A 55,999-nucleotide genomic window follows, 5' to 3' on the forward strand; every position below is an offset into this window, starting at 1 on the left:
TCGAATTCTATCTTGCAGATGCTGCAGGTCTTCATGCCTTCGCCGTTCTCACCAGGTCCGCCAGGCAGTCCAGGAATATCGGGTCCGAGTTCAGCGACTCGATGCGCTCGAAGCGCTCGATGCCGTACCCCTTCGCCTCCTCGCCGTACTGGATGTCGATCTCGTAGAGGGTCTCGATGTGGTCCGAAACGAAGGAGAGCGGCACCATCAACAGGTTCCTTTTCCCTTCCTTCGCCAGTTTCTCGATGGTTGCCTCCGTGGAGGGCTCGAGCCACTTCACCCGGCTCGCCTTCGACTGGAAGCAGAGGAGATGGTTCGCCTCGCCTACCTGCTCCATGACGAGACGCCTGGTCTCTTGTATGTGGTCGAGGTACGGGTCCCCTTCGTCGATGAAGGATTGGGGCAGCGAATGGGCGGAGAAGACGATCTGCACGTCCTTTCGGTCCGGGAAAGCCTGCAGCCCCCGCATGACCTTCCCCGCGAGCGCCTTGATGTAGAGGGGGTGGTCGTAGAAGCGGTCGATGAAGGTCAGCTCGAAATCGGCTCGCGCCTCCTTCAGGACGCGCTGCAGTTCGTTCACGCTGGAGCCGGTGGTCGCCTTCGAGTAGTGCGGGTAGAGCGACAGCACCACGACGCGCCTGATCCCCTCCCGCTTGATGGCAGCGAGGGCGTCGATGGTCGAGGGGCGGGAGTAGCGCATCGCCACGAAGCAGCGGTAATTCTCACCTAAAAGCGCCTGCAGTCCCTCCCTCTGGGCCTCGGTCAGCTCCCGGATCGGGGACTTGCCGCCGATCTGCCGGTAGTACTCCGCGACGTGCGGGGCGCGCTTGTTCACGATGCGCCGGGCGATGAAGGGCTGCAGGAAGGAGGGCCCGATCTTGATGATGTCGCGGTCCGTGAACAGGTTCATGAGGAAAGGGTGCACGGCGTCGAGCGAGTCGGGCCCACCCATTTGCAGTAAAAGGACTGCGGTTTTTTCTGACATGACGACCTCTTCTGGGGAGTTGGCAGCCCGAGAAATGTAGCAGAAAACGCCGGGAAGGAGAACTGGTTTAATTCATTGGGATGGGGGTGGGGCTGTGATGGGGGACAGGCGGGAGCAGTTAGCCTCCCCCCGGAGGGGGGAAAGGCTGGCGGTTGTCGCAACGCTCCCCCTCCCTGGCCTTCCCCCTCCGGGAGAGGGGAACTGGTTTGTAGGTCTAGCGGATACCGGCCTTGGTGAGGTGGGGGGCGTAGCGTTTGTCGGTCCCCTTGATGTGGTTCACGAGCCAGTTCTGCAGGAATTCGATGACGTCGTGGGTAAGAACGGTCTCGCCCGACTTGAATTTCTCCTGAAGTTCAAGCACCTGGCGAACCAGGTCCCTATGTTGCTGAACGTGCGCTGTTTCTTCGGGATAGCCCGACTTGCGGAAGGCCTCTTCCTCGGCAGCGAAGTGGCTGCCGGTGTACTCGATGAGGCGCTGCAGCACCGAGCCGATGGCGTCCTTGCTCCGCTTGTGCTGCATCGCCTGCGACAGCTCGTTGATCATGGCGAAGAGCTTCTTGTGCTGGTCGTCGAAGGTGTTGATGGTGGTGGCGTAGCTCGGGTCCCAGACCATCGCGTCGGAGAGCTGGAAGTGGGAGACCAGCTCGTGCAGTTCATCAACCTGCTGCACCAGTTTGCCGGTTGCCGCCCTCGTGTTCCGGGCGCTCTCCACGTTGCTGTTCACCACGCTGGTAATCATCTGGATGTTGCTGGTGATCTCGTGGGTCGTTGCGGTCTGCTCCTCGGCGGCGGTGGCGATCTGTGAGAGCTGCATGGTCAGGTCGTTGATCATGGTGAGGATGCCGGCGAGCGCCTCGCCGGAGCGGCAGGTTTCCGCCGTCCCCTGGTTCACCTGCTCGACCCCTTCGCTCATGGCGCCGACCGCCTCGCGGGTCTCGCTCTGGATAGACTTGATCATGGCGTCGATCTCTTTCGTGGCCCTCGTGGTCCGTTCCGCGAGCGCCCTGACCTCGTCGGCCACCACGGCGAAGCCGCGGCCGGTCTCGCCGGCGCGCGCGGCCTCGATGGCGGCGTTCAGGGCGAGGAGGTTTGTCTGGTCGGCGATGTCCTCGATGGTGCCGGCGATGGCGCCGATCTGGTCGGAGCGCTCGCCGAGGCCCGCAACCGAGGTCGAGGTGGTGGTGACGCGCTGGGCGATGTTCTCCATGAGCTGCGCGCTGCTTCTGACGATGGCGGCACCGGCGTTGGTCTCGTCGGTGGCCCGGTGGGCGTTCTCGGCGGCCATGAGGCAGTTGCGGGCGATGTCTCCCGAGGTGGCCGACATCTCCTCGCTCGCCGTGGCGATCGTCGACGCCTGCATGGCGACATCTTCCGCGGCGGCCGCCATGGCGTCGTTGGTGGCGCTCACCAGGGCAACGGAGTCGCGTACCAGGTCGGTCACCGTGAAGAACTGGTGCATGGTCTTGTTCCAGTCCCCCATCATGTTGTTGAATGAGGTGCCGATGCGACCGATTTCGCCGCTGGCGATGTGTTCCACCCGGCAGGAGAGGTCGCCTCCCGCGGCAGCCTCGATCGCTTCCGCCACGTCTCGCAGGGCGCGGGTCTCACTGCGGGCAACCTGCCAGCACAGGAGCGCTGAGATTAGGAATATGATGACACCGGCAAGCGCCATTCCGGCGATGTTGCCGCAGCTGCCGACGACGATGGTGGAGGCAACCGTCGCACAGATAGCAATCAGGTTGATCGTGATGAGGCGGGCGCTGAAAGACATGGACGATCTCCTTTGCAAACACGACATTTGGGAGTTTCAAGGAGTTTATCGTCTGCCCGGGCGGAAACTTTAACTATTCATGAGCATTGTATACGGGAATGCGAGGAGTGCCCGGCAGGATGTGGTGGAGGGCGTGACGATGCCCCTTTGCTTCCGCTATCGCCAGGAGGTGCGGCCGCTGTCGGTGCCGGGGGAGCGATCAATCGTACCGGCGACGAACCTATGGGCGGCGCCGTCTTGCTTTTGATGCGCCTTTTCTGACCGCTCTGCCTGCATCACGAAGCCGCAGGACAGGATGATCACCGCCATGATGAGTTTCGCGGGAAAAGCTTTCATAACCGGCCTCCTTTGGACTGGGGATATCGGGGTACTCCGCTGGACCGCCTTTGCTTGGAAAAATATTGGCCCAGTCTAATGTAACGATAAATTAAGTCAAGTCTAATCTTGGCCCGGTGCGGCTCATGATCGAACCGTTGCAGGAGATGAAGCCTCGTCCTGGCCCGTTCCGTAAGGAAATTTATTTGCCTCCGGTGGACAGCCGGAAATCATCATTTATAATGAGCACTTGTTTTTTTCACATGAGAGAACGGACGGAGTCATAGGTGATCGTTACGGCCATAAGGCGCATGGTACTTGTCGGAGCGATGGCGGCGTTGCTGTTCCCCGCCTCTGCCAAATGCCATGTTGAGGAAGAGACTACTCCGCACGCTGAGCATCAGGGCGCCGCTAAGCAAGAAGAGGGGAACGTAGGGCTTGAGGAGCATCTGGGCAGAAAGATCCCGCTTGATCTGGTCTTCACGGACGAGAGCGGGCGGCAGCGGCGCCTCGCCGAGTTCATCACCGGTCCGACCGTCATCCTCCCTGTCTATTATTCCTGCACCAACGTCTGCAACTACCTTCAGGAGGGGCTGGCGCGGGTTCTTCCCGACATCAAGCTCACCCCTGGAAAGGACTACCGGGTCCTTTCGCTGAGCTTCGACGAGCGCGAGACGCCGCAGCGGGCGGCGCGCTCCAAGCACATGTACGAGACGGTGATGAAGGGTAAGTTCCCGGAGGGGAACTGGATCTTCCTGACCGGGGACCCGGCGAACATCCGCAAGCTTACCGACGCGGCAGGCTTTCATTTCCAGCGCAAGGGAAACGATTTCGTCCATCCGGTCGTCAGCTTCGTGGTGGCGAAGGATGGCATGATCGTCCGCTACCTCTACGGCACGCAGTTCCTCCCCAAGGATCTGACCCTCGCGCTCATGGAGGCGAAACAGGGGAGGATCGGGACCACCATCAGCAAGATGGTGAGCTACTGCTTCAGCTTCGATCCGGAGAGCAAGAGTTACGCGTTCAACCTGCTGCGGGTGAGCGCGACAGTCATCATCGTTTGCGTGGTCGGCTTCCTGATCTTCCTGATCCTGGGCGGCAAGAAGACGGATAAAAATAAAGGCAAGGAAACCTAAAGTGCGGATCTGCAGGGTTTCGGGGGAATAAATGAGTCAAGAAACGGCAACTGCGGAAGGCGGGTTCTGGAGCGATTCCGGCAAGACCGGGATCAGGTCCTGGATCTTCTCCACCGATCACAAGCGCATCGGGCTTATGTACCTTTACTGCGTGCTGAGCTTCTTCATGGTCGGCGTCCTGTTGGGGGTACTGATCAGGCTCGAGTTGATCGCACCGGGGCCGACCATCGTCACCGCCCAGACCTACAACGCCCTTTTCACGGTGCACGGCGTGGTGATGATCTTCCTCTTCATCATCCCGGGGATACCGGCGTCGTTCGGGAACCTGGTGCTGCCGATCCAGTTGGGCGCGCGCGACGTGGCCTTCCCGAGGGTGAACCTCTTTTCGTGGTGGCTCTACGTCATCGGCGCGGTGATCGTCCTGGTCTCGCTTTTCACCGGCGGCGGCGCCCCCGACACGGGATGGACCTTTTACGTCCCCTTCTCGGCCCGGACTACGACGAACGTCTCGCTCGCCGTTTTCGGCGTCTTCATCTTAGGCTTCTCCTCGATCCTCACCGGCATCAACTTCGTGACCACCATCCACAGGATGAGGGCCCCGGGGATGAACTGGACCCGCATCCCCCTCTTCACCTGGAGTCTCTACGCGACCGCCTGGGTCCAGATCCTCGCCACACCGATCATCGCCATCACGCTCCTTCTGGTGGTGACCGAAAGGATCCTGGGACTCGGCCTCTTTGACCCGAGCCGCGGCGGCGACCCCATCATGTTCCAGCACATGTTCTGGATCTACTCGCACCCGGCGGTCTACATCATGATCCTCCCCGGCATGGGGGTGATCTCGGACATCATCCCGGTCTTCTCGCGAAAGCCGATCTTCGGGTACAAGATGATCGCCTTTTCGAGCCTCGCCATCGCGGCGGCCGGTTCCGCGGTCTGGGGGCACCACATGTATACCTCGGGGATGAGCGACCTAGGCGTAATGGTCTTCTCCTTCCTCACCTTCCTGGTGGCGATACCTTCCGCCATCAAGGTGTTCAACTGGGTCTCGACCATGTACAAGGGGTCGATATCGCTGGAGGCGCCCATGCTCTTCGCGCTCTCCTTCATCCTGCTCTTCTCCATCGGCGGGCTCTCCGGGCTGATCCTCGGCGCCGCTTCCACCGATATCCACGTGCATGACACCCACTTCGTGGTCGGGCACTTCCACTACGTCATGTTCGGCGGCACCGGCTTCGCCTTCTTCGCCGCCGCGCACTACTGGCTTCCCAAGTACTTCGGCAGGCGGTACGAGGAGAAGCCGGCCATCATCGGCTGGGTGCTCATGTTCATCGGCTTCAACGTCCTGTACTTCACCATGCAGGTGCTCGGGATGGAAGGGATGCCGAGGCGCTACTACGACTACCTCCCCGAGTTCGCCCGCCTGAATTTCGTGGCTACGGTAGGGAGCTGGATCATGGTCGCGGGGATTCTCATCGTGCTCTGGAACCTGTGGCGCGGGCTGCTGAAGGGTGAGCCGTTCACAGGGAACCCGTGGGGGGGCGCCTCGCTGGAGTGGAGCATCCCGACGCCGCCGCCCACGGAGAATTTTGAGGAAGATCCCGTGGTGACGCACGGGCCGTACGACTTCAAAGGGGCGGGGGTCCCATGAGCCATCTGGAAAAGGACACTTTCGGAGCCAAACTCGGCATGTGGCTGTTCCTGTTCACGGAGATACTTCTCTTTGGCGGGGTATTCATCCTTTATTCGGTCTACCTGACCCGGTATCCCAAGGAATTCGGCCTGGGGGGCAAGCAGCTCGACCTGGTCTACGGCGCCACCAACACGGTGGTTCTTTTGACCAGCTCGCTTTTTGCGGCGATGTCGGTCACCGCGATCAAGCGCGGCGCCAAAAAGGCGACTCTCACTCTGCTGAGTGGGACCATCGGCTGCGCCCTTATCTTCCTCTTCATCAAGTACCTCGAGTGGAGCGCCAAGTTCCATCACGGCATCTACCCGAACTCTCCGAAGCTGATTGCGGGGCCTCCGGGGGAGTCGATCTTCTTCGGACTGTACTACCTCGCCACCGGCCTGCACGGCATCCACGTGATCATCGGCTCGGTCCTTATGGCGTGGACCGCGGTGATGGTGCAGCGGGAGGTGTTGCATGCAGGGGACAACGTGACGCTCGAGAACGTGACCCTCTACTGGCACCTGGTCGACCTGGTCTGGATCTTCATCTTCCCGCTCTATTACCTGATCCTTTAACGGCGGGTCGGGGCGTGGATCGAGATATACCGGAGACATGAACATGACAAACGAAAGCGCGGAACACATCCTGAGTTACGGGAAACTGGTTACCGTCTGGGTCACCCTCCTGGTGCTGACGGCGGCAACCATCATGGTCACGCGCGTGGAGCTTGGCGTCTGGAAGGTCTGGGCGGCGCTTGCCATCGCGAGCATCAAATCGGGCCTCGTGATCGCCTTCTTCATGCACATGAAATACGAGCCGCGGCTGTTCCGCATCATCCTGTTCGTGGCTCTTTTCACCCTGGCCGGTTTCATCGGGGGAACCTTCTTCGACGTACTCTACCGATAAAGGGGCGAACGTGGAAAATCAACTACTCACAACGACGCAAGCTGTCGATCCCGTGTTCATGTTCCTCTTCGGTGCCTGCCTGGTGCTGCTCGTCGGGATCACCGCAACCATGATCTTCTTCGTGGTCCGTTACCGCCGTTCGAAGAACCCGGAGCCGACCTCGCAGGTATCGGGAAGCCCGCTTCTCGAGGTGATCTGGACCCTGTTGCCGACGATCCTCGTAATGGGGATGTTCTATTACGGCTGGACCAGCTACCTGTCGCTCAGGACCGTACCGAAGAACGCCATGCAGGTTAAGGCCGAGGCGCGCATGTGGTCCTGGGACTTCATCTACCAAAACGGCAAGCACAGCCCGAAGCTGGTCGTCCCGGTGGGAAGGCCGGTGCAGGTGAACCTGGAATCCGAGGACGTCATCCACGGCTTCTACGTCCCGGCCTTCCGCATCAAGCGCGACGTCGTGCCGGGGATGAAAAACCACGTATGGTTCGTCGCCAGTTCGCCCGGCTCCTACGACCTCTTCTGTTCGCAGTACTGCGGCACCGGCCACTCCGCCATGATAACGACCGTGGAAGCGGTCCCGGCGGACAAGTTCGAGGCGTGGCTGAACGAGAAGGCGGCAGAAGGCGGGGCGGCCAAGGGTAAGGCCCTGCTGGAGAGCCACGGCTGCCTTGGCTGTCACTCCCTGGATGGCTCGACGAAGGTGGGGCCGACCTTCAAGGGGCTCTACGGGAGTCAGGTGAAGGTGACGCGCGGCGGGAAGGCTGAGACGGTGAAGGCGGACGAGGCGTACCTGCGTGAATCGATTCTGAACCCGGGTGCGGCCATCGTTGAAGGCTTCCCCCCGATCATGCCGAAGAGCGACATTCCGGAAGGCGACCTGAAGGTGATGGTTGAGTTCCTGGAAGGAGAGAAGTGACCTTTTCCGCACGAAAAACGATAGCCGGGATGTGCCGGTTGTTCAGGCTCCCCTTGGCGCTCATGAACGGAACGGCGGCGCTCGGCGGGTACCTGCTCTGCCGCGAGGCGCGTCCCGGCGTGTCCGGGCTCATGCTCTTTACCGGCGTGACCCTCATGGCGTGCGCCGCCTCGGCCTTCAACCAGGTCCTCGAGCGCGACGTGGACGCCCTCATGCGCCGCACCATGGCGCGCCCACTTCCCGCTGGAGAGCTCGCACCGCTGTGGGGGGCGACGATCGCGGTACTGGTCCTTTTGTCGGGTGCCGTCGTCCTTGCCGCTCTCGGCGCCGCGCCCCTTCTCCTCGCCCTGGCGACCCTTGCCTGGTACCTCGCCGTCTACACGCCGCTCAAGCGGCGCACCCCCTTTGCACTCCTCGCCGGGGCATTCTGCGGCGCCCTCCCGCCGCTCATCGGATGGAGCGCCGCCGGGGGCGCGCTGGGCGATTTTCGGATCGTCCTTTTGTGCGGCATCCTGTACCTCTGGCAGGTTCCCCACTTCTGGATGCTGCAGAAAAGGCACGCCGACGACTACCGGTTGGCCGGGTTCCCGTTGTTCGCACCGCAGAGTTTTCGCGGTCCCGGACCGTTTCTCGTGCTCTGGCTTGCCGCCGTCGTCGCGGCGACCCTGATGCTTCCCGCCTTCGGCCTCATCGCCGGCAGCAACGCATCCCTTTGGTGCCTCGCCTTCTGCGTCCCGCTGCTGCTCACGCCGTTTCGGCGTCTCGAGGCGGCAGCTTACGTCGGCGTCAACGTTTTCCCGGCGCTGGTCACCCTGGCGCTGTACAGCACGCCGTAGCTTTCCCTACGGGAGCTTTCCGAGAAGGAGTTTTCATGGCAGACAAGGATAAGTGCGAGCAGCCTGCGCGTCACAAGGCACACATGTGCAAGCTGAAGAAGGATGGCCGGATGGACGAGTATGAGCGGCACGGGGAGAAGCCGATCGTCTACTGCAACAAGTGCCGCGTGCAGGCGAACGACCCGCTCGTGGTCTGCAATCCGAGAAGCATCAAGCCCGTGCGCTAACCGCGACCACAACCCCGCAACGCAAAGGCGCCAAGTCGCAAAGACGCAAAGGTTCAACTATCCTTTGCCTCTCAACGTCTTGGCGCCTTTAAAACATCTTGGTTCTAAGCCTTTCCCCTTTGACTTTTAAGGTTTTATCCCCTTCATCCCTGTTAAACGCTTTTCGGATTTTCTTAGCGTCTTGGCGCCTCCGCGTCTTTGCGTTGAGCCTTTGTCGTTGTTTATGCCTTGCGTCCGATCACCCCTAGTTCCCGCCCGATTTGGGTGAAAGTTGCGAGGCCGGTTTCCAGGTCCCCCTGGGTGTGGGCCGCGCTGATCATCACGCGGATGCGCGCCTTGCCCTGCGGCACGGTAGGAAAGCCGATCGGCATCGCGAAGATGCCGGGCTCGGCGGCGAAAAGCCTGCGTGAGAACTCCTGTGCCACGGTCGCCTCGCCGAGCATGACCGGGGTTATCGGCGTGACGCTCGCCCCGATGTCGAAGCCCGCGTTTTGCATCCCCTCCTTGAAGTAGCGCGTGTTGTCCCAGAGTTTTTCCACGAGCGCGCTGCTCTCCTCCAGAAGATCAACGGCGGCAAGGCAGGCGGCGGTGTCCGCCGCGGTCACCGCACTCGAGAAGAGGAAGGGGCGCGCCTTCTGCCTGATCCAGTCGATGACGACCTTCTTCCCCGCGATCACGCCCCCCATGACACCGAACGCCTTGGAGAGCGTGCCGATCTCCAGGTCGAACTTGCCGTTCAGCCCGAAGTGATCGACGATGCCGCGCCCGCCCCGCCCGAGCACCCCCTCGCCGTGCGCATCGTCCACCATGGTGATGATGCCGTGGCGCTCGCAGAGCTCGAAGAGCCGGTCCAGGGGGGCTATGTCACCGTCCATGGAGAAGACGCCGTCGGTGATGAGGAGCGCGCGCCGGTACTGCCCGATGTTTTCCCGGATCACCCGTTCGCAGTCCTCGAGATCGCAGTGCTCGTAGACCAGGATCTTCGCCGAGGAGAGGCGGCAGCCGTCGATGATGCTCGCGTGGTTCAGCCGGTCCGTGAAGATGACGTCCCCTTTCCCCACCATGGGAGGGATGGCGGCCTGGTTGGCGCAGAAGCCGGACTGGACGTAGAGGGCGTCTTCAACCCCCTTGAAAGCTGCCAGACGCGACTCGAGCCTGCGGTGCAGCTCGAGCGTCCCGGCGATGCTCCGCACCGCGGCCGGCCCGACCCCCCACTGCTCCACCGCTTCCTGCGCCGCCTTCTTGAGGCGCGGGTGGTTCGCGAGCCCAAGGTAGTTGTTGGTGCAGAAATTCAGCACCTTCTTGCCGTCCACCACCATCCAGGGGCCGCAGGCCGAGCCGATGGTGCGTATGTTGGTCCTGAACCCCTGCGCTTCCAGGGCCCCCATCTCTTCGTTGATCCAGGCGAATTTATCTGTCATTACCGGTTACTCCTCCACCCAGTTCAGGATGACCTTGCCTGCGTTGCCGCTTCCCATCGCCTCGAAGGCCGTCTCGAATTCCGTGTAGTGCATCCGGTGCGTGATCACCGGCGTGATGTCCAGCCCCGTCTTGATCATGGACTGCATCAGGTACCAGGTCTCGTACATCTCGCGGCCGTAGATCCCCTTGATGGTGAGCATGTTGAAGATCACCTGGTTCCAGTCGATGGCGAGGTCGCCCGAAGGAATGCCGAGCATGGCGATCTTGCCGCCGTGGCACATGTTGTCGAGCATCTCCTTGAAGGCGGACCCGTTGCCGGACATCTCGAGACCCACGTCGAACCCCTCCTTCATCCCGAGCTCCTTGCGCGCGTCGGCGAGGGTCCTCTCTTTTACGTTCAGCGCGACGCTCGCCCCCATCTTCTTCGCCAGGTCGAGCCGGTAGGGGTTCATGTCCGTGGTGACGATGTGACGCGCACCGGCGTGGCGGGCGATGGCGGTGGCCATGATGCCGATGGGGCCGGCACCGGTGATGAGGACGTCCTCCCCCAGGACCGGGAAGGCGAGTGTGGTGTGGGTCGCGTTGCCGAAGGGGTCGAAGATGCTGAGCACCTCCATCGGGATGCTCTGGTCGGCGTGCCAGACGTTGGTCACCGGGATGCAGATGTATTCGGCGAAGGCGCCGGTGCGGTTCACCCCGATCCCCTTGGTGTCCTTGCACAGGTGGCGTCGACCGGCGAGGCAGTTGCGGCACCTGCCGCAGACCAGGTGTCCCTCGCCGGAAACGATGTCGCCGACCTTCAAGTCGGCGACGTTGCTGCCGATCGCCGCGACCCTCCCGACGAACTCGTGCCCGATCACCATCGGCACCGGGATGGTCTTTTGCGCCCAGGCGTTCCAGTCCCAGATGTGCAGGTCGGTGCCGCAGATCGCCGTCTTGTGCACCTTGATCAGCACGTCGTTTATCCCCATCTCGGGGACCGGGACTTCGTCCAGCCACAAGCCCGGCTTAGGGTATTTCTTCACGAGCGCGCGCATGGTCTTTTGCATGGTGGGACTCCTTTAATGTGGTGGCCGTTTTCGGCTCGTTAATGTTACCAACATCAAAGGCCATGTAAATAGCGTGCGCTGCAAAAGAAGGACTAGGGATACTTCAATTAATACCTGCGTCCGTAATACCCGCCGCCGCGGTCATAACGGCCGTCGTAGTCGTAGTAGCCTCCGCCATGGTGCCGTCCGTGATAATAGCCGTCGTCCACCGGGACGAGGAGGCAGCCGGTCAGGAGCGCCGGGAGGACGACCAGTGCCAACAATATCCTAGTAAGCTTTTTCATCTGAGTTCTCCTCTTGACTGGACCCATTGCCAGTACTGTCAGGTTAGGAGAAAATTGAGGACGAAATATGGAGCAAATGAGAAAAAAGAGGCGCATGTTCTGGTTGTTGAAACTGATCTGCTATGATAAGAGGGTCACCAAGCACAAAGGAGAATGCCATGAGTGAAAACGAGACCTGCCCGAAACCGAAGGAGCATAAGGCGCACATGTGCCAGTTGAAACACGAGGGAAGGATCGAGGAGATGGACAGACACTCGGCGAATCCCAAGTTCGTCTGCAACAGGTGCGGCGCCAAGGCTGACGGGGAAGACTACCTCTGCAACCCGCGGCCGCTGTAATCCTGACGTCCCAGCCGCGGCGTCGCCTGCTGCGCGACGGCCGCGGCTTTTCCTCGCCGCTCCCCCCCCCGTTTTCCGTGAGAGCTCCCACACCATTAATGCTTCAAGCCGGCGCCGTAAGCTGCCGATAAATGAGCATACTCTTCCCGGAACACCTACTTTCGGATACCGGGGTGAGGTACGACAAACACCCAGAGGTCGCGATGCGTAGCAAACCTGCACATCTTCCCGGCATCCGGTGGTGGCTTCGCTGGTGCCTTTTGGCGCTGCTGCTCACCGCGTCGCCGCTGTACGCCCAGTCCACGTTGCCCCACCTGCTGGTCATCAACTCCTACAATTACGGGTACGACTGGTCCGACGACGAGATGCGCGGACTGCGTGCGACGCTGCTCAAGAAGCTGCCCCGCATGGAGATGCTGGTCGAGCACCTCGATACCAAGAAGTTCCCTGACAAGCGGCACTTCCCGGAGCTCGCCAACCTTTTTTCCATAAAGCATCGCGGCATCCGGTTCGACGTGGTGGTAGCTCTCGACAACGCCGCCCTCGAATTCGCCCTGCGCTACCGAGAGCGCCTCTTCCCCGACGTCCCCCTGGTGTTTTGCGGCATCAACGACTACGAGCCGGAGATGGTCGCCGGGAGCTCGAAAGTCACCGGAGTGGCGGAGTACCACGACATGATCGGGACGGTTGCCATGGCGCTGCGCCTGCATCCCGGGACAAAAGAGGTGGTCGTAGTAAGCGACTACTCTGATACCGGCCGCGCCATGCGCCACGAACTGGTCACCTCGTCCGCCAAGTTTCCCAACGTCGCCTTCCGGTTCCTGGGCGACCTGCCCCTGGAGCAGGCGGCCCAGCAGTTGAAGGGGCTTTCCCCTGACGCGCTCGTTTTGATGCTCTCCTACACGATGGACCAGAGTACCGGCCGCTCTTTCACCCAGGCCGAGGCCGCGCGCATCGTAACCTCGGTTAGTCCGGTCCCGGTCTACGCCGTGCATGCTGCGCAACTGGGGTACGGCGTGGTCGGCGGCATGATGATGGAGGGAAGGAGCCAGGGGGAGAAGGCGGCCGAGCTTGCGGTGAGGATCCTTTCCGGCGAAAGCCCTTCGGCGATCCCGGTCATCACCGGCACCCTTTCCCGTCCCATGTTTGACGACACCTTGCTGCGCCGCTGGGACATCGACCGGCGCAAGCTCCCGCCAGGGTCGCTTGTCATCAACGAGCCGGTCTCCTTCTACGCGGTGAACAAGACCGCCTTCTGGACCGCCGCGCTCTTCGCTCTTTTCGTGGTTTCCGCGCTCGCGGCGCTCTATTTCAACAACGAACGGAGAAGGCGGCTCGAGCGCGAGCTGCAGTTCACCGAGGAGCGTTTCCGACTCCTTTTCAACAGCGCCGGCGACGCCATCTACATCCACGATTTCGATTTTCGCATCCTGGAGGTGAACCAGTCGGCCTGCGACCGGATGGGTTACAGCCACGACGAGTTCATGCAGCTCACCCTGCACGAGATCAACGCGCCGCATCAGAGCGAGAAGCTCCCGGAGCGCCTGGTCGTGCTCGAGCGTGAAGGACGGTCCCTGTACGAGTCCGAGCACCGGACCAAGGACGGCGCGGCCGTTCCCATAGAGGTCAGCAGCCGGCTCATCGATTACCTGGGGCGCCCCGCCATCCTCAGCGTCGTGCGCGACATCTCGAAGCGAAAACTCGTGGAGCGGCGCGAGAACACCCGGCTCAAGATCCTGGAGCAGATGGCGACCGGGGCGAGCCTGGAAGAACTTCTGGTCTGCATCGTCGGCTTCGTGGAGCAGGAGAGCCCGGGTGCCCTCTGCTCAGTGCTTCTCGCCAACGAAGAGGGGACGCAGCTCATGCACGGCGCGGCACCGAGTCTCCCCCCGGAGTACAACCGGGCGGTGAACGGGCTCAGGATCAGGGAGGGGATGGGCTCGTGCGGGACCGCGGCATTTCTGAAACGGCGGGTCATCGTCGAGGACCTGGAGCACCACCCGTTTTGGAAGGGATTCCAGCCGGCGTTTGACGCGGGGCTCAAGGCCTGCTGGTCGGAGCCGGTGCTTTCGGTGGACGGGGAACTCCTTGGCACCTTCGCGGTCTACTACCGGAGCTGCCGCAACCCAGGCGATGCCGAGCTTGCGCTCATCGAGTCGGCGGCGCACATGGCGAGCATCGCCATCGGCCGGGTGCGCAGCGATGAGAGCCGCTTCCGGCTCGAAGAACAGATGAGGCAGATGCAGAAAATCGAGGCGATCGGGCAGTTGGCGGGGGGACTCGCCCATGACTTCAACAACCTGCTCACCCCGATCTTCGTCTACGCTGACATCGCCAAGAAGAGCATGGCGGCCGATGACCCGAACCGCAAGAAGTTGGAAGGGATCCTCTCCTCCGCGCACAAGGCGGCCGACCTGACGAAGAAGCTTCTGTCCTTCGGGCGCAAGCAGCGGCTCAACATGGAGGTGATCGAACTGAACGAGGTGATCCGGGCGCTCCTCGATCTGATGCAGCGCACCATAAGGGCGAACATCGAGATCAGGACCAACCTGACCGATTTCGGCGCCTGGATCTTTGCGGACCGGGGGCAGGTGGAGCAGGTCCTGATCAACTTCGCGGTGAACGCCCAGGACGCCATAAAAGGGAACGGGACTATCGTGATCGAGACCGGGAACGTGCTCCTGGACGACGAGTTCGTGAGGGTGAACCCGGGCACCAAGCCGGGCCCCCATGTTCTCCTTTCCTTCACCGACAACGGCTGCGGGATGAAGGAGGAAGTGCTGCAGCACATCTTCGAGCCTTTCTACACCACGAAGCCGGTGGGCGAGGGGACGGGGCTCGGGCTCGCCACGGTCTACGGCATCATCAAGCAGCACAACGGCTGCATCAAGGTGAAGAGCAGGGTGGGGCACGGCTCCTCGTTCCTGGTCTACTTCCCTGCTTGCGCCGCCGAGGCGAGCGCGGGAGCGCCGGCCGTGGAGGTCGCCCGGAAGGTCGAAAGTAAGGACAACCGCGCCACCATCCTCGTCGTCGACGACAACGAGGCGATCCGCGAGATGGCCGTGGAGCTCCTGCAAGCGTCGGGTTATCGGGTTTTGGTTGCTGAGACGCCAGCCCGGGCGCAACAGATCGCCGGGCAGTCGGGAACTGCCATCGACCTGCTCGTCACCGACGTGGTCATGCCGGAAATGAGCGGTCCCGAGCTTTACGAGCGCCTCGCCGCGGGCATCCCGGACCTGCCGGTACTGTACATCTCCGGCTACACCTTCGACGTCGAGGTGCACAACCCGCAGCAGCACGACCGCGTCAGTTTCATCCCGAAGCCTTTCACATCGGAGCAGTTCCTTGCCGGCATCGAAAATGCCGTCACGGACGCCACCCGCCGCTAATACCGTCGCATCGAGTACACCTCAAGTGCGATTGCGTATCGAAGCCGTAACAGAAAAGGCGTCACCGCGGAGCGGCGACGCCTTATTCAATTTAAAAGGTGACGTTGACATGCACCTTATAAGTTGTATATCATCCGGATGACCGGAAAACAGCTTAAAAAGCTGCTGCTTGAATCGGGATGGGAACTGGACCGCATTTCCGGCAGCCACCACATCATGACAAAGGAAGACCGACGCTCGATCCCCGTTCCGGTACACGGCAACGTGGATTTGCCCAAGGGACTGGTGCACGCGATTCTAAGGCAGGCGGGGATAAAGGGGTAGACGATGCTTTCGTACGCGGCACGCATAAAGAAGGAGACCGACGGCTATCTGGTGACGTTCCCAGACTTCGAGAACGTGATGACCTACGGCCTGACGACAGAAGAAGCATTGCTGAATGCTGAAGAGGCGCTCAACGGTTGTCTTGAATCCGACTTCGAACGCAATTTCAAGCTTCCAGAGCCGTCACGTATTGTCGGCAAGAACGTGTACCAGGTCCCTGTGGCGCCGCACATCGCCGTTGCCATCATGCTGAGGACGCTGCGTGCCGACCGCTCCCAGATGGAGATCGCCCGGCAGTTGAACATCGCCTACCAGGTGTACCAGCGTCTGGAAAATCCCCGCAAGGCGAACCCAACCGTAAAGACGCTGGAGAAAATCGCGAAGGTCTTCGGCAGGCGCGTGGAGCTTGGTTTCGTCTGATTGTGTCTTAAACGGTTTACTCTCCTCTTTTTTCAGACGCTGGTCTGTCTGACTCCACCAACGCTCGGCATCCCGCCCCGATCTTGTCCGACCTGTTCGCCACTCTTTGTGCCCCTTCACCTGTCTGTGTCATGCCTGAGTGGAAAGTTCTGGTACTATTCTAACGGTAACTTTCCTCTTGAAGTAAATACGGCATGACTACCAAGTGCGAGGGCTGAGATGGATCTGAAGAAAACACATTCAGTTGTACTGAACGAAGGGGACCCCGAGCAAAAGCGGGCGGAGATCCTTGAGTATTTTCACGCGACCTTTTCCATTGACGAACTCCTCTATGACACGCTGAAGGATGACGATGCCTTCTATCTGAGGGCGGATCGGCTGCGTCATCCGCTCATCTTCTACTTCGGCCATACCGCGACCTTCTTCATCAACAAGCTCGTCATCGCTCGCGTCATCGAGAAGCGCATCAACCCGCGCTTCGAGTCGCTCTTTGCGGTCGGGGTCGACGAGATGTCCTGGGACGACCTGAACGAGGCCCACTACGACTGGCCGACCCGCGCCGAGGTGAAGACGTACCGCGACCAGGTGCGTGAGCTCGTGGCGGGGCTCATCGCCACCCTGCCGCTCACCCTCCCAGTCACCTGGGAAAGCCCCTTCTGGGCGATCATGATGGGGATCGAGCATGAACGCATCCACCTGGAGACCTCTTCGGTGCTGATCCGTCAGCTCCCAATCGACCGGGTGCGCCGGCTCGACTTCTGGGATGTCTGCCGCGACGCCGGTGAGGCGCCGGTGAACGAGCTTCTCCCCGTGCCGGGTGGAAAGGTGGTGCTGGGGAAAGAGGAGGGGCACCCGCTCTACGGCTGGGACAACGAGTACGGCCGTCACGAGGCGGAGGTCGGCGGCTTCGCCGCCTCGAAGTACCTGGTCTCCAACCGGGAGTTCCTCGCCTTTGTCGAGGCGGGAGGTTACGGCGAGGAGCGCTGGTGGACCGAGGAGGGATGGCGCTGGCGCACCTTCCGTAACGCCGAGCATCCCCTTTTCTGGGTGAAGCGTGGTGAGGGATGGGGGCTGCGCACCATGGCCGAGGAGATAGACCTCCCCTGGAACTGGCCCGTCGAGGTGAACTACCTGGAGGCGAAGGCCTTTTGCAACTGGCTCGCGGCAAGGACCGGCAAGGCGATTCGCCTGCCGAGCGAGGACGAGTGGTACCGCATGTACGACGCGGCGGGGATCGAGGACCCGCAGGGGTGGGGCGAGGCGCCGGGCAACATCAACCTCGCGTACTCGGCCTCTTCCTGCCCGGTGGACCGCTTCCGTTTCGATGCGTTCTACGATATCATCGGCAACGTCTGGCAGTGGACCGAGACCCCCATCTACGCCTTCCACGGCTTCAGGATCCATCCCTGGTACGACGATTTCTCCACGCCTACCTTCGATACGCGTCACAACCTGATAAAGGGAGGCTCCTGGATCTCCACCGGCAACGAGGCGACCCGCGAGTCGCGCTACGCCTTCCGGCGCCACTTCTTCCAGCACGCCGGCTTTCGCTACGTGGAGAGCACGCACGCAATCGAGCTGCACGATGACCCCTACGAGACCGACGCGCTGGCAGCGCAGTATTGCGACGCCCACTACGGGGCGGAGCACTTCGGCGTGCCCAACTTCCCCAAAGCGTGCGCCGAGATCTGCCTCGAGGTCGCCTCGGGACGCGCGACGGGGCACGCCCTTGATCTAGGCTGCGCCGTTGGGCGCGCGAGTTTCGAGCTCGCGCGAGGCTTCGGCGAGGTTACCGGCATCGACTTCTCCAGCCGTTTCTTCAGACTTGCGGCCCGGATGCAGGAGGAGGGGTACCTCCGTTACGCGCTTCCCGAGGAGGGGGACATCGTCTCCTACCACGAGCTTGGCCTCGCGGAACTGGGTCTTGCCGGGGTGCGTGACCGGGTGAGCTTCTTCCAGGGGGACGCCTGCAACCTCCCCGACAAGTTCACCGGCTACGACCTCGTCTTGGCGGCGAACGTCTTGGACCGCCTCTACTCGCCGCGCCGCTTCCTCACCGGGATCCGCGGACGGCTGAACCCGGGCGGCCTCCTGGTCCTCGCCTCCCCCTACACATGGCTCGAGGAGTACACGAAGAAGGAGGAGTGGCTCGGGGGGTACCGCGAGGCGGGCGAGCCGGTCTGGACCCTGGACGGGCTTAAGGCCGAGCTCGAGCCGCATTTCCGGATGCTGGGCGAGCCGCGCGATGTCCCCTTCGTGATAAGGGAGACGCGCAGGAAGTTCCAGCACAGCATCGCACAACTAACCGTATGGGAGCTTAAATGACGAGAAACTTCGACTTCGACGAGATCATCGACCGGCGCGGCACCGCGAGCGAAAAGTGGGACAAGTACGAGGGGCGGGACATCATCCCGCTCTGGGTGGCGGACATGGATTTTCGCTCCCCCCCGCCGGTCATCGAGGCGCTGCACGAGCGGGTGAACCACGGCGTCTTCGGCTATACCGCTCCCCCGGCGGGGCTCGCGGCCGCGGTGATCGCATCGCTCGAGGCGGAGTACAAGTGGCAGGTTAAAAAGGAGTGGATCACCTGGCTGCCGGGTCTCGTCACCGGCCTCAACGTCTCCTGCCGCGCCGTGGGTGAGCCGGGCGACGACGTCATCACCTTCACCCCGGTCTATCCCCCCTTCATGTCGGCCCCGCCCCTCTCGGGAAGAAACGTGATCAAGGTGCCGCTTGCCTGCGAGGACGGGCGCTGGGGCCTAGACCTTGCCGCCCTCGAGGCGGCGGTGACCCCGAAGACGCGCCAGCTCCTTCTGTGCAGCCCGCACAACCCGGTGGGGCGGGTCTGGAGCCGCGCGGAATTGACCGCGCTTGACGCCTTCGCCGCGCGCCACGAACTGGTGATCAGCAGCGACGATATCCACGCCGGGCTGGTCCTTGAGCCCGGTGTCGCCCACATCCCGATCGCCACCCTTTCCCCGGAGACGAGCCGGCGCACCATCACGCTCATGGCGCCGAGTAAGACCTACAACGTCCCGGGCCTTGGCTGTTCCTTCGCCGTCATCGAGGACGACACCCTCCGTCGCGCCTTCAGGAAGGCGATGGGGCGCATCGTTCCGCACGTGAACCTCCTGGGTTACACCGCGGCCGAGGCGGCCTACCGGCACGGCGAGCCGTGGCGCCGGGAACTGGTCGAGTACCTGCGCGAAAACCGCGACCTCGTGGAACGGGAGATGACCGCACTGGGACTCCCCGTGGCGCGGGTGGAGGCGACCTACCTCTCCTGGATCGACGTGCGGTCCACCGGGATCGAGGATCCGGTGGCGTTCTTCGAGAACGCAGGTATCGGGCTCTCCGGGGGGAGCGACTTCGGGCTTCACGGATACGTGAGACTCAACTTCGGCTGCCGCCGCGAACTCCTGCGGGAGGCGCTCAAGCGCATGAGGGTAGCCCTGGAGGGGATGCCCCGGAGGTGACGTATGCTGAAACGGTTGCTGCCGCTGTTGTTTTTGCTGCTGTTTGCTGGGGTGTCGCAGGCGGCGCCGAAGCCTGACGACCACGAGGCGTTGGCCGGGCTTAAGAGCGCGCGGGTCATCTTCGATGTCCGGGTCCCGGACATGGAGAGGCTCGTTTTCAACCTGGAGCTCCTCGCCGAGACGCTGGAAGGGATGAAGGCCCAAGGGGTGCGCCCGGAGATGGTGGTTTCCTTCCGCGGGCCGGGTGTGAAACTGCTGACCGCTTCCGTGATCGACAAGGAGGCGCTGGAACTGATCAGGTGGCTGAAAAAGCAAGGGGTGCGTTTCGAGGTCTGCGCGGTGGCGGTGCGGGTCTTCAAGGCGGATCCCGCGCAACTGGTCCCGGAGGTGAAGCTGGTGGGAAACGGGCTCACCTCGCTGATCGGCTACCAGAACAAGGGTTACGCGGTGATCACTCTAAATTGATGCGGGAGATTCGGATCCCCCCTCCCAGCCTCCCCCCTCCGGGGGGAGGTGCCATGGACCTAGCGCTCTGTCCATCGGAGGATGTGAGGAGGCGAAGACTGGGCGGTCTTTCCTTGGGAGGATAGGAGCAGACGATGGCCGCAGTGTCCCCTCCCCCGGAGGGGGAGGGTTAGGGAGGGGGAAGGCCTTACCCGAAGATCCTGTTCTCCTGTTCCTGCACCCGGATGAAGGTCGTCCGCTTGGTGAGCTCCTTTAGCGCCGAGGCGCCGACGTAGGTGCAGGCCGAACGCACCCCCCCGAGGATGTCGCGCACCGTCTCATCGATCGGTCCCCGGTAGGGGACTTCCACCGTCTTCCCTTCCGATGCCCGGTAATGGGCAACGCCTCCCGAATGTTTGTCCATCGCGGTCGCGGAGCTCATGCCGTAGAAGAGCTTGAACTGCCGCCCACCGCGCTCCACCACCTGACCGCCGCTCTCGTCGTGGCCGGCTAACATCCCACCGAGCATTACGAAATCGGCCCCTCCTCCGAACGCCTTGGCGACGTCACCGGGGCAGGTGCAGCCGCCGTCCGAGATTATCCTCCCCCCGAGACCGTGCGCCGCGTCGGCGCACTCGATCACCGCGGAGAGCTGCGGGTAGCCGACGCCCGCCTTGACCCGCGTGGTGCAGACCGAGCCGGGACCGATGCCGACCTTCACGATGTCCGCCCCCGACAGGAGGAGTTCCTCGACCATCTCGCCGGTGACCACGTTGCCCGCGACGATGGTCTTCTCCGGAAAAGCGTCTCGCGCCCTCTGCACGAATTCGACGAAGCTCTCCGCGTAGCCGTTGGCGACGTCGATGCAGATGAACTGCAGCTTCGGGTGGTTGGCGATGATGGTGGAGAACTTGTCGAAATCGGCATCAGAGGTGCCGGTGCTCACCATGATGCGGTTGTAGATGTCGTCGCCATGGTTGTGGTTTTCCAGCCAGGCGTCCCACTGCGCGATGGTGTAGTGCTTGTGCAGCGCGGTCAGCATCCCGTGTTCCGCCAGCCGGTCCGCCACCTCGAAGGTGCCGGTGGTGTCCATGTTGGCGGCGATGACCGGGACGCCGGTCCAGTCGTATTTGCTATGCAGGAACCTGAAGTGCCGCTGCAGATCGACCTGCGACCTGCTTTTCAGGTTCGAGCGCTTCGGTCTGATCAGCACGTCGCTGAATCCAAGTTTTACGTCACTCTCGAGAAACATCTGGATGCCTCCGGTACTGTGTGAAATGCGGATCGGCCCTGTGTCGGACCAGTAAAGAGAGTACAGGAAAAAGGATCGAGCACAAGGAACGTGTGATTTCGCCGGGTTGGTTGAGTTTGGCTGGGTGCTGTGATAGAGTGCCGCCGGGGGTACTACGCATGCTCGATCACCATCAGCGCCGTCAGCGCTGGATCATCTTTGGCATTCTGGCACTGATCTACATCCTCGTTTACTTCTACCGCGTATCGCTCGCGGTGGTTGCCAAGGACGTCGCGCGTGACCTTAAGCTGACGCCTGCCGAGCTCGGTTCCCTCTCCAGTATCCTCTTCTATGTCTATGCCGCGGCCCAGATCCCGTTGGGGCCGATGATCGACCGGCTGGGGAGCCGCGTGGTGATCAGCGGCTGCGGCGTGCTGACCGCCGTGGGGGGTGTCCTCTTCTCGCAGGCGTCCGGCATGGGACAGGCGCTCGTCGCGCGGGTTCTCATCGGCCTCGGGACCGCGTCGGTGCTCATGGCGACCTTCAGCCTCTTCAGCCACTGGTTCACCAAGCAGGAGTTCGGCAAGGCGTCCGGCCTCATGGTGGCGGTGGGGAACATGGGTAACCTGGCGGGAACGGCGCCGCTTGCCCTCGCCGTCTCCTGGATCGGCTGGCGCAACTCGTTTCTGACCGTCGGCGTGATGCAGGCGCTTGCGACGCTGCTCGTTTTCCTGGTGGTAAAGGACCGGCCCGCTACAGCCTGTGAGAACACGACGAGCGAGCCGGCGCCCCCGGCGATGGGGATGCTTGAGGCATGGAAGCGGATCACGAGCAACCGCGACTTCTGGCTCCTGGCCGGGCTCGCCTTCGCCTGGTACGGCTGCTATCTCGCGGTGCAGGGGCTTTGGGGCGGCCCCTACCTGATGGAGGTGTTGAAGCTTACCCGGGAAGAGACGGGGCGGATGCTCATGTGCACCTCGATCGGCTTCATCTGCGGCAGCCTCGTCATCGACAGCATCGCCCGAAAGCTCGTGCGTTCCTACAAGAAAACCTTTCTCGGCGGGCAGATCATCCTGCTCATCCTGATGACGGCCTTCCAGGGGCCGCTCGACCACCTCTCCATGCCGCTTCTGGCCGTCTTTTTCCTCTGCCTCGGGCTCGCCGTTTCAAGCGGCGTGATGATCTACCCGATCAACCGCTCCATGTTCCCGGTCTCCATCGTCGGCACCGCCCTCACCTCGATCAACCTGTTCGTGCTGCTCGGAGCGGCGTCCGTGCAGCAGATCATGGGGGGGATCATCGATGCGGTCGGGAAGACGACGCCGGAAGCGACGGCGCAGGCTTTCCATTCGGCATTCCTTTTCCCGGTCGGCGTTCAGGCGCTGGCCGCGGCCATGTTCTTCTTCGCAAGGGATTACTGGGAAAAATAGATAAAAGGCAGGGGAGCTAAACGGCGAGGGCTTCCATTGCGGCGCGGAAGGCGTTCAGGTGCTTGGCGCGGGTGAGCTGCTTCAGCTCACGTTCGAGTTCCGGGTCTTCCACCTGGGAGACGACCCCCTTGATCTTGCCGAGCACCTGCATGTCGCCGCAGAAGAGCGCGCAGAAGCGGGGCAGGAGGTCGTTCAGGTAGCGGTGCAGCATGGCGCGCCGTTCCGCAGGATCAGGCTCGGCGGCGGCACGACCGCGCAGCCTCTCGAAGAGCATAGGATCGCCGACGCCGCCGCGCCCGAGCATGAGCCCGGCGGCACCGGTCTCCTCGAGGAGCTTCAGGCCGAAGGCGGTGCTCCGGATGTCGCCGTTGGCGATGACCGGGATGGAGGTCTGCCTGATCACCTCGGCGGTGACGGCATGGTCGGCCAGCCCCTCGTACGCCTGGCGCACCGTGCGGGGATGCAGCACGAGGAAGTCGACGCGCGCCTTTTCGAAGAGCGGAAGGAGCGAGAAGATCTGCCGGGGATCTTCGTAACCCGCGCGGATCTTGACCGAGAACGAGCCGTGGATGGTCTCCCGCAGCGCCGGGATGATCTCCTCGAGAAGTTCCGGGCGCTTCAGCATCCCCCCTCCGGTCAGCCCGCTGGTCATGCGACCGTAGGGGCATCCCATGTTCAGGTTGATGTGCACCGCCCCCGCGTTCTGCGCCGTCCTGGCTGCGGCGACCAGCGCGTCGCGCCCGTGCCCGATCAGCTGCACCACGAGCGGCACGCCGTTCTCGGCAGGTGCTATCTCGCGCAGGTCGCCCGGCATGAGGAGCTTTTTCTCGGATTGGGAATTCACCCGCATGAATTCGGTCCACACCACGTCCGGACGCACCCAGGTGGTGAACGCCTCGCGCAGGGCGCGGTTGGTGAGCCCCTGCATCGGCGCGAGCATGAGCGGTCTTTCCCCGGGGTTCCAGGGGAGCACGTGCTTCGTTTGCGGTTCGGAGGTGGAAATGGTTGCTTCTGAGGTCGGCATGTTCATCGGGGATGTGTCTTACGAGGGACCGGAAGGGGGACTTCCCCGATCGCTTCGTGCGACGGTTGATCCCCCTCCCGGTCTTCCTTCTTCGGGTATCTAAGCTATTTCGAGCAGTTCGATTTCGTAGGTGATGTCCTCGCCCGCCAGCGGGTGGTTCGCGTCGACCACGATGGCGCTCTCGTTCACCTCGACCACGACCACCTCTACCGGTTCGTCGTCCTCACCGGTGAGTTCCAGTTCCATGCCTACTTCCGGGACGATGTCACCGGTCAGCTGCTCGCGGCTGATGGCAAAGACCTCGTCCTCGTCGTACTCGCCGAAAGCGTCCGCGGCGGGGATCACGATGGTTTTCTTCTCGCCGGGAGCCATGCCGACCAGGGCCTCCTCGATCTGCGGGAAGAAGTCCTCGTTGCCGATGGTGATGGGGAGCGGACCGGTCTCGTGGCAACCGCAGCCGTCGTCGTCGCAGCCGCAGTCATCATCGCAGCCGCAGTCGTCGTCTTCGCAGCAGCCGGCTTCCTTGATGGTGGTGTCGAAGACCGAACCGTCTTCCAGGCTTGCGGTGTAATTGATGAGAACTTTGTCGCCTTTTTTTGCAAATGCCATTTAATTTGTTCCTTCTGTGGGGTTGATATCTAGCCCGTGGCTGTTCAGGGGGATGTTACGTGGGACGCCCCCCGCTCGTCCAGTAAAATCTCTCACGGGTTCCTTTTTTCTCGACGGATCTGCACTTTGCGTCACTCGCATGAAGGTGCACGCGAGGCTTTACAGCGTGAGTGGCAATGTGAAATCATTGAATAAAGGGGGGAAGGAGGACCGGCCATGATGGAACCGAGGAAGAAAGTGACCATCGAAGAGCGTAACTCCAGGTTCAGAGCACTGGGCGTCGACGATAACTTGCTCGGGCACTGGCATACCCTGTTCGAAAGAGAGAACCCCTCCGGCCATGAAAGCTTCCAAGAGTGGCTGGGGCTGCCCGAGGAGCGGACCGCCCAGGTGTGCTCGAAATCCGCTGAATCGAAGAAATGAACCGAGAAGAAACCTGCCTGCTGGGCATCTCCCGGGAGAGCGAAGCCTGCTCCCGGGAGAAATCGCCCGTCACCCTTTGTCTTTCTTAAGTCTCCAGGTTGTCAGCTGTATCACTTGCTGAGCTTCTTCACTGCAAAGCTGTAGCACTGCAGGTAGGTGAGAATGGTGAGCAGGAAGCTGTAGATGATGATGCTCAGTATGAAGGGGTCCGCGGGTGCAGCCAGTGAGAAGATGAAGTAGAAGCCCAGGGTGGAAATCTTGGTGATGTCGGCCCAGCGTTTCTTTTTGGAGAATTCTTTAGATTCCCGTTCGCTCAGTTCCCTGTCGATCAACGAGAAATCGCGCTCGGCCTCCTTGGCCGCGAAGCGGTAGATAGGGTAGAAAAGCAGGAGCTGGATCACGAACGCGGCGACCACGCCGTTCATGAACCGATACCCTCTATTCAATGCCAGCAGATGGTGCTGGAACTTCACCGCGGTGTACACCAACAGCGCGATAAGTCCGAACTGCGCCACGGTGAATATCTTGACGGTCTTGTTGATCTTCTTCTGGTCCAGGATAGCCGGCATGTCGTCTCCTTTGGTCGGTGTTGCCTGATGCAGCCTCAGCTTGCAATAACATAACAAATAAAATATTGTTTTACAAGTTTCCAGTCTGAACGATCGGCGACCGTCTTTTTGGATTGAACCGCCACGTGGAATCTAGTAAGTTGTAGCGACTTCGCGCCGCGGGGGCGCCGGCGGACCGACGTATCCTGTTTTATTGGCGACTTTATGGGGGGCGTGTCCCCCGTCAAGATGGCGCAATAGGAGGCCCTTTAATGGATGTGACACTGAACGGAATCGAACTGCGGGTGCTGGGCTCCCTTATCGAGAAGGAGCTTACCACCCCGGAATACTACCCCCTTTCCCTGAACGCACTTGTGAACGCCTGCAACCAGAAGTCGAACCGCGACCCGGTGCTGAACCTCGACGAGGCCGAGGTGACCGGCGCCCTCGACTCGCTCCGTTTCAAGCAGTTCGCCCTCATCTCGGGCACCGGTGGGCGCGTCGCCAAGTACCGTCACACCCTGGTGGAGAAGTTTCGCTTCTCCCCGGCGGAACTCTCCGTGCTGTGCGAGCTGATGCTGCGCGGCCCGCAGACCGTCGGGGAACTGAGGACCCGTGGCGAGCGGATGCATCCTTTTGCAGACCTGGCCGAGGTGGAAAGTGTGCTGCAGGACCTCATGGAGCGGACCCCTCCTCTGGTGGTTCGCCTGCCGCGCCAGCCCGGCCGCAAGGAGTCGCGCTACTGTCAGCTCTTCGCAGGCGAGCCGGATCTTAGCGAAGCGGCGGCTCCGGAAGCGCCGCGCAACGGCGGGGGCGACGACAGGATCGCCAAACTGGAACAGGAGGTGGCCGATCTGCGCGAGGAAGTGGCGGCCCTGCGCCTCACCGTCGATGAATTCAGGAAATCTTTCGAATAGGAGTGCCGTCATGACTGTTTCCAGGGAAGAGCTTGCCACCAAGGTGGATATCGCCGACTGGCTGTCGCTCAGGGCGCATCTCGAGCGGGGTGGCGTCATCATCGTGGACCCGCTGCTGGAGCTTGCCGAGGTGGGAAGCACGCTGGCCGCCGACGATGTGAAGACCGTCGAGCGCTGGCTCTCCTCCGCGCTTCTCGCCAAGCCGTCGCTCGAGCAGATCCGCACGTGGGACGCGGAGGACGGGAAGACCTTCAAATGCCTGATTATTTCTCCCTACGTTTTGATCCAGGAACCGGCCCCGGCAGCGGGGTAGAAGGAGGCGGCATGGAAAACGAGCAAGGAGCGGGTGTCAGCTGTTCGCATTGCAGCGCGGTCTGGCAAAAGAAAGGCACCACCAACTGCTGGAGCGGCGACCCGGCGGTAGCCCCGCCGCGCCCGGGGAACTGTCCCGCCGGGACGCACGGCGAGGTGATCGCTGAGGCACTCGAGCTGATGAAAGGTGAGGGGGAAGACGCGAAGATGGCCTTCGTGGCGGCGCGTGTCGAGGGGCTTTGCTACCAGCCAATCCCTGGAAGCGACGCGGTGAACGCACGCTGGACCCGCGTCGAGGACACCATCGCCTTTGCAAAGTTGATGGGGTACCAAAAGATCGGCATCGCCACCTGCATCGGGCTTCTGGAGGAGTGCGAACGCCTGGTCGCCATCCTGAAGGCGCAGGGGGTCACGCCGTACAGCGTCTGCTGCAAGGCGGGGAGCATCGACAAGAACGACCTGGGACTCGCCGAGAGCGACAAGGTGCGTCCTGGGACCTTCGAGCCGGCGTGCAACCCGATCGCCCAGGCCGAGATCTGCAACGGGCTTGAGACCGACATGAACATGATCGTAGGGCTCTGCGTAGGGCACGACATGCTCTTCAACAAGTACTCGAAGGCTCCGGTTACCACCCTGGTTGTAAAAGACCGCGTCACGGGCCACAACCCCGCCGCCGTCCTGTATGGCCAGAATTTTTATTATAAGAGACTGCAGAAGGGCCCCATGGTGGTGGAGTAGGCTCCGAAAGGTCCAGACCCCAAAGCCCGTTCATCCCCGTGATGGCCGGGCTTTTTATTTTTTGACGCACCCTGCGGCGCTCGCTTCATCGCGTGCCGGTTTTTTGACTGGGACGAGCTGCAGGCCCTGTCAGGCGAGATTCGGCGTGTGGCCTCGGTTCCGGGAAGCCGGTTGTGTTAGAAAAACATCATCGTTCGTAGCTGTGCTCTCCCCTGCCATTGATCTTCTAAGCGATGAGAGCATGGGCTACAAATGGCTGAAACTACATACGAATTGCTGTTTGCGCAGTGCTGCCCGAGACGCGGGGCCTCCCTCGTCCAGGAAAAATATCCCGCGAAACGGCACGCATGGTGAAAGGAGCCTCCCCCATATCGGCCGCACCAAAAAACCGGCAAGAAAGCCGGGAACCAAACCAGAAGGGGGAAATACCAATGTCAACCAGCGATATCTCTTTAACCGCAGGAATGAGGACCAACCTCCTCAACCTGCAGCAGACCAGCAAGCTCCTGAACAGAACGCAGGAGAGGCTCTCCTCGGGCAAACAGGTGAACAGCGCTCTGGACAACCCGACGAACTACTTCGCCGCGCAGAACGCGACCCAGCGCGCCAGCGACCTCGCCGACCGCAAGGACGGCATGGCCGAGGCGGTGCAGACCGTCTCGGCGGCTAACGCCGGCATCACCGCCATCACCGGCCTGATCAACGCGGCCAAAGGTATCGCACAGTCCGCTCTTTCGACCAGCGACACCTCGACCAGGTCCACGCTGTCGGCCCAGTACGACACCATTCGGAGCCAGATCGACAACGTCTCTTCCGACTCCGGGTACCGCGGCCTGAACCTGCTGAGCGCCACCAACACCCTGACGGTCAACTTCAACGAGGACGCGAGCTCGAGCCTCGACGTCAAAGGCTTCCTCGCAAACTCAACTGGTCTGAGCCTCACCACCGCAAGCGGCTCGTGGGCTGCCAACTCCAACATCACCACCGACACGGCGAAGATGGACACGGCAATTTCGACCCTGAGGACCAACACCCAGACCCTGGCCGCGAACCTGAACATCATCACCACGCGCCAGACCTTTACCGACAGCATGATCGCAACGCTGCAGACCGGCGCCGACAACCTGACACTGGCCGATATGAACCAGGAAGGCGCCAACATGCTGATGCTGCAAACCCGGCAGAGCTTGGGTACCACTTCGCTGTCCATGTCTTCACAGGCGGCGCAGTCGGTCCTCAAACTCTTCTAAACCTCAACCCGCTCCGGAGGGGGGCTTCCCCTCCGGAGCGACCTTTCATCCCCCGCCTGCCTCACCCCTTAATCCCTTCGCAAGCAGCTTTTCTTTTGCCGATTACATGTGGTCTTTTGCCAGGTTCGCCGAATTTTTCTCGCGTATTGAAGCGTTTCGGAGCAGGCACGAGGAGAGGAACTAGCGGTAGATCGACGCAGACCAGGTTTTCTGACGGTATTTTGACGGATGGCGCACCTTTGTTGAGGTGCCGGTGTCAGGATTGGGAGCGGAAAGTCGCCTCCCTGCGGTGCGTCGCACCGTTCGGGGTAAGGACACTCGAGAATAGGACGAAGTCGTTGACGGTGAACGGCGGAAAGCTGAGCGGGCGATGCTTTGCCTCAAAAAGCTTCACCGCGGCCGAAGCATTTTCCTTTATGCGGGCGATCGTTATGTGTGGTGAAAAGCGGCGCTCCTCCGGTACGATGCCGACCCCGGTTACGGCCTTTTCGATGCGCTGCTGCAGTTCGAGGAGGGGGTGCGATTCTTCAAGGCCGATCCACAGCACCCTCGGCTGCCCGTGGGGAGGGAAGTGCCCGACCCCCTGCACGGTGAGCGGAAAAGGTGCGAAGGCGATCGCGGCCAAGGCTTCATTGAGTCTGGCCGTCTCTTGTGGCTGCACGTCGCCCAGAAAGCGCAGGGTGAGATGTATCTGGTCCGTCGGCACCCAGCGCACACCGGGTAGATCACAGCAAAAGGATGAGAGAGTCTCCTTAATCTCATCGGGAAGTTCGATCGCTATGAAAAGCCTGGCCACGATTCCTCCAGTCAGCGTGAAGCTCTGTTTGCCGTCGACGCAAAAAAATGGTTGACTAACCAGGGCGGGAATGCTAGACAGTATAGCTTTGGTGATCTGAAAGTAAAGGCGCCCATCCAATGCTTGACGCTAGATACTTACGTGAAAATCTGGATACTGTCGAAGCACGGCTCAAGACAAGAGGCGAGGGGATCAGCCTTGTCCGCTTCAAGGAGCTGGACGAGCGTCGTCGCGAACTTCTGTTGCAGAGCGAAACGCTCAAGGCGCTGCGCAACAAGGTCACCGAAGAGATCGCCCGACTCCAGGACAAGAGCCAGGCTGGTGATAAAAAGGCGCAGATGCGCGAGGTCTCCCAGCAGGTCAAGGGGATCGACGAAGAACTGAAGGGCGTGGAAGAGGAACTGCAATCCTTCCTCCTTACCGTCCCGAACATACCGAATGAGACGACCCCGGTGGGTAAGTCCGAAGAAGAGAACGTGGTGGTCCGCCTTGAAGGTGAGATCCCGAGCTATTCTTTCGAGCCGAAACCGCACTGGGAAGTGGGTGAGGACCTCGGCATACTGGATTTCGAGCGCGGTGCCAAGCTTACAGGCGCGCGTTTCACCCTTTATAAAGGGGCCGGTGCGAGACTCGAAAGAGCGCTCATCAACTTCATGCTGGACCTGCATACCGGCGAGCACAATTATATTGAAATGCTCCCGCCCTTTATGGTAAACAGGGACAGCATGACCGGTACGGGCCAACTGCCCAAGTTTGAGGAAGATCTCTTCCATCTGGAAGGGGTCGATTTTTTTCTCATCCCCACGGCTGAGGTCCCGGTAACCAACATCCATCGCGGCGAGATTCTCAAAGGATCCGACCTGCCGATTTCATACTGCGCCTACACCCCCTGCTTCCGTAAAGAGGCCGGTTCGTACGGCAAAGACACCCGCGGCCTGATCAGGCAGCACCAGTTCAACAAGGTCGAACTGGTCAAGTTCACCTCCCCCGAGGAATCCTACCAGGAGTTGCAGAAGCTGCTCGGCCACGCCGAGGAGGTGCTGCGCAGGTTGCAGATACCTTACCGGGTCGTGGAACTGTGCACGGGTGACATCGGTTTCTCCGCCGCCAAGACCTTCGACATCGAGGTTTGGCTGCCGGGGCAAAACTGCTACCGTGAGATCTCCTCCTGTAGCTGTTTCGAAGATTTTCAGGCGCGTCGGGCCGCAATTCGTTTCCGCCCGGACGAGAAGGCAAAGCCGGAATTTGTCCACACGCTGAACGGCTCGGGCCTCGCAGTCGGAAGGACCGTCGTGGCGGTGCTGGAGAACTACCAGCAGGCCGACGGTTCGGTGCTGATCCCCGAAGTGCTCAGGCCCTACATGGGCGGAGCGGAGCGCATCAGCTAGGCTTTGGAGGAATGGCCGAGTGGTTGAAGGCGGCGGTCTTGAAAACCGTTGAACGAAAGTTCCGTGGGTTCGAATCCTACTTCCTCCGCCAATAGGTTTTAGCAGCACAAATAGCAGTACGGTTTGAAACGGAGAGCTGGCCGAGTAGGTCGAAGGCGCACGCCTGCTAAGCGTGTATACTGGGAAACCGGTATCGAGGGTTCGAATCCCTCGCTCTCCGCCATTTTTTTGCAGCACGCAGTGCCTTGAAGGTTGTTGCAGTCAGCGGAGGTTTTGGTGAAGGTATTGCTGAAACTGCTGGTTTTGCCCCTGGTGGCATTATCTTTAGCAACAGGATGCAACGATAAGGGAAAGCAGAAACCGGAAGCAAACAGACCACGCCCGGCAAGGGCCCCGTCGGTCGTTGTGGTTCCGGATCAGGTGAAAGGCAAATGGAAGGCGGTCCAGATCCGGGTTGCCGACAAGAACGCCCACCTGAAGAAGGTTTACACCCTGAACATAGGTTCCGATTTCAAGCTTCCCGGATCGGATCTGACGCTCAAGGTGGAGACGTTTCTGCCGCACTTCGTGATGGAAGGCACCACCCTCACCTCCCAGTCGAACGACCTGGTGAACCCGGCGGCACAGCTGGTGATCCGGGAGAACGGGAAGGAGATCTACAAGGGGTGGCTGTTTTCGCTGTACCCCACCGCGCATGCCTATCAGCATCCGCAATACGGTTTCACTCTGGTCGACTACATGCCGGCCAGTTGATAAAGAATGCGCTCGTAGCTCAGCTGGATAGAGCAACGGACTACGAATCCGTAGGTCGGGAGTTCGAATCTCTCCGAGCGCGCCATAAAAAGAAGCACGCAGTAAAAGTACAGTTTGCGCCCGTAGCTCAGCTGGATAGAGCACAAGACTACGAATCTTGGGGCCGGGCGTTCGAATCGCTCCGGGCGCGCCATTAGAAACAAGGACTTACGATGATTTCGTAGGTCCTTTTTTCGTTTCTGAACACTCCTAGGGACGCCATAGGGTCGGGCAGGAGAAAAGGCGAGGCATCTCGTCCCTATCCTACTACACCGTCGCCGTCGAGGAGTAGGCGTCCTCGCCGAAGCCGTGCACAATTTCCTATACCCGGTTCTCCCGGGTGTAAAGACGATGGGGATCGTCGGCGGGGTGGCGCTGGGGGCGAACGTTGGAGTGCTGGTGGCCGCGGCCGGCAGATTTTTCCTTACCTCTCGCTGCCCAGACGTCATCGTAGGCACCACGATAGCAGCACTTTTCCTCTCAGCCCCCTTGCGACAAACTCATGTGCGAGTGGATTTTGTCAAGACACTCCCCTGCCAACCGGAGATATGGCTTCACCACGGTAGTAGGGGCAGTCGACTTCCCACCCTCTGGCGAAAATCCTGGAACCAGCATGCGACAACCTGCAACGGACCCGTGCAGCGTGGCAACGAGCACGTGCTGACCTGAATTCCGTCCCCGCCAACTTGCAACGTGCACGTGGTAGCTTGTCATGCGTCTGTGGCAATTTGAAACGAGCGCATGCTAGCCTGAGACGTGCCAGTGACGATTTCAAATTTGGACATGGCAATTCGAAAGGTGTGCATGCCGGCGCGAAATGTGCGCGTGGCAACGTGAAAGGTGCGTGTACTGACCTCACACCTGTCCGTAACTATCGAAAACGTGCCCGTCCTAACGTGAAACCTCCCCGTGGCAATCTGAAACGAGGACAGATGAAACTGGAACGCCGCCGTGCGAGGTAGAAAAATGCACGCCTGAAGGGTGGGAGGCTATGAAGTTGATTGGTGGGAGAACCGGGAGGGATACACAAAGGGGATACCTGAATGGTATCCCCTAAAGCCTGCGTTGTGCGGAATTGCTAAAGCTTGCGACCGGGGGGCGGCGGATCGAGTTGCTCCGGTCGAACGATGTCATCAGGAAGGAGTCTGCTCAGTGTCCTGAACGTCGGCATCTTCAGAAGTCGTCTGGGGCACGTTCGCCCTGGTGAGATTCCTCCGTTCCTTGGTGAGATCGAACCCCGAGATGACAAGTATCTCCGGATTACGCACGGCAGCCGCCTCCAAAACCGAGGCAATCTCGTCCATGTATTCGATTAACTCCGGCTGGAGCATCTCCCGCTCGGCGATATCAAGCTTACTGGAGTAGAGGGAGGCCCTTTGGTAGACCTCGTGGTACTTTGCGGCCAGGGTCAAAAACAAGGGCAGCAGTTCCGGATGCGCCGCCCATATCGACCCCGGAATCCTAGGGTTGTCGGTCAGGCACTTCCACACTCTCAGCATGATGTTGTAGAATCTGCTCGGACTCTTGCATCGATAGGTTCTCAGGATTCTACAGTGCCGAACCATCGCTACCTCCTTTACCCAGGCGGGCTGGGTTGCCGGTTGCTGCATCTTTAAATATTAGAGAAAACACATCGCAAGTGTACGCAGGCAATCCACCTTTTCAAGCGGCGGGAGGAGCGAAAATCTCTTTTTAGGAACTAAAGCGAAGGGGACCGGCACCTGCGATACTTCAACGTGCACACAAACGGGGCAGGGGAAGATTTGGGCGGGGTCGGAAAAGGCACAGGGGGCCATCTTCTTCTTCACGCTGACGTAAGTATCGGCTCTCACAACCGATCCTTTCAAAGGACCAGTCATCACACTGGTCCTTTTTTATTCTCTTTATTGATGTCTCGCTCATTTTCTTCTATACTGCCCCGATTGTTCACCGCTCATACTGCACAAGGAGGAAGTAATCATGAATGTGGCGATAGTCCATAAGGCGAATGTGAAGGACGAGGTGCTGGACGCCCTCGCGAAGGATGTCCCTTCCATCATTTCAGGGTTACTCGAAATCCGCGGCGGCAAGATGGCGATCCTCAAACCGGAGCAGATCTCGCTGCAGTTCTCCCAGGGGAGCCCCCGTGACATCGGCGCCGACCTGCGCATCATCGTGCTCGCGCGCAGCCTCGGGCCCCGTACCGCCGTAGAGAACAAGCTGGCGGGAGCCATTCTCGAGAAGGTGGTGGCTTTGGTGAAGGACGCAGGCGCCGACTGCTCGGTCACCGTCCGTCTCTACCTGACCGAAATCGGCGCCGCAGAGTACATCCCCGCCTAGTACGAACATCACACAGTAAAACCGACGGAAAAAGGGCCAGCTTAACTGGCCCTTTTTCGTTCCCGCAAGAACTTTCCTCGGGGGTGTCGCAACGAGCTAATTTTCCCAGAAGAACAGCCGAAGAGTCACATCAAGTCTGTTGGGAAAACAAGAAGTGCACAAGACTTATATGCTCAATTGCAATGTACCTTATGTATGATACGCTTCCCGGCATTACAAAGGACTCCAACTATTTGCATTTAACGAAGTAATAGTTATGAGATTCGCCCGCGTAGTCTCAATTGCCATGTCTCACTGCAGTACCGACGCATGGGTTAATATTAGGCATTGACAATAATAATAAAATATTAAATGATCCGTTACCTATCAGGCCCTTTCGGCTACCCGCTTGATACATCGCCACGCCTTCTTCCCCGGTCTCGTTGTTACGACTAGCCGGCACTGGTACAGAGGAAGTGGATTGCTGGAGGAAGACGATGACAAGAAACCGTTGCAGGCTTCTGCTGCCCCTGGCCGGCTTGCTGCTCTCCCTAATCTGCGGGACGGCGCGCGCGGATGACGCCGCCGAGCCGCCCGACCCGGATCTCGGCGCGCTGGACCTGGAGCAGCTCACCAACCTGAAGGTGGAAAAGGTGTACGGCGTCTCCAAGTTCGAACAGGTGGTGACCGAGGCGCCGGCGTCGGTCACCGTGGTGACCTCGGACGAGATCAGGCATTACGGCTGGCGCACCCTGGCGGACGTGCTGAAGGCGACGCGCGGCTTTTTCGCAACCTATGACCGCAACTACAGCTACATCGGGACACGCGGCTTCAACCGCCCTGGCGATTACAACACCCGCGTTCTCCTCCTGCTCGACGGGCACCAGATCAACGACGTAATCTACGAGTCCGCCGCCATAGGGACCGAATTCATCCTCGACCTGGCTCTCGTCGACCGCATCGAGATCATCAGGGGGCCAAGCTCCTCGCTCTACGGCGCAGGCGCCTTTTTCGGCGTCATCAACGTGATCAGCAAAAGCGGCAAGCAGTTGGACGGGGTCGAGGCGGCGGGAAGCTTCGGGAGCCAGAAGAGCGGCTCGGGACGCCTCACCTTCGGGAAGGCGTTCAACGGCGGGGAGTTCCTCGTCTCCGGTTCACGTTACGTTAGCCGCGGCGACGACCACCTCTTCTATCCTGAGTTCACGACCATCAACAACGGCATCGCGGAGAACATGGACCGCGACCGCAGCTACTCGCTCTTCGCCTCGGGGCGTCTGCGCGACTTCACCCTGACCGGCGCTCTCGTTTCACGCGATAAGCGCATCCCGACCGCCTCCTTCGGCACGATCTTCGACGACCCTCGCACCAAGTCCACCGACCGGCGCAGCTTCCTCGATCTCAAATACGACAAGGCCTTCGAGGGGACCAGCGTGACCGCGCGGCTCTTCTACGACGAGTACCGCTTCATCGGCGACTTCGCATACGAGCGCGGGGCCGAGGATCCCACTTTTTATCCCGCAACCTACGTGAACCGGGACGACCACCTGGCACGCTGGTGGGGCGGCGAGGCGCAGGCAAGCCGACAGGTGCTCCCGAGGCTGCAGCTGACCGGCGGCGCGCGCTTTCGGGACAGCTTCCAACTGGAGCTCCCGAACGTAGACCTGGTCCCCGGGGGACGCACCGTGGAGAGCGACCACAGCGACCTTTTCTGGGCCCTCTTCGGGCAGGCGGAGCTGCGCATCCTGGATGAGCTGATCCTGAACGCGGGGGTCCGCTACGACCACTACGAAACCTTCGGCGGCGCGACGAGCCCGCGCCTGGCGCTCATCTACACTCCCGTGGAGGGCACCGTCTTCAAGCTGATCTACGGTAAGGCGTTCCGGGCCCCCAACGCCTACGAGCTCTACTACAACGACGTCTTCGACGGTTACGCCACGAGCCCGTCGCTCAGGCCCGAGACGGTGCGTACCTACGAGGCGATCTGGGAGCAGTACTACGGCGACGTCGTGCGCACCAGCGCGAGCGTCTTCTACAACAAGATCGACAACCTGATCAGTTACGAGGATGTCTCGGCAACGCAGGTAGCCTTCGCCAACATAGAGCGGGTGAAGGCGCTCGGAGGGGAGTTCGAGGTCGAGGGGCAGTGGAACAGCGGCTTCGCGGCCCGAGCGAGTTACAGCTTCGTCTCGGGGCGCAACGAGGTGACCGATCAGCGCCTGGACTACTCGCCGCGACACCTGGCCAAGCTCAACGTGACGGCACCACTGTACCGGAAGAAGTTGTTCGCCGGTGTCGAACTGCAGGGGGTGAGCCGGCGCGACTTTACCCACAGCAACGACCAGGTGGCGGCGGGAGGCTACGCGGTCGCCAACGCGACGCTCTTCTCAACCGCCTTGCTGCCCGGCCTTGAAACCTCCGTCTCCGTCTACAATCTCCTGGATCGCCGTATCGTCGATCCCGCCACCACGGATCACGTGCAAAACGTGATTCCGCAGGACGGCAGGACCTACAGGCTCCAGGTGAGCTACCGGTTCTAGGGGAGATGCCGATGCCGATCCTTTTTAACATGACGCGCCGGCTCACCCTGGGGCTTCTGGCCGCCTCCCTCTTCCTGTCCGGGCCCCGGCCCCTCCGGGCCGAGGGGGCACAGGAGTACCAGGTGAAGGGGGCCATGGTCTACAACATGGCGAAGTACATCGAGTGGCCCCCCGGGGCGTTCGCCTCGAACGGCGCCCCTCTCACGATCTGCAGCATGGGGCGCGGACCGTTCGCGGCGGCACTCGAGCAATACCGGGGGAAGGCGGTGCTGGGGCATCCGGTCCTGGTCCGGCACCTGCAGGTAGGCGAAGAGTTGGGAGAGTGCAACCTGCTCGTGGTGAGCGGGGTGGAGAAACGCTATCTGGCGGGGGTCCTCGACCTGGCGCGAAGGAGGTCGGTGCTGACCGTCGGGGATACCCCGGACTTCGCCCGCCAGGGAGGGATCATCGGGCTCGTGGAGCAGGAGGGGAGGGTCCGCTTCGAGATCAACATGAAGGCTGCGCACCAGTCCCGGTTCAAGATCAGCTCCCAGCTCCTGAAGCTGGCGAGGATCATAAAAGAGGGTGATTCATGAGCCGTCCCGGAGAGCACTTCATAAGAAACCTCCCGCTGCAGCGCAAGCTGATGCTGATCATCATGCTTTGCTGCACGGCGACTCTTCTCCTCGCCTCGCTCTTCTTCGTGGCGCGGGAAGCGAAGGTGCTTTACCAGGCCCAGCAGGAGGATCTCGTCTCCATGGCGGAGGTGATCGGCGAGAACAGCGCCTCCGCAGTGGTCTTCAACGACCCGAAATCGGCGGAGGACACGGTGCGCCCCCTGGCGGCGAAGAGTTCCATCCTCGCGGCCTACATCCTCAACAAGAACGGCCGACTCCTTGCCCGGTACCTGGCGCCGGGAGCGGCGCGGGAGAGGCTCCCCCTGGAGCTCCTTGCCGAGGGGGCTGCCCCCGCCGACATCATCCGGGCGGTACAACAGGTGCAAAACGACGCCTACAGGAGCTCGTTTTTTTCGGGTTACGCCAGCGTCGTGAAGGCGATTTATCTCGACGGCGAGCAGGTCGGTACCGTGGTGCTCCACGCCAGCGCTTCGGGGTTTCTGCACAACCTGGGGTGGACCCTTCTCGCGGCGCTTTTGTTCATGGGCGCCGCCTTCGTAGCCGCCTACCTCTTTTCTGCGCGGCTGCAGCAGATGGTGTCCTCACCGCTTCTGGAACTGCTCGCCACCATGAAGGAGGTTTCCGCCAGCAAGAACTTCTCCCTGCGCGTGCAGAAACCCTCGAGCGACGAGATCGGTCTTCTCTACGACGGCTTCAACGAGATGCTGTGCGAGATCGAGGAGCGCAACCAGATCCTAAGGCAGCGCCAGGCGCACCTGCAGCAGCTAGCGCACTACGATCCCCTGACCCGGCTCCCGAACCGGACCCTGTTCTACGACCGGCTGAGCCAGGCGCTCTCGCTCGCGGGACGGGCGAGGGAAGCGGTGGCGGTGATCTTCATCGATCTCGACCACTTCAAGGACATCAACGACACCCTGGGGCACCGGATCGGGGACCTGCTCCTCATCGAGGTGGCAAGCCGTCTTTCCACGGTGGTGCGAAGCTGCGACACCGTGGCGCGGCTTGGCGGCGACGAGTTCACCGTCTTCTGCCAGAACATCGCCACGCCGGAGAACGCCGCCCTCGTGGCGCAGAAACTGGTCGCCCTTTTCGTCGATACCTTCCGGCTCGGGGAAAGCGAGATTCACGTCACCGCGAGTATCGGCGTGACCCTGTTTCCCAACGACGGCAAGACGGTGGACGAGCTTTTGATGAACGCGGACATCGCCATGTATCACGCGAAGGGCGCCGGCAAGAACGTGTTCGCCCTCTTCGAGAAGAGGATGAACGAGCACGCAAGCGAGCGGGTCACCCTGCTCACCGACCTGCGACAGGCGGTGTCGCAGGGTGAGTTCGTGCTGCACTACCAGCCCAAGGTCGACGTGCTGACCGGCAAGGTGACCAGCGTAGAGGCGCTGGTGCGCTGGATGCATCCGAGACTGGGGCTTTTGGGACCGGATCGCTTCATCCGACTCGCCGAGGAGAGCGGCTTGATCGCAGAGCTCACCGAGTGGGTCATGGCCACGGCGTGTCGGCAGGCGAAGTCCTGGCAGGAGGATGGGCATCCCCCGGTGCGGGTGGCGGTGAACCTCTCCCCCTTCCATTTCCAGCGCCAGGACGTGAAGGAGGCGATCCTTGCTGTGCTCGGTGCGACGGAGCTCGATCCGGCGCTATTCGAGATCGAGATCACCGAGGGGGCGCTCATGCAGAACGACGAGTACACCTGCCGTGTGCTTGGTGAGCTGCGCGAGATGGGGATCACCGTCTCAGTGGACGATTTCGGCACCGGCTACTCGTCGCTCTCCTATCTGCACCGGTTCCCCATCAACACGCTGAAGATCGACCGCACCTTCATCCTCAACATGATGAAGAGCACCGAGGACCAGGCCATCGTCACCGCCATCATCGCCATGGCCAAAAGCCTCAACATGCAGATCGTGGCGGAAGGTGTGGAGACGGTGGAACAGCTGGAGGCCCTGAAGGACCAGGGGTGCCACGAGATCCAGGGCTTCCTGATCTCGCGGCCGGTGAACGCCGAGAAAGTGGCACGTTTTTTCACCGATGAAGACCGTCTGAGGCAAGACCGACGTACCGGCATCCCGGCCGGGGATGCGGCATAGCACCCGGCGCGCACCAGGCGCCGAGAGGTAACGGACATGAACGAATTGAGGATAAGGCTAAAGACCGGAGACGAGGTGAGGGGGGTACTCACCCGTTCCTTCAAGCACCAGGACAGCGAGATCGAGGTACAGGTAGAGGGTGGGAGGGAGACGCTTATCTTCTCGCTGGACGAGATCTGCTACATACGTTTCATGAACCCTCCCGCGGGGATCGGCGGCGGGAAGGAGACCATCGAAGAGGTACAGACCATCGCCGGGGAGACCTTCAGGGTTTCCGTCCCGGTCAACGGTAAGTTCCTCAAGGGATTTCTCGGCATGCTGCATGGGGAGGAGAGTTACTGCACCGCCTTTTTTACCGACTCCGGCGTCAGATATCGCCAGGACGACCGGCGCACGGGGCAGATCCTCGAGGACCAGGGCTACGTCTCACCGGAAAAGGTGGAGGCTGCGATAAGGCTGCAGTCCGAGCAGGCAAAAGGGGGCGATCAGGACGCCGCGATCCTTCTGGCAGATGCCGTTGATGAAGGTGAGGCGCAGGAGCACGCCCACATGCACCACGCGAGGGTGGGGGACATCCTGGTCGAGTCCGGGCTCGTGACCCGCGAGCAGGTGGAGGCAGCCTTCAAGAGTCAGAAGGGGAAGAAGCTCCAGGTAGGCGAGCTTCTCATCATGAAGGGGCTCATCACCGAGGAGCAGCTCCTCTCGGCGCTTGCGACCAAATTCAGGCTCCGCTACATCGACCTCGACACGGTGATCCCGAGTGACGCAGCGCTCGGCGCCATCTCCGAGGGGCTCGCCACCCGCCTGAAGGTCTTTCCGATCTCGCTGGAGGGCAGGACCCTTACCGTCGCCACCTCTTCGCCCACCGATCTCAGCATCGGTGACAACCTGAGATTCTCGACCAACTTCGCCACCGAGCTCGTGGTGGCCCCGCAGCAAAAGATCGCCGCGGCGATCGAGAAGTACTACCGGAACCGGGTCGATACCGTGGACACCCTGCTGAACTCGATGAAGGGGGAGGCGGAGACGGTCACCATCGAGGAGGAGGCGGACGACACCCGACTGCTCTTCGAGCCGGACTCGAAGATCATCTCGCTGGTGAACCGCATCCTCATCGACGCCTACAACCAGGGGGCCTCCGACATCCACTTCGAGCCGGGTACCGGCAACGAGCCACTGGGGATCCGCTACCGCATCGACGGCGAGTGCTCGGCGGCGCACAAGGTGTCCGCCTCCTACAAGGGTGCCATCCTGGTGCGCATAAAGATCATGGCCGACCTGAACATAGCCGAGCGGCGCCGTCCACAAAGCGGCAAGATCCTGCTCCGTTACCGGCAAAAGATGCTCGAGTATCGCGTCGAGATCACCCCTATGGTGGGAGGGCGCGAGGCTGCGGTCCTAAGGCTCCTCGCCGCGAGCAAGCCCTTGCCCCTGACCGGCCTTGGCCTGACGCCGCACAACCTGGAACGGTTCATGGATATCCTGGAGAAGCCGCACGGGATCATCCTCTGCGTAGGCCCCACCGGGTCGGGCAAGACCACCACGCTGCACTCGGCGCTGGGCCACATCAACACGCAGGAACGCAAGATCTGGACCGCGGAGGACCCGGTCGAGATCACCCAGACGGGGCTTTGCCAGGTGCAGGTGAACGCGAAGATCGGCTTCACCTTCGCCGAGGCGCTGCGCTCCTTCTTGCGCGCCGACCCGGACGTCATCATGATCGGCGAGATGCGCGACGCGGAGACCTCCAAGATCTCCATCGAGGCATCCCTCACCGGTCACCTCGTCTTCTCCACCCTGCACACCAACTCCGCCCCTGAGGCGGCGGTGCGCCTCATCGAGATGGGGATGGACCCCTTCAACTTCTCCGACGCCCTCCTCGGTATCCTGGCGCAACGCCTTGCCAAGAGGCTCTGCCCTAACTGCAAGAAACCGGCGCGCGACCAGCGGCAGCGCTACGACGAGGCCGTGGCGGCGCTCAGGCAGATCGCGGGGGAGAGGCCGAACGTCATCCCGGAATTCAAGGAAGTTAACTTCATGAAGGCGGTCGGCTGTGACAGCTGCGGGGGAACCGGCTACAAGGGGCGCATCGCGCTGCACGAGCTCATGACCGGGAGCGAAGCGGTTAAGGTCGCCATCAGGCACGGCAAGGGGATGGACGAGCTGCGCAGCATCGCCATGGATGACGGGATGTGGACCCTGAAGATGGACGGCCTTTTGAAGATGATGCAGGGGGAGACGGACCTCGAGCAGGTGCTGAAGGTGTGCATGTAGCCTGATCTTAGATACGCAGCTCCCGGGAAAGAGATCATGATTCGGATCGACATGCCAATGCGAAGTCGGGTGGTGCTCGCCGCGGTTAGCCTGATGGCGGCCTTCCCGTTCCTGCTCGTCGAACTTTTCCCCTCGGCGCTTTACCGGGTGCTGGATGCGTCCGACTACCTGGTCTTCCACAACACCGTGGAATTCTTCAGCGTCATGGTTTCCCTCTCCATATTCGGGGCCGCCTGGTTCTCGCACAGTCAAAGCGGAGACCGGCACACGCTTTTCATCGGCGTCGCCTTCCTCGGGATCGGCCTCATGGACTTCATGCACACCATGGGTTACCCGGGGATGCCTTCCTTCATTACCCCCAACTCCCCCAACAAGTCCACCCAGTTCTGGATCGCGGTCCGCCTCTTCGGTGCGGCCTCTTTCCTCGCCAGCGGCTTCGTCGGCAAGAAGAGGCGGTCGTACCGGTTCGGGCGCTGGCCGCTTCTCGCTGCGGTTCTCGCCGTGACCGGCGCCGTCTTCATCCTGGTCACCTTCTTTCCGGATGCGCTCCCCGCGACCTTCGTACCAGGCTATGGGCTCACCCCGTTCAAGAAGGGCGCGGAGTGGCTCATCGTCATCCTGCTCTGCCTCGCCATAGCGGTCTACCTCAGGCGGCTCAACGCGTCGGAGGAATTCCACTACCGCTGTTTCGTCTGCGCCTTCGTCCTCTGCATCTTCAGCGAGCTGGTCTTCACCGTCTATAAAAGCGTCTACGACACCTACAACGTGCTGGGGCACCTGTACAAGTTGATCGCCTTCGCCATGATCTACCACGGCGTGTTCGCAGCCGCGGTGCAGCGTCCATACGGCGAGCTGCATCAGGCCCTGGAAGAACTCCGCCTTACCAACGACGTCCTGCGCCACATCATGAACTCGATCCCGCAGTCGATCTTCTGGAAAGACCGGGACAGCGTCTACATGGGGTGCAACCGCGAGTTCGCCGTGGGTGCCGGGCTTTCCGACCCCTCCGAGGTGGTGGGGAAGACCGACCACGACCTACCCTGGACTGATGAGGAATGCGAGGGGTACCTGGCGGACGACCGGGCCGTCATGGAGAGCGGCCGGGCCAAGATGCACATCATCGAGAACCTGACCCAGGCCGACGGCAGCGTGATCTGGATCGACACGAGCAAGTTGCCACTTAGGGACAAGGGGGGAGCGATCTGGGGTGTACTCGGGGTCTACGAGGACGTCACCGAGAAGAAGCTCCACGCGGAAAGGCTCTCGGACGCCCTGCAGTTCAACCAGGAGATCATCAACAGCGCGCGCGAGGGGATCGTCGTGTACGACCGCGAGCTGCGCTACCTGGTTTGGAACCCGTACATGGAGGAGCTGAGCGGCTACCGGGCGGAGGAGGTCCTGGGACGGGGTGCGGCCGACCTTTACCCGCAGCTCGAGGAAACCGGATTTCTCGCGCGGCTTAAGGACCTGCTGCGGGGAGGAGCCCCGGTGACGGTGGAATTCCGCGGGCGCGACGCGGCCGGGCGGGAGATCTGGCTCTCCGACGCCTCCGCCCCGTTGCGCAGCGCGTCCGGCGAGGTGGTCGGGGTGATCGCCACCGTGCGCGACATCACCGAGCGCCGCACCATCGAGGAGCAACTGCGCCAGGCCCAGAAGCTGGAATCGGTGGGACGCCTGGCGGGCGGGGTGGCGCACGACTTCAACAACAAGCTCACCGTCATCCTCGGCAACGCCGAGCTCGCCTCCTATAAGACGGAAGAACCGGCGCTCAGAGAGCACCTGGGGCAGATCGTGAAGGCCGCGGAACAGTCACGCGACATCACCGCGCAACTCCTTGCCTTTTCCCGGCAGCAGGTGGTCAAGCCGAAGCCGGTTCAGGTGAACGTCATGCTGGAGGACCTGCGCAAGTCGCTCGGGCGCCTGATCGGCGAGCACATCGCCATCGTCGTGATACCGGGAGAAGGTCTGTGGCAGATCAACATCGACCCGGTGCAACTGGACCAGATCATCATGAACCTCGCGGTGAACGCGCGCGATGCCATGCCACAGGGGGGGACCATCACGATCGCCACCGGCAATTGCGAGCTGAGGGAACCCCCTCCCGGTTCGCGGGATGTCGTGCCGGGTGGTTTCGTCTGGATCGAGTGCCGGGATACCGGTGAGGGGATGGATGCCGAGACGCGCCGGCACATCTTTGAGCCCTTCTACACGACGAAGAGGCAGGGGAAGGGGACCGGGCTCGGGCTGGCGACGGTGTACGGCATCGTTGCCCAAAACGGCGGCTTCATTGAGGTGGAGACCGAGCCGGGCTGCGGCAGCACCTTCAAGGTCTTCTTCCCGAGGTGCGCGGGCGAGCGGTGCCAAGAGCCCGAGCCGCCGGCACCGGCCCCGGCTCAAGGGAGCGGAACTGTGCTCCTGGTCGAGGACGAGGACATGGTGCGCGACCTGACCATGTCCATGCTCGAAAGTATGGGGTACCGCTGCCTCGCCATCGCAGATCCGCGCGAGGCACTCGTCGTGGCGGAAAACCCGGAGGTGGAGATCGACCTGGTGCTGACCGACGTCCTCATGCCAGGGATGCGCGGGCAGGAGATGATGGAAGCCCTGCGCAGGACGAGGCCGGGGGCGAAGTGCATCTACATGTCGGGCTACACCGCCGCCATCCTCGACGACGAGAGCGTGCGCCGGGAAGGGGCGGCCTTTTTGAAGAAACCGTTCCAGATGGACGAGCTCGCCAAGCTGGTGCAGGAGGTGCTTTCCGGGAAAGGGCCGGAGCAGGAGGGGTAGCCCCCGGCTCCTCCCATCAATGGGGAGCGCCCAGTGCGCGGAGGTAGAGAAGAAGGGGCCACCGGTGGCGCTGCGGCACCACGCGTTCGAGTACCGGCTCGTGTCCGGTACCGGTCAGCATCCTGCGCAGCAGTTCGCCGTCCGGGTAGGCCTCCACCGAGGGGCGTCGCAGGTCGGCGGGCCTCGGCACGTAACTGTTTCCCACCGGTCCGTCTCCGGCGCCCGCACTGCCGTGGCAGAAAAGGCAGTAATAATCATAGTACACCCTCCCCTGCGCGAGGAGCGCCGTGGTCGCCCGCGGTCCCTCCATCACGCCCTGTTTTACCGTAACCGATGTGGTCACGGGTTTCACGCTCACGCTCCCCTGCGCCGGTCCCGGCAACACCATCTGGAATTCGCGAATGTGGTGTTGCACCGTCATCCTCGGCCCCCGAACCAGGATCCAGCCGAAAACCACCGCCCCGAACAGCGGGGGGGCGAGGACCATGAAGGCGATCAGCTTCTTCATCTTTTCCCCCCGTCCTTACCGCGTTCCTGTGCCGGCTGCAGCGGTATCGCCTCCGGCAGCGCCTGGATCTGGCGTTGCGCCGGTCTGCGAGGCTGCTCGCTCGAGTAGATCGACTCCGCCGGTGCGTCGGGGAGCTGCCCGAAGTCCCAGCGCCTTGCCGCGTCCTGGACGAGGAGGTAGACCAGCCAGCCGTACCCCACGAGCGCCGCGCTGAAGACGATCAGGATCACCCACTCCCAAGGGGAACGCAGCTCCTGCTGCTCGTCGTATTCCGGTTTCTCTTCCATGTTCGCCTCACCAGTTGGGGGGGATGCCGGCGTTGTACGAGATCTCGAATAAGGTGAACGCGATGCAGGCCATAAAGAGCAGGATGATGACCCAGGGCATGAAGGAGCGCAGCCATGCGAGGAAGCTCGCCGGTCCCCTCACCTTGATCGCCTCGCTTTTTTTCTCAGTCCCGCGCGGCAGCCAGAGCGCCTGGTAGACGAGCGCCGTGGCGAGTACGAGTGCCACCCCGCACAAAAGCGCCATGACGAGCCATTGGTTTTGCAGCACGTACAGGTAGAGGGTCAGCATGGACGCGTACCTCCCGCACACTTTTCAGGGCCTCCGCCTGTCTCATGACGCCCGGGCTGCGAAAGCGAAGGCACCTCCACCACTTCCTGGTCACCCCGATCATGACGTGGCGGCTCCGACCGCGTGGGGGCCTCCTCCTCGCAACCGGACTCCAGCGGCAGGTAGCGGGCGCGCTCCTGGTCGGCGAACTGGCCGTTGTGCATCCCCCAGAAGAAAAATAGCGCCGCCACGCTCCCCGCAAGGAGCGGAAAGCCAATCCAGATGAGCACGAAGGCGTTGCTGTCGAGCGGGTTGTTCATGTCGGTGCTCCTCTTGGGTCCCCGCGCTTGAGGTTCTCCAGGGAAATTCCCGGGAAGCTTGTGCTGCTTTGAAGGGTACATGAGGCATCACGTTCCCCCCTTTGCGAAGGGGGGACAGGGGGGATTTGCCTTTCATTGGCAAACCCGAGAAATTTCTCCAGAACCGCAGCCTTTTCCAGAAATACCTAGTCCCACTGCCCCGCCTACCGCCCCGGCGCGAGCACCGGCGGTTGATACCGGTTCACCCAACCGCTCTCGTACGAGGCGTCGATGCCGCGGGGATCGGTGTTGGCATCGGTATAGCCGACGAAGGAAACGGCCAGGTAGTTGGCCAGGTCCCAGATCTTCTCCGACTCCAGGTGCTTCTTGAAATACGGCATTGCGGTGCCGGTGACGCCGTTCATGATCTGGTAGTAGAAGATCCCCCCGATGTACCTGTTCTCCACCAGGTGACGCCTCAGGATGGTGAAGTTCAGGGGGGGCGGGTTCAGGTGCGGCTGGGCGGGACCGTTGCCGTCGCCGATCGGGCTGTGGCAGTTGATGCACAGCTGCTGGTAGATCCTCTTGCCGCGCTGCAGCGCCGCCTCGGTTGCCGGGTACGGGTTAGGCATCCTGCGCCACACCTCCGGGACCTGACCGTGCAGCCACTCGATGTTCGCATCGACACCGGCCGCATAAGCCGCCACCGCCTGCCGTTTCCAATCCCGCTGCCTTTTTACCCTGAGGTCCGCCGCTTTCCCCCCGAGCCCCTGCACGTATGCCATGAGCGCCTCGATCTCACCGTCGGAGAGGAAGTCCCAGGCGGGCATGAGCGAGATCGGCGTCGTGTTGCGCGGGTTCAGAAAATGGGCCCGGTTCCAGTCGTCGCTGTGCTCCCCCCCCTCCTGCGAGAGGTCCGGCCCGGTGCGCTCGCTCCCGAGGATGGCCGGTTCTATCCCGACGTAGTCCCCTGCCTTGGCGATCCGCTCCGCCCCGATACCCCAGTCGATCACCCGGATGAATTGCGAGTGGCAGTAGCTGCAACCGTTCTCCACGTAGAGCCGGTGCCCTCGCGCCTCCAGCGGGGTGAACGGGCGCCAGATCTCCGAGGGGGTCTCCTTCATGGTGAGCGACGGTATCCCGACGATGATGAAGGCGGAGGCCCAGAAGACGAGGAGTGCGCCGACGATGACGAAGGCCGGGGTCATCTTCATGTCGCCTCCTCGAGATGTCGCAGCGTTTCCGGCTCCCTTGCGCCGCGTAGCGTCATATAGACGTTGAAGAGTCCGATGATCGACGCGGTGAGGATGAAGACGCCGAGCGCCGCCCGCATCACCATAAATGGGATGAGCTGCGGCAGCACCCTGAGCACGGTCTCGCCGTTGTACCAGGCCGTCCCCTGCACGAGCCCCGCCATGGTGAGGACGATGAAGAACCCGGTGAGGCCGAAGGTGAGCAGGCCGAACTGCAGGTTGATGAGCCGCTTCGAGTAGACGGGGCGGCCGCTCACCAGGGGGAGCGTGTGCCACATGGCGCCGAGGGCGATGTAGCCGCCGAAGCCGAGCATGGCGATGTGGGCATGTCCAATGGTCCAGTTGTTGAAATGGGTCACGCGCTGCAGAAACGGGAGCGACTGCAGCGGCCCCTGGATGCAGGTGACGATGTACCAGATCACCCCCGCCATGACGAGCCGCGCCGATGGGTCGCTCCAGACCCGTCCGCCGACGAAGCGGGCGGTGAGCCATAGGTTGATCACCACGATGGAGACCGGGAGCACCATTGAGATAGAGTCGACCACCGAGATCGTTTTCAGCCAGCTCGGAATGGGGGATTGCAGCACGTGGTGCCCCCCGATGTGGCTGTAGAGCGCGATTAGGAGCCAGAAGCCGAGAAGGGAGAGGGTGTGCGAGTTGAGCGGGGTCTTCGCGACGCGCGGGATCACGTAGTAGGCGGCCCCGGTGGCGAGCGGCGTGATCAGAAGCCCCGGGAGGTTGTGCCCCCAGAACCAGAGGAAGATGGAATCGATCAGGCCGGGCATGGCGCCGGTGGCGGGGTGCCACATCACGTTGCCGAGGGGATAGTTGCAGGCGGTCCAGAGGAAGGTCGCCACGAAGTACCAGATGGAGACGTAAAGCTGCGGTTCGCGCCGGTTCATGATGGTGAGGGTGACGTTGACGATCATGCAGAGTACCGCGATGACCAGCGAGACGTCGGCGAGCCAGACGTACTCGTTGTACTCGCGCCCCTGGGTGAAGCCGAAGGCGAAGCCGAGCGGGCCGCTCAGGACGGTCAGGTTCCAGAAGAGGAAGGTGACCCAGCCTAGGGGCTCGGACCATAGGCGCGTCTTCAGAAGGGCCGGGACGTAGTGCAGCCCGATGCCGGTGAGCATGGTGCCGACGAAGCCGTAGAGCATGGTGTTCACGTGGACCGGGCGTTCCCGTCCGAAAACGAGCGGTGCCACGTGCGGCAGGAACTCCGGCGCCACGAGGTGGATGGCGGAAAACATGCCGTACACGGCGCCCACCACGAACCAGACCGCGCCGGCGACCATGAAGGCCAGCGAAGCGCTCTGCGGCTTGCGGATCAGGTTGATCATCGATTTCTCCTAGGTGACCTTTACTTTTCTCCCGGGCCAATCTCGCCCTTTTCCGCCTGCGCCATTAAGCGCGGCACTCGCCCAAGCGTCCCCCCCTTCGCAAAGGGGGAGCCTGCCCCCCGTAGCACCTCGCGAAGGGGGGAGCGTAGGGTCAGGTTCCGCGCTTCGTAGGCATGTACCGAGCCTTTTACCGGTGGCAGACGAAGCAGTCGTGTGTGACCCGGTTCACCTTGTGGCACCGGATGCAGAAACCCATCTCGAACTTGCGCGCTTTCGCCACCCGGTCCATCTGCCGCACGTCGCCGTGACAGTGGCCGCAGTCCACGCCGCGCATGAGATGCATGGAATGGTCGAAATAGACGAACTCGGGAAGCCAGTTCACCCTCTCCCAGACCACCGGCCGGTTCTGCGCCACGTGCCCCCTGAGCCGCGCGATCCACGGGTAGTTGCGGATGATGCGGGAATGGCACAAAAGGCAGGTCTCCAGCGGCGGGACCCCGGCCCGGGAGGAGCGCGTGGCGGAGTCGTGGCACATGAAGCAGCTGATCTGCTTGATCCCGGCATGCACCCGGTGACTGAACGGGATGGGCTGGCGCGGGCCGAGCCCCACCGGGTAGAGGCGGTTAAGGTAGACGAGAGCGGCCAGCGCCGAAGCCAGGATCGCGGTAGCGGCGGCATAAGACGCCCAGCGCGGCACCCCCTTTTTCTCCGGCCCGCTCATGGGGTACCTCCGCTCTTGCGCGCGTGGAGCATGCCGAGACCGAGGATACCGGCGAAACCGGCGGCCAGGGAGAGTTCGGCGAGGCCTAGGTGCGCCACCGGGGTGAACGTCGGGGCCACCAGCCACCAGCGCTCAAGCCAAAGGCCGCACAAGACGAGAAAGGCGACCGTCCCGAGCAAGCCGCGGCTGCGCTTGGTCCGTATCGGGAGGAGAAGCACGAGCGGCCCGAAGTACACGAGCCCCACGAGGAAGAAGCTGAACGGACGCCACTCGGGCATGTGCATGCGCGGCACCAGGAACCTGATTTCGCGCGGCAGGTTCTCGTACCAGTAAGGGAGGAGGTGCGAGTACATGAGGTAAGTGGTCATGAGGCTGAAGGCGACGGTCAGTTTCCCCAGGTCGTGGAGCTGGTCCGGCCCTGCCTCCGGGTGCCACACGGACAAGAGCGCCCAGCAGGTCATGGCGCCGTAGAGCCCGGACATGAAAAAGTAGCCGCCGGCCAGGTTGCTGTGCCAGAGGGGGTCGAGGGCCATGACGAGGTCGAAGCCGATGAGGGAGAAGGCGAGGCAGTAAGCCAGCACGAGAACCGCGCCGGAGCGTGCCGCCTCGCCCCGCCGCGTAAGCCTCAGGTGGTACAGGGCGAGTCCCCAGAAGATAAGGAGCGCGGCCAGGTCGCGCCCGAAGAGGAAGCCGGGGTGGAGCCACGCCCCCTGGTGGTGGTTCACACCGTTCCAGGGGGACCAGTGCGCGCTCCCCCACCACAGGATGAGGAGCGTTACGAGCGACGGAAGGGCGAAGGCGATCGCGGAGCTCGCCAGGCGCTCGACCGGGTGGTGCCATTTCCCCTTGCAAGTCGCGACGATGGCGGGCCAGACGACGAGTCCCGCGGAAAGCGGGGTGAAGAAGAGGAAGTTGACGAGAAGCGCACGCCAGATGCGCGCCTCATCCGCTCCGTTCAGAAGGTAGAGCCACAAGGCGCACCCGGCGACGGCGAGCACCAGCCAGAGCACGAGCCAGGATTTCGTCGTCGGCCGGTCACTGGTGGACATGGAGTTCCTCCGGGTGGGCGGGCGCCAGTTGCTCCTTCAGGCGTTCATACTCATCGGCGCCGCAGGAGATCAGCAGGCCGAACTTGTCGCGGGAGAAGCGCGGGTCGTAAAAGGGGTGCGGCTCGAGCCGGAACAGGCGGGCGAAGAGCACGAGGCCAGCGAGGTTTGCGAGGCTGCCAAGAAGGATGGTCCCCTCGAAACCGACTACGCAGAATGGAACCCAAGAGACCGGGGGCTTCCCGCCGACGACGAGGCGGTTCACCAGTGCGGTCCCGGCGGCGAGCCAGAAACCGCCGGAAAGCCCCGCGAGTGCTCCTGCCAGGGTGAACCATCGCACCGGGCTCTTCGCGTGTTTCATGACCTCGGAAAGTTCCTCGATCTTCACCGGCGAAAAGGTCTCCATCACCTTGAAGCCGCCGTCACAGCACCCTTTGGCCGCCTGCAACAGGCGTCCAGCGTTGGAGAAGACGGCGAGCACGGCGGGGCGATGTTGCGGCAGTCTCGGACGGACGCGGTGGCTGCACGCCTCGGTCGGCACCACTTCTTTTTCGGCCAGGTGACCCTTCAGTTCGCTTAGCGGTACGGTGGGGAGGAGTTTCGTGAAGCCGAAGAAGAAGAGGAGGAAGAAGCCGAAAGAGCCGGCGGTGATGGTCAATTCCACCCAGGTGGGGAGGTAGCGTCCGAAGTTGTGTGGCAGGAAGTCGTGCGCCTGCGAGGTGTAGATGATCATGAGCCTTTCGAACCACATCCCCAGGTTCACGAAAAGCGAGATCACCAGGAGGGGGAGGGTCTTCGTGCGCATGCGCCGGAACACGAAGAGCCAGGGGATCAGCACGTTGCACACGACACAGAGCCAGTACATCCAGGCCACCGGGCCGAACACGCGCCATTTGTGATTTTGCCACTCGATGACGTCCCCCGAGTACCAGGCGATGAAAGCCTCCACGGCGTAGGCATAACCGACGATGGTGGCGGTCAGGATGATGGTCTTTGCGAGCATCTCGAAGTGGTGCATCTGCACCAGGCGTTCGAGGTGCAAAAGCTTTCGCATGGGGATCATCAGGGTGAGCACCATGGCGAGGCCGGAGTGGATGGCACCCGCGACGAAGTAGGGGGGGAAGATGGCGCTGTGCCAGCCGGGGAGCAGGCTCATGGCGAAATCCCAGGAGACCACCGAGTGCACGGAAACCACGAGCGGCGTGGCGAGGGCTGCGAAGAAGAGGTAGGAGCGGCCGTAGTGATGCCACTGGGTTCCCGAGCCGGACCAGCCGAGCGCTATGACGCGGTAGATCCTGCTCTTCAGGTGCTCCGGGCCGAGTTCCGCGAGGTAGCGGTCCCGTGCCGCCGCGAGGTCGGGGACGAGGCCGATGTACCAGAAGATCAGGCTCACGGTGAGATAGGTGGTGACGGCGAGGACGTCCCACACGAGGGGGCTCACGAAGTTCGGCCAGAGCTCGCGCTGGGAGGGGTAGGGGACGATGTAGTAGGCGGCCCAGAGGCGTCCGAGATGGATGAGCGGGAAGAGCCCGGCGGTCATGACAGCGAAGATGGTCATCGCCTCGGCCGAGCGGGAGACGGCATCGCGCCACTTGGCGCGCATTAGATAGAGAATGGCGGAGATGAGGGTGCCCGAGTGGGCGATCCCGACCCAGAAGACGAAGTTGGTGATGTAGACCGCCCATCCCACGGGACGGTTCAGCCCGGTCACCCCCATGCCTGCCTGGGTCTGGTACATGAGGCAGAGCGCCCCGAGTCCCGCGAGCCCTGCCAGCGTCACGATGGCGAGCAGGTACGCGAGGCCGGGCTTCCCCATGGGGTTCAGGGCGTCATCGTTGATTTGGCCGTAGCTCTGTTCAGGCAAAGGCGTTCTCCATTGTCCGACCCAGTCAGACCAGGTCGTTCTCCACTCTTCTCAGAAAGGTCACCGCCGGTTTCGTGTGCAGCTCGTGCAACAGGTGGTAGCGGCGAGGATCGGTGCGGGTGAGCCGGGTCACCGTGGCGTTCGGGTCCATCAGGTCCCCGAAGGTGAACACCCCGGCTGGACAGGTCTGGGCGCAGGCAGGAACGATCTCGCCGTCCCGGAGCGGCCGCCCCTCGCGCGCGGCCTTGTACTCCGCCTGCCGGATACGCTGCACGCAGAAGGTGCACTTCTCCATCACCCCGCGCTGGCGCACCGTCACCTCCGGATTCAACTGCAGGTCCAGGGGCTTTTTCCATTCCTGGTTCACCCAGTTGAAGCGGCGCACCTTGTAGGGGCAGTTGTTGGAGCAGTAGCGCGTGCCGATGCAGCGGTTGTAGATCTGGGCGTTAAGCCCCTCCTCGTTGTGCACCGCCGCGAACACGGGACAGACCGGCTCACAGGGGGCGGCATCGCAGTGCTGGCATAAAAGCGGCAACCACGCGTAGCGCCACGGCTGCTCCGGCACCCGGTAGGGGGCGACCCTGAGCCACGCCATCTCGCGCCCGTCCGCAACGAGCTCCCTCCCCACCACCGCGACGTTGTTCTCGGCGTAGCAGGCGACGGTGCAGGCGCCGCAGCCGACGCAGCGCTGCAGGTCGATGACCATCCCCCAGCGGTGCTTCTTGTGCTGGTGCGGCGGGTACATGTCCCGCTCCGGGCGGTAATCCTCAGGAAGCGGGAGATCCAGACGGTCACCCTCCCCGGGTTTCATGGTGCGCAGCACGGAGAAGCGCACCGACTGGACCACGTCGCGGTGCAGCTGTTTGCTTTCTATCGAGGTGCGGATCGGGGGGAGGGCATCTCCGGTCACTCTGCTGATGCGGCAGGTGGTGAAGAAGCCGCTTTCCTCTCCGCCGAGTAGCACGAAAGCGTTCGCCCCTACTCCGCGCGCGTTCCTGCCGAGTGCCGTATGCCCTTGTCCCAGGCCGACCGCCGCAGCGTGTTCGCTCACCTCGGTGGTGATGCGTACCGTGGCGCGCAGTGAACCCGACGCGGTGGTGAGCTGCACCTGGTCGCCGTCGTCAATCTTCAGCACCGCCGCCTTCTGGGGATGGAGGTCGATCCAGTTCCCCCAGACGAAGAAGGTCACCGGGTCGGGCGCCTCCTGCAGCCAACCGCGGTTCGCGAGCCTGCCGTCGAAGAGCATGATGGAGGGCCAGGGCCAGAGTTCCGCCTCATCACGGCGTACCGGAACAGCAGCCGGTCGCGCGGCGAAGGTGACGCCTTCGGGATGCAGCGAAGGCGAGCCGCCTGAGCCCGATGCCGTCGTCTGCCACACTCCTCCCTGCCCCAGCGCCGCATTCCAGCTCAGGTCGCTTCCATTCCAACGTTCCCTGAGCCATGCCTGGAAGTCTTGGGGAGCCGATCCGCGCTCCGTGACGAGCGGGCGCCCCGCCTTTCTCGCCAGCGCCAGGAAAACATCCCCCGCCCCGAGCGTGTCGTGAAGGCGCCCCATGATCGGCTGCATCAGGCCGTTGATGCCTGGCTCGGGCTGGTACTCCCCCCAGGACTCGAGAGGTGTGTCGACGGGAAGGACCCAGTGGGCGAGGGAGGCCGTTTCATCCATCAGCGAGCCGAGATACACCACCGTCCCCGCCCTGCCGATCTGCGCTCCCGCCCCGCTTCTGCTGTAGGCAGGGTTCGTGTCGTGCACGAAGAGGACGTCCTGCGGCCCGAGCGAGGAGAAGAAAAGGTCGAGCTCCTGGTCGCGCGCGCTGTCACTCAGGGCATGGGGGCGGGAGAAGTCGACCGTGGTGCCGACGGCGCCAGCGGCGTAGTTCAAAAGCGCGACGCAAAGGGCCGCGTCGGTTGCCGCCGGACCGCTCGCCGCCCCGGGGCCTGCCAGCGCTACCGGGCGGAGCGCGTGGCTGAACGCCTGCGCCAGGGCGACTAGGCTTGCCTGGTCGACGGCCGGTGGTGGGAAGGACGCGACGAGGGCCTCGATCGCCGGTCGCAGCGCGGAGACGTCATTTCGTTGCCAGCCGCGGTCCATGATGATTTTCAAAAGCGCAGCCGCCACAAGCCGGAGCTCTCCCGGCGCCACCTGGAGGAAATGGTCCGCGTTGCTCGCGGTCATGGACAGGCGAGGCCCCACGTATGCCATCCGGTTCGGGGGGGCTTCGTCCCGGTAACCGTGCATGGCCGCAAATTGGCGCGCGTAGGAAACCGGGGAGACCCAGGTCTCCAGGAAGTCGGCTGCGAAGCTAAGGATGAAGTCGCTGTTCTCGAGGTCGTAGCGGGGGATGACGGGAAGACCGAAAACACGCTGGTGCGCGGCGCGCAGCGCCTCGTAATTGAACGCCTCGTAGAAGAGGAGCCGGTTCGAGCCGAAGGCTGCGGCGAAACGTTTCATGAGGTCGGCGAGGGCCCCGGTCTGCAGGCTGGAGAGGATGGCCACCTTCCCCCCCGAGCGAAGGCGGGAGGAGATGGCGTCGAGCGCCTCGTCCCAGCTCTTCCGTCCGGTCTTGCCGTCGCCTGCGCGTTGCAGCACGCGGACCACGCGGTCCGGGTCGTAGAGCCCCTGCAGGGAGGACTGCCCGCGCGCGCAGAGCCCGCCGCGGTTTATCGGGTGTTCCGGGTTTCCTTCCGCCTTCGTCACGCGACCGTCCCGGTGGGCGACGTGCATGCCGCACCCGGCCGGGCATTCGCGGCAGGTCGTGGCGTAAAAGGTCCATTGTCCGGGGCGGATCTCCTCCGGTGGGATCACCTTGGGGATAAGCTTGTTGACCAGCTTGCGCGGGGGATCGGTTGCCAGGGCGATGCTGCTGCCACCCGTGATCCACAAGAAGGTGCGTCTGGAAATCTCGGACATCGCTATCCCCCACGCCGCGTTTTCAAAGCCCAGAATCAATGAGAAGAAAGATGAAAAAAGATTAACCTTTTTTATCAAGGCGAAGTCGGTTGTCAAGGGACGCGCTGAAAGTCCCGCAACGGCCCGCCGAGGTTGACAATGAGGCGCCCCTCTCTAGACTGTTGGAGGAAAAATTAGAAGCAATCAATCTAATGAACAAGGGAGGTCTCATGGCAACAGCCAGCGATTACCTGGTGCAGCGTCTCTACGACTGGGGGGTGCGCAGGGTGTACGGCTACCCCGGGGACGGCATCAACGGGGTGATGGGTGCCCTGAACCGGGAACAGGAGAAGGTCTCGTTCATACAGACGCGCCACGAGGAGGAGGCTGCCTTCATGGCGTGCGCCCACGCTAAGTTCACCGGCGAGGTCGGCGTCTGCATCGCCACCTCCGGCCCGGGCGCCATCCACCTGTTGAACGGTCTTTACGACGCGAAGCTCGACCATCAGCCGGTGGTGGCGATCGTGGGGCAGCAGGCAACGACGGCCATGGGGGCGGACTACCAGCAGGAAGTGGACCTCCTCTCGCTTTTCAAGGATGTGGCCCATCACTACGTGCACATGGCGACCAGTGCGGCACAGGTCCGGCAACTGGTGGACCGCGCCATACGGATTGCCCTCGCCGAGCGCACCGTCACCTGCGTCATCCTTCCCAGCGACATCCAGGAGGAGGACGAGGTAGCCGCGCCGGTCCGCAAGCATGGCTCGACCTTCACCGGGCTTGGTTTCTCGCGGCCGGAGGTGCTCCCGCCACGCGACGAGCTGCAGCGGGCGGCGGCAGTCCTGAACGCGGGAAAGAAGGTGGCCATGCTGGTCGGTGCCGGGGCCCTAGGTGCCGGGGAGGAGGTCTCCATCGCAGCGGAGAAACTGGGCGCGGGTGTCGCCAAGGCACTCCTCGGCAAGGCGGTCCTCCCGGACGATCTCCCTTACGTTACCGGCTCCATCGGTCTTCTGGGCACCAAGCCGAGCTGGGAAATGATGAAGGAGTGCGACACCCTGCTCATGGTCGGCAGCGGCTTTCCCTACGCCGAGTTTCTTCCCAAGGAGGGGCAGGCGCGCGGGGTGCAGATCGACATCAGCCCGAGGATGCTCGGCCTGCGCTACCCGATGGAGGTCAACCTGCAGGGGGACGCGAGGCTCACCCTGCGGGCGCTGATCCCGCTCCTGGAGCAAAAGCAGGACCGGTCGTGGCGTGAGGGGATCGAGAAGGACGTGGCGGAGTGGTGGGAGGTGCTCGAAGCGCGGGCGAAGCTCGCGGCGAACCCGATCAACCCGCAACTCCTCTTCTGGGAGCTCTCGGCGCAACTGCCGGACCAGGTCATCCTGACCTGCGATTCCGGCTCGGCGGCGAACTGGTACGCCCGCGATTTGAAGCTGCGCCGCGGCATGATGGCCTCGCTCTCCGGGGGGCTCGCCACCATGTGCCCCGGGGTTCCCTACGCGGTCGCCGCGAAGATGAACTACCCGGACCGTCCCGTGAT

52 protein-coding genes and 4 tRNA genes (2 of these 56 running past the window's edge) are annotated in these 55,999 nt (G+C 62.3%); 33 read left to right on the forward strand and 23 right to left on the reverse strand.

Going from position 1 to position 55,999, the window contains the following annotated elements:
- The 4 genes from E4633_RS04315 to E4633_RS04330 form a co-directional block, all read right to left on the reverse strand.
- Positions 1-35, reverse strand: the beginning of a protein-coding gene (locus tag E4633_RS04315) for a hypothetical protein (RefSeq protein WP_135869020.1). 145 nt of this gene lie to the left of the window's left edge; 35 of the gene's 180 nt are visible here — the first part of the coding sequence; the start codon lies at positions 33-35; its stop codon lies off the left edge, out of view.
- Positions 32-985, reverse strand: a complete 954-nt coding sequence (gene hemH / locus E4633_RS04320) for a ferrochelatase (protein ID WP_135869021.1) — start codon at positions 983-985, stop codon at positions 32-34. Before hemH ends, E4633_RS04315 begins: the two co-directional genes overlap by 4 nt.
- Before the next feature lie 214 nt (positions 986-1,199).
- Positions 1,200-2,756, reverse strand: a complete 1,557-nt coding sequence (locus E4633_RS04325; protein WP_135869022.1) for a bacteriohemerythrin — start codon at positions 2,754-2,756, stop codon at positions 1,200-1,202.
- 156 nt (positions 2,757-2,912) lie between these two features.
- Positions 2,913-3,092 carry a hypothetical protein gene (locus E4633_RS04330; RefSeq protein ID WP_135869023.1) on the reverse strand — a complete coding sequence of 60 codons (180 nt, stop codon included), beginning with the start codon at positions 3,090-3,092 and terminating at the stop codon, positions 2,913-2,915.
- A gap of 266 nt (positions 3,093-3,358) precedes the next feature.
- Here E4633_RS04330 and E4633_RS04335 point away from each other — a divergent pair, with 266 nt between their 5' ends.
- Genes E4633_RS04335 through E4633_RS04365 form a run of 7 tightly spaced genes read left to right on the forward strand, consistent with a single transcriptional unit; the run spans position 3,359 to position 8,764 of the window.
- The gene (locus tag E4633_RS04335; protein ID WP_246037899.1) at positions 3,359-4,207 is read left to right on the forward strand and encodes an SCO family protein; all 849 of its coding nucleotides are present in this window, start codon (positions 3,359-3,361) and stop codon (positions 4,205-4,207) included.
- A 31-nt stretch (positions 4,208-4,238) separates the two neighbouring features.
- On the forward strand, positions 4,239-5,858 hold the full coding sequence (ctaD, locus tag E4633_RS04340) for a cytochrome c oxidase subunit I (RefSeq protein WP_135869024.1): 1,620 nt from the start codon (positions 4,239-4,241) through the stop codon (positions 5,856-5,858).
- Positions 5,855-6,454: a cytochrome c oxidase subunit 3 family protein gene (locus E4633_RS04345; RefSeq protein ID WP_135869025.1), complete on the forward strand. Its 600-nt coding sequence runs from the start codon at positions 5,855-5,857 to the stop codon at positions 6,452-6,454. The genes ctaD and E4633_RS04345 overlap by 4 nt, the downstream gene beginning before the upstream one ends.
- A 43-nt stretch (positions 6,455-6,497) precedes the next feature.
- Positions 6,498-6,785: a cytochrome C oxidase subunit IV family protein gene (locus E4633_RS04350; protein WP_129125109.1), complete on the forward strand. Its 288-nt coding sequence runs from the start codon at positions 6,498-6,500 to the stop codon at positions 6,783-6,785.
- Positions 6,786-6,795: 10 nt separating this feature from the next.
- A complete protein-coding gene (gene coxB / locus E4633_RS04355; protein WP_135869026.1) occupies positions 6,796-7,701 on the forward strand; it encodes a cytochrome c oxidase subunit II in 906 nt (301 codons plus the stop codon).
- Between the two features lie 29 nt (positions 7,702-7,730).
- Positions 7,731-8,537, forward strand: coding sequence for a UbiA family prenyltransferase (locus tag E4633_RS04360; protein ID WP_135869576.1), 807 nt, complete (start codon positions 7,731-7,733; stop codon positions 8,535-8,537).
- Between the two features lie 35 nt (positions 8,538-8,572).
- On the forward strand, positions 8,573-8,764 hold the full coding sequence (locus tag E4633_RS04365; protein ID WP_135869027.1) for a hypothetical protein: 192 nt from the start codon (positions 8,573-8,575) through the stop codon (positions 8,762-8,764).
- 221 nt (positions 8,765-8,985) lie between these two features.
- On the opposite strand, the gene E4633_RS04370 is transcribed toward E4633_RS04365, so the two are convergent.
- From E4633_RS04370 to E4633_RS20505, 3 genes are all read right to left on the reverse strand, one after another.
- Positions 8,986-10,185 carry a glycine C-acetyltransferase gene (locus E4633_RS04370; RefSeq protein WP_135869028.1) on the reverse strand — a complete coding sequence of 400 codons (1,200 nt, stop codon included), beginning with the start codon at positions 10,183-10,185 and terminating at the stop codon, positions 8,986-8,988.
- Between the two features lie 6 nt (positions 10,186-10,191).
- Positions 10,192-11,235: an L-threonine 3-dehydrogenase gene (tdh, locus tag E4633_RS04375; protein ID WP_135869029.1), complete on the reverse strand. Its 1,044-nt coding sequence runs from the start codon at positions 11,233-11,235 to the stop codon at positions 10,192-10,194.
- 107 nt (positions 11,236-11,342) lie between these two features.
- Positions 11,343-11,519 carry a hypothetical protein gene (locus E4633_RS20505; protein WP_198419381.1) on the reverse strand — a complete coding sequence of 59 codons (177 nt, stop codon included), beginning with the start codon at positions 11,517-11,519 and terminating at the stop codon, positions 11,343-11,345.
- A gap of 158 nt (positions 11,520-11,677) precedes the next feature.
- Between E4633_RS20505 and E4633_RS04380 the strand changes: the two genes are divergently transcribed.
- The 7 genes from E4633_RS04380 (at position 11,678) to E4633_RS04410 (ending at position 19,931) form a co-directional block, all read left to right on the forward strand.
- Positions 11,678-11,857 carry a hypothetical protein gene (locus tag E4633_RS04380; RefSeq protein WP_135869030.1) on the forward strand — a complete coding sequence of 60 codons (180 nt, stop codon included), beginning with the start codon at positions 11,678-11,680 and terminating at the stop codon, positions 11,855-11,857.
- A gap of 203 nt (positions 11,858-12,060) precedes the next feature.
- A complete protein-coding gene (locus E4633_RS04385; RefSeq protein WP_162604934.1) occupies positions 12,061-15,246 on the forward strand; it encodes a PAS domain S-box protein in 3,186 nt (1,061 codons plus the stop codon).
- A gap of 138 nt (positions 15,247-15,384) precedes the next feature.
- Positions 15,385-15,570: a type II toxin-antitoxin system HicA family toxin gene (locus tag E4633_RS04390; protein WP_135869032.1), complete on the forward strand. Its 186-nt coding sequence runs from the start codon at positions 15,385-15,387 to the stop codon at positions 15,568-15,570.
- A gap of 3 nt (positions 15,571-15,573) precedes the next feature.
- Positions 15,574-15,990, forward strand: coding sequence for a type II toxin-antitoxin system HicB family antitoxin (locus E4633_RS04395; RefSeq protein WP_135869033.1), 417 nt, complete (start codon positions 15,574-15,576; stop codon positions 15,988-15,990).
- Positions 15,991-16,209: 219 nt separating this feature from the next.
- Positions 16,210-18,315, forward strand: coding sequence for a 5-histidylcysteine sulfoxide synthase (gene ovoA, locus E4633_RS04400; RefSeq protein WP_135869034.1), 2,106 nt, complete (start codon positions 16,210-16,212; stop codon positions 18,313-18,315).
- Positions 18,312-19,466, forward strand: a complete 1,155-nt coding sequence (locus tag E4633_RS04405; protein ID WP_135869035.1) for a MalY/PatB family protein — start codon at positions 18,312-18,314, stop codon at positions 19,464-19,466. Before ovoA ends, E4633_RS04405 begins: the two co-directional genes overlap by 4 nt.
- Before the next feature lie 3 nt (positions 19,467-19,469).
- Positions 19,470-19,931, forward strand: coding sequence for a DsrE family protein (locus E4633_RS04410; RefSeq protein ID WP_135869036.1), 462 nt, complete (start codon positions 19,470-19,472; stop codon positions 19,929-19,931).
- A 187-nt stretch (positions 19,932-20,118) separates the two neighbouring features.
- Here the strand turns inward: E4633_RS04410 and E4633_RS04415 are convergent, their stop codons facing one another.
- Positions 20,119-21,162, reverse strand: a complete 1,044-nt coding sequence (locus E4633_RS04415) for a GMP reductase (protein ID WP_135869037.1) — start codon at positions 21,160-21,162, stop codon at positions 20,119-20,121.
- 158 nt (positions 21,163-21,320) lie between these two features.
- Between E4633_RS04415 and E4633_RS04420 the strand changes: the two genes are divergently transcribed.
- Complete coding sequence (locus E4633_RS04420; RefSeq protein WP_135869038.1) at positions 21,321-22,571, forward strand: MFS transporter; 1,251 nt, start codon at positions 21,321-21,323, stop codon at positions 22,569-22,571.
- A 16-nt stretch (positions 22,572-22,587) separates the two neighbouring features.
- On the opposite strand, the gene E4633_RS04425 is transcribed toward E4633_RS04420, so the two are convergent.
- Together E4633_RS04425 and E4633_RS04430 are read right to left on the reverse strand one after the other, a co-directional pair.
- On the reverse strand, positions 22,588-23,601 hold the full coding sequence (locus tag E4633_RS04425) for a tRNA dihydrouridine synthase (protein ID WP_135869039.1): 1,014 nt from the start codon (positions 23,599-23,601) through the stop codon (positions 22,588-22,590).
- A 93-nt stretch (positions 23,602-23,694) separates the two neighbouring features.
- Entirely contained in the window at positions 23,695-24,204 is a 510-nt protein-coding gene (locus tag E4633_RS04430; protein ID WP_135869040.1) for an FKBP-type peptidyl-prolyl cis-trans isomerase, read from the reverse strand.
- Between the two features lie 216 nt (positions 24,205-24,420).
- Between E4633_RS04430 and E4633_RS04435 the strand changes: the two genes are divergently transcribed.
- On the forward strand, positions 24,421-24,627 hold the full coding sequence (locus tag E4633_RS04435; RefSeq protein ID WP_135869041.1) for a MerR family transcriptional regulator: 207 nt from the start codon (positions 24,421-24,423) through the stop codon (positions 24,625-24,627).
- A 110-nt stretch (positions 24,628-24,737) separates the two neighbouring features.
- Here the strand turns inward: E4633_RS04435 and E4633_RS04440 are convergent, their stop codons facing one another.
- Positions 24,738-25,196 (reverse strand): hypothetical protein, encoded by a 459-nt coding sequence (locus E4633_RS04440; protein WP_135869042.1) that lies wholly within the window; start codon positions 25,194-25,196, stop codon positions 24,738-24,740.
- A gap of 251 nt (positions 25,197-25,447) precedes the next feature.
- Between E4633_RS04440 and E4633_RS04445 the strand changes: the two genes are divergently transcribed.
- The 4 genes from E4633_RS04445 to E4633_RS04460 all read left to right on the forward strand — a co-directional run bounded on the left by E4633_RS04445 (position 25,448) and on the right by E4633_RS04460 (position 28,392).
- Entirely contained in the window at positions 25,448-26,092 is a 645-nt protein-coding gene (locus tag E4633_RS04445; protein ID WP_135869043.1) for a YceH family protein, read from the forward strand.
- Positions 26,093-26,102: 10 nt separating this feature from the next.
- Positions 26,103-26,405 (forward strand): DUF2288 domain-containing protein, encoded by a 303-nt coding sequence (locus tag E4633_RS04450; protein WP_135869044.1) that lies wholly within the window; start codon positions 26,103-26,105, stop codon positions 26,403-26,405.
- An 11-nt stretch (positions 26,406-26,416) separates the two neighbouring features.
- On the forward strand, positions 26,417-27,142 hold the full coding sequence (locus E4633_RS04455; RefSeq protein WP_135869045.1) for a DUF1847 domain-containing protein: 726 nt from the start codon (positions 26,417-26,419) through the stop codon (positions 27,140-27,142).
- Between the two features lie 431 nt (positions 27,143-27,573).
- Positions 27,574-28,392, forward strand: coding sequence for a flagellin N-terminal helical domain-containing protein (locus tag E4633_RS04460; RefSeq protein WP_135869046.1), 819 nt, complete (start codon positions 27,574-27,576; stop codon positions 28,390-28,392).
- 256 nt (positions 28,393-28,648) lie between these two features.
- Here E4633_RS04460 and thpR read toward each other — a convergent pair whose 3' ends face one another.
- Entirely contained in the window at positions 28,649-29,188 is a 540-nt protein-coding gene (gene thpR, locus E4633_RS04465) for an RNA 2',3'-cyclic phosphodiesterase (protein ID WP_135869047.1), read from the reverse strand.
- Between the two features lie 119 nt (positions 29,189-29,307).
- On the opposite strand from thpR, the gene serS reads away from it, so the two are divergent.
- The 6 genes from serS (at position 29,308) to E4633_RS04495 (ending at position 31,522) form a co-directional block, all read left to right on the forward strand.
- Positions 29,308-30,576 (forward strand): serine--tRNA ligase, encoded by a 1,269-nt coding sequence (gene serS / locus E4633_RS04470; protein ID WP_135869048.1) that lies wholly within the window; start codon positions 29,308-29,310, stop codon positions 30,574-30,576.
- A gap of 5 nt (positions 30,577-30,581) precedes the next feature.
- Positions 30,582-30,667 (forward strand) — tRNA-Ser (locus E4633_RS04475).
- Positions 30,668-30,706: 39 nt separating this feature from the next.
- Positions 30,707-30,799: transfer RNA gene (locus tag E4633_RS04480), tRNA-Ser, on the forward strand.
- 197 nt (positions 30,800-30,996) lie between these two features.
- Entirely contained in the window at positions 30,997-31,329 is a 333-nt protein-coding gene (locus E4633_RS04485) for a DUF2155 domain-containing protein (protein WP_246037901.1), read from the forward strand.
- Positions 31,330-31,337: 8 nt separating this feature from the next.
- Positions 31,338-31,414 (forward strand) — tRNA-Arg (locus tag E4633_RS04490).
- 31 nt (positions 31,415-31,445) lie between these two features.
- Positions 31,446-31,522: transfer RNA gene (locus E4633_RS04495), tRNA-Arg, on the forward strand.
- A 979-nt stretch (positions 31,523-32,501) separates the two neighbouring features.
- Here E4633_RS04495 and E4633_RS04500 read toward each other — a convergent pair.
- Positions 32,502-32,933 carry a hypothetical protein gene (locus E4633_RS04500; protein WP_135869050.1) on the reverse strand — a complete coding sequence of 144 codons (432 nt, stop codon included), beginning with the start codon at positions 32,931-32,933 and terminating at the stop codon, positions 32,502-32,504.
- 394 nt (positions 32,934-33,327) lie between these two features.
- On the opposite strand from E4633_RS04500, the gene E4633_RS04505 reads away from it, so the two are divergent.
- From E4633_RS04505 to E4633_RS04530, 6 genes are all read left to right on the forward strand, one after another.
- Positions 33,328-33,687, forward strand: coding sequence for a hypothetical protein (locus E4633_RS04505; protein ID WP_135869051.1), 360 nt, complete (start codon positions 33,328-33,330; stop codon positions 33,685-33,687).
- 476 nt (positions 33,688-34,163) lie between these two features.
- Positions 34,164-36,203: a TonB-dependent receptor plug domain-containing protein gene (locus E4633_RS04510; RefSeq protein WP_135869052.1), complete on the forward strand. Its 2,040-nt coding sequence runs from the start codon at positions 34,164-34,166 to the stop codon at positions 36,201-36,203.
- An 11-nt stretch (positions 36,204-36,214) separates the two neighbouring features.
- Positions 36,215-36,778, forward strand: coding sequence for a YfiR family protein (locus E4633_RS04515; RefSeq protein WP_246037903.1), 564 nt, complete (start codon positions 36,215-36,217; stop codon positions 36,776-36,778).
- Complete coding sequence (locus tag E4633_RS04520) at positions 36,775-38,919, forward strand: putative bifunctional diguanylate cyclase/phosphodiesterase (RefSeq protein ID WP_135869054.1); 2,145 nt, start codon at positions 36,775-36,777, stop codon at positions 38,917-38,919. Before E4633_RS04515 ends, E4633_RS04520 begins: the two co-directional genes overlap by 4 nt.
- Before the next feature lie 36 nt (positions 38,920-38,955).
- Complete coding sequence (locus E4633_RS04525; RefSeq protein ID WP_135869055.1) at positions 38,956-41,193, forward strand: GspE/PulE family protein; 2,238 nt, start codon at positions 38,956-38,958, stop codon at positions 41,191-41,193.
- 36 nt (positions 41,194-41,229) lie between these two features.
- Positions 41,230-43,980 carry a hybrid sensor histidine kinase/response regulator gene (locus E4633_RS04530; protein WP_135869056.1) on the forward strand — a complete coding sequence of 917 codons (2,751 nt, stop codon included), beginning with the start codon at positions 41,230-41,232 and terminating at the stop codon, positions 43,978-43,980.
- A 16-nt stretch (positions 43,981-43,996) separates the two neighbouring features.
- Here the strand turns inward: E4633_RS04530 and E4633_RS04535 are convergent, their stop codons facing one another.
- The 10 genes from E4633_RS04535 to E4633_RS04580 form a co-directional block, all read right to left on the reverse strand.
- Positions 43,997-44,488, reverse strand: a complete 492-nt coding sequence (locus E4633_RS04535) for a c-type cytochrome (RefSeq protein WP_135869057.1) — start codon at positions 44,486-44,488, stop codon at positions 43,997-43,999.
- Positions 44,485-44,775: a hypothetical protein gene (locus E4633_RS04540; protein WP_135869058.1), complete on the reverse strand. Its 291-nt coding sequence runs from the start codon at positions 44,773-44,775 to the stop codon at positions 44,485-44,487. The genes E4633_RS04535 and E4633_RS04540 overlap by 4 nt, the downstream gene beginning before the upstream one ends.
- 7 nt (positions 44,776-44,782) lie before the next feature.
- Positions 44,783-45,064: a hypothetical protein gene (locus E4633_RS04545; RefSeq protein ID WP_246037905.1), complete on the reverse strand. Its 282-nt coding sequence runs from the start codon at positions 45,062-45,064 to the stop codon at positions 44,783-44,785.
- Positions 45,058-45,363 carry a cbb3-type cytochrome oxidase assembly protein gene (locus E4633_RS04550; protein ID WP_135869059.1) on the reverse strand — a complete coding sequence of 102 codons (306 nt, stop codon included), beginning with the start codon at positions 45,361-45,363 and terminating at the stop codon, positions 45,058-45,060. The genes E4633_RS04545 and E4633_RS04550 overlap by 7 nt, the downstream gene beginning before the upstream one ends.
- Before the next feature lie 203 nt (positions 45,364-45,566).
- Positions 45,567-46,556: a cbb3-type cytochrome c oxidase subunit II gene (locus tag E4633_RS04555; RefSeq protein ID WP_135869060.1), complete on the reverse strand. Its 990-nt coding sequence runs from the start codon at positions 46,554-46,556 to the stop codon at positions 45,567-45,569.
- Positions 46,553-47,938 (reverse strand): cbb3-type cytochrome c oxidase subunit I, encoded by a 1,386-nt coding sequence (locus E4633_RS04560; RefSeq protein WP_135869061.1) that lies wholly within the window; start codon positions 47,936-47,938, stop codon positions 46,553-46,555. Before E4633_RS04560 ends, E4633_RS04555 begins: the two co-directional genes overlap by 4 nt.
- A 187-nt stretch (positions 47,939-48,125) precedes the next feature.
- On the reverse strand, positions 48,126-48,659 hold the full coding sequence (locus E4633_RS04565) for a cytochrome c3 family protein (RefSeq protein ID WP_135869062.1): 534 nt from the start codon (positions 48,657-48,659) through the stop codon (positions 48,126-48,128).
- Positions 48,656-49,708, reverse strand: a complete 1,053-nt coding sequence (locus E4633_RS04570; RefSeq protein WP_135869063.1) for an NrfD/PsrC family molybdoenzyme membrane anchor subunit — start codon at positions 49,706-49,708, stop codon at positions 48,656-48,658. The genes E4633_RS04565 and E4633_RS04570 overlap by 4 nt, the downstream gene beginning before the upstream one ends.
- Positions 49,695-51,569, reverse strand: coding sequence for a quinol:electron acceptor oxidoreductase subunit ActD (locus E4633_RS04575; RefSeq protein WP_135869064.1), 1,875 nt, complete (start codon positions 51,567-51,569; stop codon positions 49,695-49,697). Before E4633_RS04575 ends, E4633_RS04570 begins: the two co-directional genes overlap by 14 nt.
- Positions 51,570-51,594: 25 nt before the next feature.
- A complete protein-coding gene (locus E4633_RS04580) occupies positions 51,595-54,480 on the reverse strand; it encodes a molybdopterin-dependent oxidoreductase (RefSeq protein ID WP_135869065.1) in 2,886 nt (961 codons plus the stop codon).
- 209 nt (positions 54,481-54,689) lie between these two features.
- On the opposite strand from E4633_RS04580, the gene E4633_RS04585 reads away from it, so the two are divergent.
- Positions 54,690-55,999: the 5' portion of a thiamine pyrophosphate-requiring protein gene (locus E4633_RS04585; protein WP_135869066.1), read on the forward strand. It continues 484 nt past the right edge of the window; the window shows 1,310 of its 1,794 coding nt (coding positions 1-1,310); the start codon lies at positions 54,690-54,692; its stop codon lies off the right edge, out of view.

It is taken from the genome of Geomonas terrae (assembly GCF_004791675.1).
Lineage (GTDB): Bacteria > Desulfobacterota > Desulfuromonadia > Geobacterales > Geobacteraceae > Geomonas > Geomonas edaphica.

Excerpts from the sequence above, each read along its gene's own strand:
- E4633_RS04325 (WP_135869022.1), bottom strand. The coding sequence starts at position 2,756 with ATGTCTTTCAGCGCCCGCCTCATCACGATCAACCTGATTGCTATCTGT.
- E4633_RS04440 (WP_135869042.1), bottom strand. The coding sequence starts at position 25,196 with ATGCCGGCTATCCTGGACCAGAAGAAGATCAACAAGACCGTCAAGATA.
- E4633_RS04460 (WP_135869046.1), top strand. The coding sequence starts at position 27,574 with ATGTCAACCAGCGATATCTCTTTAACCGCAGGAATGAGGACCAACCTC.
- hemH (WP_135869021.1), bottom strand. The coding sequence starts at position 985 with ATGTCAGAAAAAACCGCAGTCCTTTTACTGCAAATGGGTGGGCCCGAC.
- E4633_RS04570 (WP_135869063.1), bottom strand. The coding sequence starts at position 49,708 with ATGTCCACCAGTGACCGGCCGACGACGAAATCCTGGCTCGTGCTCTGG.
- E4633_RS04445 (WP_135869043.1), top strand. The coding sequence starts at position 25,448 with ATGGATGTGACACTGAACGGAATCGAACTGCGGGTGCTGGGCTCCCTT.
- E4633_RS04395 (WP_135869033.1), top strand. The coding sequence starts at position 15,574 with ATGCTTTCGTACGCGGCACGCATAAAGAAGGAGACCGACGGCTATCTG.
- ovoA (WP_135869034.1), top strand. The coding sequence starts at position 16,210 with ATGGATCTGAAGAAAACACATTCAGTTGTACTGAACGAAGGGGACCCC.
- E4633_RS04350 (WP_129125109.1), top strand. The coding sequence starts at position 6,498 with ATGACAAACGAAAGCGCGGAACACATCCTGAGTTACGGGAAACTGGTT.
- E4633_RS20505 (WP_198419381.1), bottom strand. The coding sequence starts at position 11,519 with ATGAAAAAGCTTACTAGGATATTGTTGGCACTGGTCGTCCTCCCGGCG.
- E4633_RS04380 (WP_135869030.1), top strand. The coding sequence starts at position 11,678 with ATGAGTGAAAACGAGACCTGCCCGAAACCGAAGGAGCATAAGGCGCAC.
- E4633_RS04505 (WP_135869051.1), top strand. The coding sequence starts at position 33,328 with ATGAATGTGGCGATAGTCCATAAGGCGAATGTGAAGGACGAGGTGCTG.
- E4633_RS04420 (WP_135869038.1), top strand. The coding sequence starts at position 21,321 with ATGCTCGATCACCATCAGCGCCGTCAGCGCTGGATCATCTTTGGCATT.
- E4633_RS04435 (WP_135869041.1), top strand. The coding sequence starts at position 24,421 with ATGATGGAACCGAGGAAGAAAGTGACCATCGAAGAGCGTAACTCCAGG.
- E4633_RS04510 (WP_135869052.1), top strand. The coding sequence starts at position 34,164 with ATGACAAGAAACCGTTGCAGGCTTCTGCTGCCCCTGGCCGGCTTGCTG.
- E4633_RS04430 (WP_135869040.1), bottom strand. The coding sequence starts at position 24,204 with ATGGCATTTGCAAAAAAAGGCGACAAAGTTCTCATCAATTACACCGCA.
- E4633_RS04520 (WP_135869054.1), top strand. The coding sequence starts at position 36,775 with ATGAGCCGTCCCGGAGAGCACTTCATAAGAAACCTCCCGCTGCAGCGC.
- E4633_RS04360 (WP_135869576.1), top strand. The coding sequence starts at position 7,731 with ATGTGCCGGTTGTTCAGGCTCCCCTTGGCGCTCATGAACGGAACGGCG.
- E4633_RS04405 (WP_135869035.1), top strand. The coding sequence starts at position 18,312 with ATGACGAGAAACTTCGACTTCGACGAGATCATCGACCGGCGCGGCACC.
- E4633_RS04425 (WP_135869039.1), bottom strand. The coding sequence starts at position 23,601 with ATGAACATGCCGACCTCAGAAGCAACCATTTCCACCTCCGAACCGCAA.
- E4633_RS04530 (WP_135869056.1), top strand. The coding sequence starts at position 41,230 with ATGATTCGGATCGACATGCCAATGCGAAGTCGGGTGGTGCTCGCCGCG.
- E4633_RS04450 (WP_135869044.1), top strand. The coding sequence starts at position 26,103 with ATGACTGTTTCCAGGGAAGAGCTTGCCACCAAGGTGGATATCGCCGAC.
- E4633_RS04580 (WP_135869065.1), bottom strand. The coding sequence starts at position 54,480 with ATGTCCGAGATTTCCAGACGCACCTTCTTGTGGATCACGGGTGGCAGC.
- E4633_RS04385 (WP_162604934.1), top strand. The coding sequence starts at position 12,061 with ATGCGTAGCAAACCTGCACATCTTCCCGGCATCCGGTGGTGGCTTCGC.
- E4633_RS04550 (WP_135869059.1), bottom strand. The coding sequence starts at position 45,363 with ATGAACAACCCGCTCGACAGCAACGCCTTCGTGCTCATCTGGATTGGC.
- E4633_RS04540 (WP_135869058.1), bottom strand. The coding sequence starts at position 44,775 with ATGGAAGAGAAACCGGAATACGACGAGCAGCAGGAGCTGCGTTCCCCT.
- E4633_RS04545 (WP_246037905.1), bottom strand. The coding sequence starts at position 45,064 with ATGCTGACCCTCTACCTGTACGTGCTGCAAAACCAATGGCTCGTCATG.
- E4633_RS04500 (WP_135869050.1), bottom strand. The coding sequence starts at position 32,933 with ATGGTTCGGCACTGTAGAATCCTGAGAACCTATCGATGCAAGAGTCCG.
- E4633_RS04555 (WP_135869060.1), bottom strand. The coding sequence starts at position 46,556 with ATGAAGATGACCCCGGCCTTCGTCATCGTCGGCGCACTCCTCGTCTTC.
- E4633_RS04525 (WP_135869055.1), top strand. The coding sequence starts at position 38,956 with ATGAACGAATTGAGGATAAGGCTAAAGACCGGAGACGAGGTGAGGGGG.
- E4633_RS04535 (WP_135869057.1), bottom strand. The coding sequence starts at position 44,488 with ATGAAGAAGCTGATCGCCTTCATGGTCCTCGCCCCCCCGCTGTTCGGG.
- E4633_RS04560 (WP_135869061.1), bottom strand. The coding sequence starts at position 47,938 with ATGATCAACCTGATCCGCAAGCCGCAGAGCGCTTCGCTGGCCTTCATG.
- ctaD (WP_135869024.1), top strand. The coding sequence starts at position 4,239 with ATGAGTCAAGAAACGGCAACTGCGGAAGGCGGGTTCTGGAGCGATTCC.
- E4633_RS04345 (WP_135869025.1), top strand. The coding sequence starts at position 5,855 with ATGAGCCATCTGGAAAAGGACACTTTCGGAGCCAAACTCGGCATGTGG.
- E4633_RS04390 (WP_135869032.1), top strand. The coding sequence starts at position 15,385 with ATGACCGGAAAACAGCTTAAAAAGCTGCTGCTTGAATCGGGATGGGAA.
- E4633_RS04515 (WP_246037903.1), top strand. The coding sequence starts at position 36,215 with ATGCCGATCCTTTTTAACATGACGCGCCGGCTCACCCTGGGGCTTCTG.
- E4633_RS04370 (WP_135869028.1), bottom strand. The coding sequence starts at position 10,185 with ATGACAGATAAATTCGCCTGGATCAACGAAGAGATGGGGGCCCTGGAA.
- E4633_RS04330 (WP_135869023.1), bottom strand. The coding sequence starts at position 3,092 with ATGAAAGCTTTTCCCGCGAAACTCATCATGGCGGTGATCATCCTGTCC.
- E4633_RS04410 (WP_135869036.1), top strand. The coding sequence starts at position 19,470 with ATGCTGAAACGGTTGCTGCCGCTGTTGTTTTTGCTGCTGTTTGCTGGG.
- serS (WP_135869048.1), top strand. The coding sequence starts at position 29,308 with ATGCTTGACGCTAGATACTTACGTGAAAATCTGGATACTGTCGAAGCA.
- E4633_RS04365 (WP_135869027.1), top strand. The coding sequence starts at position 8,573 with ATGGCAGACAAGGATAAGTGCGAGCAGCCTGCGCGTCACAAGGCACAC.
- E4633_RS04455 (WP_135869045.1), top strand. The coding sequence starts at position 26,417 with ATGGAAAACGAGCAAGGAGCGGGTGTCAGCTGTTCGCATTGCAGCGCG.
- tdh (WP_135869029.1), bottom strand. The coding sequence starts at position 11,235 with ATGCAAAAGACCATGCGCGCGCTCGTGAAGAAATACCCTAAGCCGGGC.
- E4633_RS04565 (WP_135869062.1), bottom strand. The coding sequence starts at position 48,659 with ATGAGCGGGCCGGAGAAAAAGGGGGTGCCGCGCTGGGCGTCTTATGCC.
- E4633_RS04415 (WP_135869037.1), bottom strand. The coding sequence starts at position 21,162 with ATGTTTCTCGAGAGTGACGTAAAACTTGGATTCAGCGACGTGCTGATC.